The sequence below is a fragment of the Pseudomonas sp. BF-RE-21 genome (assembly GCF_019947305.1).
GTDB classification, from domain to species: domain Bacteria; phylum Pseudomonadota; class Gammaproteobacteria; order Pseudomonadales; family Pseudomonadaceae; genus Aquipseudomonas; species Aquipseudomonas migulae.
In genome coordinates, this window is record NZ_JAGYGF010000049.1 from 1 (window position 1) to 48,314 (window position 48,314).

The window sequence follows — 48,314 nt, forward strand, 5'->3', positions numbered from 1 at the left end:
AGAGGCCGAGTGGAGGTTCTGCGTAGTGGGCAACCCGGCATGGATGCCGGGTTAGCCGCCCCCGGCCATGGATGGCCGATGGCGGCGGGCCCACGGAGCAGGACCGGAGCGAGGGCATGCCGAGCCTTAGCGAGGCACCGAACGAAAGGGGCAAGAGCCCTTGGTTACTTGGGGCTTTTCCAAGTGACTCGCCGTAAGGGCGAAACCCATATCAGCCATCACCAAAACAATGGATATGCACACAAAAGCCTTCAGCTAATCAGCGGACTTTGAACCGCCCCATAATCGCACTCACGCGGCTATTGGCTTCCAGCAACTGCCGGGTATTGAGCTCACTGGCCTGACCGCTTTTCACCAGTTCATCCACCATGTGGCGGATCTGCACCATGCTGCGGTTGATCTCCTCCGTCACCGCACTTTGCTGTTCGGCGGCCGTGGCGATCTGAGTGCTGAGGCTGTTGATATGGCTGACGGAACCGGCCATTTCGTCCAGCCCGGTGTTGACCCGCGCCGTGGCATCGGCCGCTGACTGGCAGCTGGCCTGGGTGTTTTCCATGGCGCTGACCGACGAACTGACGCCTTGGGTCAGGCGGGTGAGCATTTCGTTGATTTCCGAGGTGCTGGCCTGGGTGCGGGCGGCGAGGGCGCGGACTTCGTCGGCCACCACCGCAAAACCGCGACCTTGCTCACCGGCACGTGCCGCTTCAATGGCCGCGTTAAGGGCCAGCAGGTTGGTCTGGCCGGCGATGGCGCCGATTACCCCGAGGATTTCGGTGATGCGCTGGGCGTCTTGCTGCATGCTTTCGACTTTATGGGTGGCGCTGGCCACTTCGTCGATCAACGCAATCACACTGCTGGACGCTTCACCCACCACGACCCGCGAACGGTCGGCGTTTTCGTTGGCGCGTTGAGTGAAAGCGGCGGTTTCAGCCGCGTTCTGCGCCACGCTTTCGGCGGTCGAGCTCATTTCGGTTATGGCGGTGACGGTCTGATCGGTTTCCGAAGCGTGGCGCACCAGAATCTGGCTGGTATGCGCAGAGGTGCGTTGCAGGTTGTCGAGGCTGGACGCCATGGCGCCCGTGGCCTGGGTGACTTCGCCGATCATGTTTTGCAGGTAAGCGATGAACGCGTTGACCGAGTGGCCAATGGCGCCCAGCTCGTCTTCGGCACGAATGGTGATGCGTTTGGTCAGGTCGGCGTCACCGGCGGACAGCGCGTCGATATTCGCCTTCAAGGCTTTCATGCGCTGGATCAGTTGGCGGATCGCATAGATTTGCAGCAGCACCAGCAGGATCACCATCGGGATTTGCAGCAGGCTCAGTGTGCTGAGCACATCGTCGCGCTGCGCGGTGATCAGCTTGGTCGGCAGGGCGGTGGCGAGGAACCACGGCGTGCCTTCGATAGGGCGCATGAAGAAGGTGCTGGCTTCGCCTTTGTTGTCGAACTCGACGCGCTGCGCCTGATCACGGTTTTGCAGGCCGGCCTTCACCTGGCTGGCGAAAGGTGAGTTGCCGGCCAGTTCGCTGATGTTCTTCAGTACGATCGGTCCGCTGATGCGCGAGCTGTTGCTGATGATCTTGCCGTCGGCCTCGACGATGAGCATTTCGGCACCGAGGTCTTTTTCCTTGCGCGCCACCAGGTCGTTGAAGAAACCCAGGGTCACGTCGATGGTCGAGACGCCGTAGGCGGCGCCGTTTTTCTGGATCGCCATGGCGCAGTTGGTGCGCGGCTCGGCGCTGGCGTCATCTTTATAGGCCGCTGCCCAGGCGCATTGCCCGCGTGGGGTTTGCATGCCGCCCTTGTACCAGCTCTGGTCGTAATAGTTAGGCGCGGCGTCGCTGTTCCAGAAGGTATTGACCGCCAGTTTGCCCGAGGCATCGCGATGCCAGAACGTGCTGAACTTGTTGCGTCCCGCTTCACGCTGGCCGGGCAGGGGCCAGATGCCGCCACCGAAGACTTTCAGCTCGCCGTACTGATCGACCAGGCCCGGCAGGACCGTGTCGATGGCGGCGCTGTCGAGCAGGGGGATGGTCTGGGTGATGCTGCGCTGTTGCGCCTGAACCTTGTTCAGTTCGCCCTGGATTTGTTCGGCGACTTCGGCGATGCGATTGAGCGCGACTTGTTCTTCGGTGTGGCGCAGCTTTGGCGCGACCAGTTGGCTGATGCCAACCACGGTGAGAATGGACAGCAGCAGAATGAACAGGACCAGAAACAGCGTGTAGCGAGCCTGAATAGTGCGGAATGCGGGCATGGGGCCGGGTCCTTTTGAGCAGCGATCTTATTGTGGGTATCGGTATGAAACTGGACGCTTCAAAGGGCTATCGGCTGGCTCAAGTTGAGCTTTAGGTACGATCGTACAAGAACGGAGGGAGGTGACGGACGGCGGGATTGCGCCGGCCCGTTCAGGCAATTGAACGGGCCGGACGCAGGTTAACGGTCGAGCAACTTCAGGATTTCTTCCGGGTAACGCAAGCCGGCGGTGGCATTCGCCGGGAAGATCGCTTCCAGCGCGTGCAACTCTTCGCGGCCAAGTTTGATTTCCAGCGCTGCCACGTTTTCTTCCAGGTATTTACGCTGTTTGGTCCCGGGGATCGGGATCACGTAATCACCTTGGGCCAGCACCCACGCCAATGCGAGTTGACCCGCCGTCACGCCTTTTTCCGCCGCCAGGTCCTGCACTTGCCGCACCAGCAGCAGGTTTTTCGCGAAGTTGTCACCCTGAAAACGCGGGCTGAACCGACGGTAGTCGTCCGCCGCAAAATCGTCCGGGCTTTTCAGTGCGCCCGTCAGAAAGCCCCGACCCAGCGGGCTGTAAGGGACAAAGGCAATGCCCAGTCGCTGGCACGCGGCCAGGCAGCCGTTGTCTTCCTGATCCCGGCTCCATAACGAATACTCGCTTTGCAGCGCGCTGATCGGATGAACCTGGTGCGCCCGCTCCAGCGTTGTGGCCGAGGCTTCGCTCAAGCCCAGGTAACGCACCTTGCCGGCCTTGACCAGTTCGGCCATGGCGCCGACGGTTTCCTCGATGGCCACTTGCGGGTCGATGCGGTGCTGGTAGTACAAGTCGAGGGTTTCGACGCCGAGCCGCTTGAGGGTGCCGTCGATAGAGGCGCGGATGTATTCCGGGCGTCCGTCGACCCCTCGGGCGGTCGGGTTCGCCGGATCGCGGACGATGCCGAACTTGCTCGCCAGGAACACTTGATCACGCTTGCCGGCGATGGCTTTGCCGATCAGTTCTTCGTTGGTGTGCGGGCCGTACATGTCGGCGGTGTCGAGCAGGTTGATGCCCAGCTCCAGCGCGCGATGCAGGGTGGCCGTGGCTTCCCGGGTGTCCGTGCCGGTGGTGTAGAAATCGGTCATGCCCATGCAGCCCAGACCGATCGCGCTGACCTGCGGACCGTTTTTACCCAATTGACGTGTTTGCATGAAATCAGCTCCCTGTGAATGTGAATCCCATTGTTAACCTCGACAGAATCCAGATAAACCAGCTAAAACTGCTATCACTATTAGTAATTTCTAAATAATCAGCCGGTACGACTGCACAATGGATCGATTCAACGCCATGCGCGTATTCACCCGGATCGTCGAGCTGGGAGGCTTTGCCAAAGCTGCAGACAGCCTGCAATTGCCCCGCGCCTCGGTGACCATTCTGATCAAACAGCTTGAGGCGCATCTGGGCGTGCAGTTGCTGCAACGCACCACGCGGCAGATCAGCCTGACGCTCGACGGGGCAGCGTATTACCCGCGTTGCGTGCGTTTGCTGGCGGATCTGGAGGAAACCGAAGCGGTGTTCTCCGCCGCGCGTCAAAACCCCAAAGGTTTGTTGCGCGTGGACATGCCCGCAGGGGTGGGGCGCCTGATCGTGATCCCGGCCTTGCCGCAGTTCACGGCCCGTTATCCCTTGATCGAGCTGGAAATCGGTTTGAATGACCGGCCCGTGGACCTGATTCGCGAGGGCGTCGATTGCGTGCTCCGGGGCGGTTCGTCACTGGACGACTCTCTGGTGGCGCGGCCGCTGGTCATGCTGGATCAGGTCACCTGCGCCAGCCCCGGTTATCTGCAACGCCACGGAACGCCGCAGTGCCTGGCCGATCTGGAGGGGCATGAAATGGTGGAGTACGTTTCCAGTCACAGCGGCAAACGTTTCGGACTGGAGTTTGTGGTCGATGGTCAGATACAACCGATCAATTTGTCCAAACATGTGGCGGTCAACAGTGCCGACGGTTATCTGGCGGCGTGTGAGGCGGGGTATGGATTGGTCCAGACCCCGTACTATCACGTAGCCAGGCAATTGAAGGAGGGCAATCTGGTCGAGGTGCTGAGGGAGGTGCCGCCACCGGGGATGCCGTTGGCGGCGCTCTATCCTCCTCACCGTCAGCTGTCGCGGCGGGTACGGGTGTTTGTCGACTGGATGGTTGAGCTTTGCGCGCAGCCGGGAAATGGCTTTGTCAAAGAACATTCAGGCCGCTGAAAAATCCTAACGGTGTTGGTAGTAACCCGGTCCGCCACGGCCGTCGTAATGGTGGCCGCCGTGCCATCCGCCGTGGGGGAAAATAATGCAGCCGCTCAGGGAAAGTATGGCCAGCAGGGGAATCAGCAGTGTGATTCGACGGAACATTTCAAAATCCTCATGGTTATCGCCGCTATGCAGCCAAAAGGCTTCATCGGCTGTAACATGAGACCCCGTTTGCAGCGCCCCATCCCCGGAAAACGGTAGTGGCTTGGCATGCATTCGGATACAAACCCGATACATTTTCAGGTTCGCCTTACGTTTTAGCTTTTTGTTTAAGGAAAAGGGCAATGACCCAGTCGCAACGTTTGAAATACTCGATTCTGATCTCCCTGGTGGTGCTGGGGATCATGTTTGGCCTTTCGTATTTGCAGAATGCCGGGGTCATCAGCGAAAAACTGTTCCAGTACATCGCTATTGGCGTGGCGGTGATCGTGGTGGTGATCAATGGCGTGATGCGTCGCAAGGTCAAGCCCTGAGCGACGCACCACGGGCAGGTTATTCGCCGTGCAATGCGGCGAACGCCTGCGGGTGCAAGCTGTAGCTTTTGTCCGGGTTCAGGGTGATCACGCCTTCGCTGCACAAGCGTTTCAATACTTCGCGCACACTGAGAAAGGACAGCGGAATATCCAGGTCCAGCAGGTGACTGTGGACGCCGCGCACACCCAGGCTGCGATCGCTTTCGGCGGCGGTCAGCAAGGCGTCGATGACTTTCAGGCGGATCAGGCTGGTGCGCAGGCCGAAGCTCTTGAGCAGTACCCGGATCCGTTCGTTGCTGTGTCGTTCAGTACGCGGATTGAACAGGCCCGAGCCCATGGAAGTGCCCATTGGCGCAGCGCTACCGTCCGTTGGCAGTTGCGAGTTGTACATGCAAAATCTCCTTTTCAGAGCCTGAACCGGAAAGATGTGTTGGGTGCTCTTACTCAATAAGACGTACGAGCCACCCAAATCATGAAGGATCAGATGTAGAAATTTTGTTGCCATCACGTCAGAAGCTTGTAAACCCCCGCAGAAACGCCCTCCAGCGGCCTAAATTTTTGTCATGAATTTCGTTCCTGTAGGAGCGAGTGTGATTATTACCAGGCAGTTAACCCGATTGAGCCTTGCCGCCGTGTTGGTGGGCTTGAGTCTTGCGGCACACGCGCGCAGCCAGCCGGATGCTTCGGCGACGGCCGATATCCGCCGGACCAGCTTCGGCGTGCCGCATATTCGTGCCGACAACGAACGTGGCCTCGGCTACGGCATCGGCTACGCGTACGCGCAGGACAATCTGTGCCTGCTGGCCAATGAGATCACCACGGTGAACGGCGAGCGTTCACGTTATTTCGGCCCGGAGCAGTTCACGGTCGAAGAGCGTGAAAACCAGGTCAGCGACGTATTTTTCAACTGGTTGAATACGCCGCAAGCCGTCGCTGCGTTCTGGCAGGCTCAAACGCCGGAAGTCCGCGACCTCATTGAAGGGTATGTGGCCGGTTACAACCGCTCGCTGGCGGAACGTCGCGCGCAAGGTTTGTTGCAGCAATGCCAGGGCGAATGGGTGCGGGACATCACCGCGCAGGACCTGGTCAAGTTGACCCGGCGGCTGTTGGTCGAAGGCGGCGTCGGGCAGTTTGCCGAAGCGCTGGCCGGTGCCACGCCGCCCAAAACGGTCGCGCAGAATACGCAGGCCTCGGCGCAGTTCCAGCTAGCCGCTGCGCGCATTCAACGCTTCGCGCTGGATCGCGGCAGCAACGCAGTCGCGGTGGGCAGTGAACGCTCCTTCAATGGCCGTGGCATGTTGTTGGCCAACCCGCATTTTCCGTGGGTCGGCGGGATGCGCTTCTATCAGATGCACCTGACCATCCCCGGTAAACTCGATGTGATGGGCGCCGCGCTGCCCGGTCTGCCGATGATCAACATCGGCTTCAATCAACACCTGGCCTGGACCCACACCGTGGACTCGTCCAAGCATTTCACCCTGTATCGCCTGCAACTCGATCCGAAGGACCCGACCAGCTATTTGCTCGACGGCAAGTCGCTGCCGATGAAGCAGCAGACTGTGACCGTGAAGGTGAAACAGCCTGACGGGCAGACCCGGTCGGTCTCTCGCGTGGTCTACAGCTCGCAATTCGGCCCGATCGTGCAATGGCCGGGAAAACTGGACTGGGATAACCAGTTCGCCTACAGCCTGCGCGATGCCAACCTCGATAACGACCGGGTGTTGCAGCAGTGGTACGCGATGAATCGTGCGGTCAGCCTCAAGGAATTGCAGGCATCGGTTCACAAGATCCAGGGCATCCCGTGGGTCAACACCCTGGCGGCGGACGATCAGGGGCAGACGCTGTACATGAACCTGTCGGTGGTACCGAACGTCAGTGTCGACAAACTGGCCGCGTGCAGCGATCCACGGGCCGGGTTGCAGATGATCGTGCTCGACGGTTCCAACAGCGCCTGTGCCTGGGACATCGACCCGGCGGCGGCGCAAAAAGGCATTTATGCCTCGGACACATTACCGCAGCTGTTGCGCAAGGACTTTGTGCAGCACTCCAACGATTCGGCGTGGATGGCCAACCCGGCACAACCGCTCACCGGTTTCTCGCCACTGATCAGCCAGGACAGCCAGCCGTTGGGCCTGCGCTCACGTTTTGCGCTGGATCGCCTGGGCACACTGAACAAGGCTGGCCCGATTGCCGCGACCGATCTGCAACAGATGGTGATGGACGATCAGGTGTACCAGGCGACTCAAGTGATGCCGGATTTGTTGAAATTCTGCGCTGAAGACCTGGGCGCCGATGCGCCGACGCTCACGCCGCTGTGTGCCAGTCTGAAAGCCTGGGACCGCAGCGCGAACCTGGACAGCGGCGTGGGATTCGTACATTTCCAGAATGTCATGGAAGCGCTACAGGAAGCGCCCGATGTCTGGCGTGTGGTGTTTGATCCGAAAGACCCGCAACACACGCCTCGCGGCCTGGCGGTCGAGCGGGTGGAAGTTGCCAAGGCTGTGCGCGAGGCGATGCTGGCGTCGGTGGAATCGGTCAACACATCGGGGCTCAAGACGGACAGCCGCTGGGGCGATATCCAGGTGGTCAGCAGCGGTGGCCAGCAGACGCCGATTCACGGCGGACCGGGCACCCTGGGCGTGTATAACGCGATTCAGAGCGTGCCGAGAACCGACGGCAAACGCGAAGTGGTCAGTGGCACCAGCTATTTGCAAGTGGTGACGTTCGACGACAAGGGGCCGCAGGCCAAAGGGCTGTTGGCGTTCTCGTTGTCCAGCGACCCGGCCTCAAAGCACGCCAATGACCAGACGTTGGCCTTCTCGAAGAAACAGTTGAGTGTGTTGCCGTTCACCGAACAGCAGATCACTTCGGACCCGCAATACCAGGCACAGACAATTCGCGAGCAGGATGAAAAAGCCGCGAAGGTGGCCAAACAGTAAATCGAACAGTGTTTGCGTTCAGAAAGAAGGCCGCACCCCGCAAGGGTTGCGGCCTTCAGCTTTTAGGCGGTTGCTGCGGCATGGAGTTGAGAACCGGATTGCCGTCCTTGTTGCGGGTCAGGTAGACCGGCAATACCTTGGGCAGCGTCGCCACAAGGCTGTTGAGTTCCTTGATGTTGTAGATGCCACCGAGGCGGATTGAGCCGGTGCTGCTGTCGGCGACCATCACCGGGGTGTTCAGGTAGCGATTGATCAATGGCAGGGCTTCGGACAACGCCAGGTTATCGAGCACCAGTTTGCCGTGACGCCAGGCCAGCGAGCTGTCGTTGGCGTAGGTCTGGCTGATTTGCGGCGTGAAGTCGCCGTGTTTGTAGCGCGCCTGCATCGATGGCTCAAGCCGCAGGCCATCACCTGGCAGGTCATTGTTGCTACTGACCAGAACCGAACCTTCGATCAGGTTGACGCGCACCTGATCCTCGTACATCCAGACATTGAACTGGGTGCCGGTGACCCGGATTCTGCCTTCCGCCGCCCGAACGATAAACGGGTGGTTTGCGTCGTGGCTGACTCTGAAGAAAGCTTCGCCTTTTTCCAGGCTGACGCGACGCTGATCCTTGTAATTGCTGTAAGTCAGCTCGGTGCCAAGGTTCAGTTCGACCTGGCTGCCATCGCTCAATGTGACCTGGCGGACCGTATTGCTGGCTTCGAAATGCTGGTACGAGTTGGGAATCCAGCCCAGGCTCCACCCGCTAAAAGCCGCCAGCGGCAACGCCAGGGCACACACGGCGGCAGCGATGCCGAACGTGCGCCAAGGCGTTGTGGGTTGGAGGCGAGCGACGGGCATGACGGCTTCGGGACGAGGCAAATCTCCCGCGACATCCCAAATCTCCAGCATGGCCTCGTACTCGAACGCATGCAGTGGATCAGCGTCAAGCCACTGTTCGAATGCTTGCCGTTCCTCAGCCGTGCAGTCGGTGGCGTGCAAACGCATGCACCAGTGCGCAGCGGCATCGGTGATGGCGTCATATTGGGCTTGCGAGAGAGGGGTGTCGGTCATTGACTCATCCTGATTTCCTGCATTCTAACCTTGAGGGCAGTCTGCGAGAACAGCCGTCATGGCATTTACCCATCAAACGGCTGTTTATTTTCTGGACTCAAGGTGTATTGACGTGTAACTCGCGGCCGAGATGACTGATTAACCAGGCCACGCTGTCGGCATTTCCAAGTTGTACCGCCAGCCGGGTCAGTGAGTTCCTTTTGAAGGTCTCGCGAGCACCGCTCAGGTTTTCTGCACCGGTCAACGTCAAAAGTTGGGCTTTTACCCGGTCAGTGTTTTCATAAGTCGTACTTCCCGGGTCTTCCCACACGCCGGTGTCGGCATCCTGGGTCATGAACAATTGTGTGTAAGGTGTCTTGATCGACAGTGCGGTGTCCTGAGCATCGGTCAATGCATTCTTGAGATCAGTGGCGGTCGCGCTGGCCGTGCCGATCAGGTCGGTGAAAGGTCTGCCAGGGTCAAGGTAGGAAATGTCCTCGGTATTACAAACAAGGTGTGAAAGCTCATGCAGGAGCGTTATCGCCCGGGCATGCGTGTGGATCGGGAAGGCCGTGTCGGTAAGATATTGGCGGTAATGCTCGAAACCGGGATCGAAGAATTTTTCTGCCAGATAGATTTTCTTCTCGGTGTCATTCGGGATGGTGAGGCCGAATGTACTGTCGGCGCCAGCGTTTACCCGGCCGACGACAAAACGGTCGGACCTGGCCTTTCTGAGCGTAGGGTCCAACAACGCGGTAAACATGTCGCCCACGACCTTTTCCAGTTTCTCGACATGCGCCGGCAACACCTCAGGCACTTCAATGAAACGCTTGATGAGTTGATGCACGGGGGTGTCCGTGTCGTTGGTGTTCTTCAGCAACTGCAGGTTTCGAAAGCTGTTCCAGGCATAGCTCGTTGCCTGGTCAAGCGCCTGGTCGATCTGCCGAGCCTTGTGCGGGTAAAAACGTCGTATCTGTCGCATTCCATGGGCGTCGATGTTCATGCCCTCCCAAGCCGCTGCCAGAGTATCCAGCCGACGGATAAGGCCGAATTGCGGCGTCGGTGTATCCCGGTCGAGCACCCATTGTTTCGATTCGTTTTGCCGTAGATAAGGGCCAAGCGTCTTTGTGTCGGCGATGCGCCAGTGGGTGCCGCGTTTGGTCACCGGAAACACTTTGCCTTCCACCGGCCCGTAAAGTTGCTTGGTCGTCGGATGTGCGTAGAGCCCGGGCGTTGAGTCGGGCTTCAGCGAACCCAGGTCGACGTGGAGGTTTTCATGACGCTTCAAGCCTGTGCGCTCGGGGGCGGTCACCTTGATGTCCTGCCATTTGCAGCGGGCATCGGTTTTTTCCGGTGGCGGTTCGGCTGGCGTGGAAGTCGGCGGTGCGTGAGTGTCCAGCGATTGGCGCAACGAAGCGAGTTGAGCAATGCCGCTGATGAATTCTCTGAGGGCCGCACCCCATTTGTGCGTTTGCAGGTCTTCGGCGGATTGTTTGATGTCAAGGTAGCTGTGGTACACCGTGACGGGGTAGGCGAGCTTGCCCATGAAAAATGAATACGCCTCGTGCAGGTCCTCGCCCAGAACGTGCTTGATGGTTGCCCATGCACTCTGCTTTTGGTTATCGGACTGACAACCGAGCAACCGACCCAACAACGCGGCATTGTCATGGAACAAGTGCCCGAACAGGTGCCCCTTGATCGGGTTGGACGCCAGCGTGACTTCGGTATCGGCATTGCCCGTGGCCACAGGTGCGGCTCTTGTAGCCCGGTTGCTGCGCGTTGCCATTCGGGTTTCGAGCAAGATCCGCTCGGGTTGCGGCAGGTTCATGAGCACCCAGTCGAGCAGTGCGCCGCGGGTCTTCAGTTCTGCCAGCAGCTGGGTTTCGCTTTGGTATTCCTTGATCCCGTGCCGTGGACTGTGAGGGGCGACAAGCACCTGCGGCGCCGTGCTGTCGGCCGATGAACAGATCAGATAGACGCCTGGCACTTTGACGGTTTGTCCGCTCCTGACACCGAGGAACTCCAGGGGCCGGATGATCGCGTGGGCGCCATCGACGGCTGCACGGGCGATGGCGTCTGGCATGTCCATGACCTGGCGGATCAGATCGAACCCGGTTTCGCTCAGGCGCTCCAGCAGTTTTTCAACGTGGGCGTGGTGCATCAGTTGCCAGGGCAGTTGCGTGTAAAAACGCTGTCTGCGAATCGCGTTTGCCTCGGTGTCTGCGAGGGCCGCGCTGAGTATTTTCTGCTGATGTTCACCCGGTTTCAGGTTGCGTATCAGGTCTTTGATGTAGCGTTCGTCCATGCCCTCCGGAATGACCGTGGTGTCCAGCGACGTCAGTTTGAGCGAGACAGTGTCCAGGTCCTTGAGGTGAGCCAGCGCAAAATCGGTCAGGGTCTGTTTGCTGGACGCGGACCAGGGGCTGGCGCTGATCTCGACCTGGACCTTGTCCGGATCAATGTTGAACGTGTCGGCCTTGAGTTGTTTTTCCAGTTCATGGTGGGCAGTGCGCTGCAATGAGCGGATGCCGGTTAGGTAGTCCTGATCGTCTTTGACGTTGTGCAGATATTGCTGAAGCAATTCGCCATGCAGGATCAAGTCTTTGATCGGCGCCTTGGCCAGCCAGGCCGGCAGTTTTTGCTGGGTGATCAGGGACTGGGCAATGCCGCTCGCGCGACTTAGCCCGGTCATCGGCTCACGCAGGGCCACCAGGTTCAGCAGACTGGCCAGCGGCGCGGGGGAGAGCGGGGTGGTCAGCGCGCGGGTGACGAAGGTCTGGTCCAGATCAACAAAGGGCCTTTGCACACTGTCGAGAAAATGCCCATGGACTTCTTGCAGCGGCGCCAGTGTGTAGGCCCTGTCTGGCACTCGCTCGCTACGGCCGAGGTTTTCCAGCAGCATGGAACGATGATTCTTGTCTTTAAGGCGTCGTTCGAGCTCTTCCTTTAGCGGCGTCAGTACCTTGAAGGCTTCAAATCCCAGTGCCGGCGTCCACAGAATGGCCTTGCCTGAGTGCAGCGGATCCAGGCCGCCGCGTTCAGTCAGGACAAAACAGCTGGCCAGTTTCAGTGGGGTTGCCGCGGTGCCGGCCTTCAAAGCCAGGGAAAAGACCTCCGGTAAAAAGCCGTTCAATGCCGCTCGGTCCGCGCTTGTAGGCGTATCGAGCACGGTTTTGATGATCGCCTGTTCCGCCGCACCCAGGGTGCGTGAGACGGCGCGAAGCTTCAATTCACTGCGCAGTGCCGTTGACAGTGTGTGGGTAAAACTCGATTTCAAACCTGCCAATGATGAACTGACGAGGCTTTGCGCCGCGGCGAACGTGCGGGTTGTTGTGGGAATGACCGGGTGTTTTTCAAGGACTTGATCAAGCGCCTGTTCGACCGAGCTCAGCAGCGACAGCTCCTGTTTGGCCGACTCGGCGCGCACGGTGGCCGGCCGCGCATTCACGCCATGGTCCGGTCGAGTGCTCCAGCGTCCCACGGCTTCAGGCAGCAGCAAGCGGGGATCGATCAATGCCCGGACGTCCAGGGCATTGTCGAGCAAGGCATGAGGGTCCAGCGTGCCTTCGCTTTCACGGTAACGGCTCAAGGCATGGCTGAGGTTTTGCCGTTGTTTATCAATGATGTCAGTCATCACGCCTGCAAACACCGGGCCGACGATGGGTTCACCGACGATCACCCGATCGTTCAGTACCAGTCCAAGAAACGTGCAGCGTTCGTTCAATGACATGAACTTGAGCAGCGTGTCTTCATGCTCTGCGCTGTTGAGCATTTGCAGGGCGATTTTTTTCACTGCTGGCAGGTTGCTTGTGGCCTCGATGCCGCGGGACGGGCTGTACAGGAAACCCAGCGTGTTCGCGCCGCCGATCATCAAGGTCGAGGCAAGCTCTGCGAATTGTTTGAAGGGGGCGGTGAACCGCACTTTTTCGATGCGAAGGGGATCGACCGTGGCCGGGGGGAGGCTGACATTCATCAGTCGCAGGTATTGCTCTGTCGTCAAAGTGCCCTGCTGGTGCTGGTTTAACAGCCTTGCGTGAAAAGTGTCTTGCAGGCCCTCGGTGAAAAAAGCCCGGCGCGACAAGCCATTGCTCATGAGCGAGTCCCAGAAGGTCTCGAGCAGGCTGTACAGGTGAGGCGTAAAACCTTGCGCGATTTTTTTTACCGCGCTTTCCCAGGTCTGGTTGTCGGCATTGCTGCCGGTGGCGTGCTCGGGATGGGTAAACACCCTGGAGGCCCCCGTCGGCCACTGATTCGTCAGGTAAAAATGCAGGAGGGCCTCGCTCAGTGACATCGTTGCAATCCCATGGGGCGTTCCACGTTGATCAAACGCAGAACCCGTACTGACAAAACTGTTCAGCCGCGTCAGACGCTGGTCCAGTTTGGGGAATGGCTTGGACAACGCGTGCTTGAGGACCTCGTCCAGCATTGATTGCAAGGTGGGCATCTTGACCAACTCGTCCGCCATCGCCTTGAGGTTTTGTTCCTGCTGTTGCTTGAGCGTGAGTTCCTGGTCTTCGAATACCGCGCCTTCGATTTCCTGAGTGGAAATATCGAGTGCAGCGGCGGCGGCCAAGGGCAGGCGTTGTTCGATGGAGTGGAAGCGCAACAGCTCACTTTTTTCAGTGGCCTGCGCCAACCATTCTTTGAGTTTGCTTTTGAGGTCGGCCATGCCCGCGAATTTGACCAGGCCTTTGCACGGTGTGAAGAGCGTGACCGCGCCATTATTGGGCCGGCTCATGGCAAAGGCACCGGCCAATGGAATGCCGGCCTTTGCGGGCAAAGACAGCAGCAGTTGGAAGGCCTGCATCGGTTTTTCATGGGCTTTGCGGGCTGCCTGGGTCGGCTTATAAACCGTGTTCAGCCAGTCCAGATCGTCCAGGGTAAAGCCTAGCTCGGTTTCCCGTTCGCCAAGTAGCGCGGCAGTGGATGCAGACAAGGCTTCGTCAAAAAAATACGGCAGTGCAGGTGTCGTCATGATATTTCCTCGATGGACTGCGGCGGTGTTCAGCGCAGATCGTTGGGTCGAGGGGCAACAATAGGGGGCGGGAAAAGGCGGGGTGCGGTACATATTGCTTGCGCGAGAGACTTGACAGGAAGCCGGTAAAAAAGCGCTTAATCGACCTGTCGCCCGCCTCTAAAAATAACACTGGAGCTTCAGATGACCGCTTCGCCTGAAATGGCAGTCAGTTCGGCCAACTCAACCCTGGATTTTGATTCTCTCGTCCTTTTGCTCGAACGCATTTTCGTTCGTCACGGCACCTCTGCCGAAGTCGCCAGGGCACTGGCCCTCAACTGCGCCGGTGCCGAACGCGATGGCGCCCACAGTCATGGCGTGTTCCGCATTCCCGGTTACGTGTCGACGCTGAAAAGCGGCTGGGTCAATGGCCAGGCCGTGCCGGTGGTTGAAGACGTGGCGTCGGGTTTTGTCCGGGTCGACGCCGGCAATGGCTTCGCCCAACCGGCGCTCGCCGCCGCACGCGCCTTGCTGGTAGAGAAGGCCCGCAGCGCCGGGATCGCGGTGTTGGCGATTCGCAATTCCCATCACTTCGCGGCGTTGTGGCCGGACGTCGAGCCGTTCGCCTATGAAGGGCTGGTGGCGTTGAGCGTGGTCAACAGCATGACTTGCGTGGTGCCGCACGGTGCCGATCGCCCGCTGTTCGGTACCAACCCGATTGCCTTCGCCGCTCCGCGCGCGGACGGTGATCCGATTGTCTTCGACCTGGCCACCAGCGCCATCGCCCATGGCGATGTGCAGATCGCCGCACGCAAGGGTGAGCGCTTGCCCGCGGGCATGGGCGTGGACGGCCTCGGTCAGCCGACCCAGGACCCGAAAGCGATTCTGGAGGGTGGGGCGTTGCTGCCGTTTGGCGGGCACAAAGGTTCGGCGTTGTCGATGATGGTGGAGCTGTTGGCGGCGGCGTTGACCGGCGGCAATTTCTCCTTCGAATTCGACTGGAAAAACCACCCTGGCGCCAAAACGCCATGGACCGGCCAACTGTTGATCGTGATCGATCCGAGCAAGGCCGCCGGGCAGAGTTTTGCCGAGCGCAGCCAGGAACTGGTGCGGCAGATGCACGGTGTGGGGCTCAAACGGTTGCCGGGTGATCGCCGCCATCATCAGCGCGCCAAGTCCAACGCTGATGGTATTCAGCTGGATGCGGATACGCTGGCGAATCTGCGCGAACTAGCCGGAATCTAGCGTCAAAACACGGACTTTGTAGGAGCCGGCTTGCCGGCGATGGCGGCGGATCAGCCGATGTAGATGTTGGCTGATCGACCGCTATCGCCGGCAAGCCGGCTCCTACAGTGACCGTATTTCAATACGTGTTATCGCGGGCTTAACGACGGCCCAGCAACAACCCGACAACCAAACCGAAACCAGCGGAAATCGCCACGGTTTGCCACGGATGACCACCGATATAGGTTTCTGTCGCTTCGACCGCAGGCAGGGTCCTGTCACGAACGCGGGTTACCGAGTCCCGCGCCTGCTGGAGTTTCTGGGCGATTTGCCCACGGAGCGTGTCCGCTTCCTCACCGACCAGCGAGGCACTGCTTTTCAGCAATTTTTCCGACTCTTCGATCAGCGCCTGAAGCTCGCTGAACGCTTGATCCTTGATTTGGTCTTCGGCGGCTTGTGCGGCGGTTTTCCGAGCCATTGGGATACTCCTTGCAGGTGAGTGGGCAGTGAACAATGGAGTCTGCGGCGATTGAAAAAGTTGCAGCGATTTTACCTGCGCAGGCCCTCCAGTAGAAAAATCCTGCGCAGGACATTTCTTCCTACAGTGTAAGATGTCGCCTATTTACGCAGCAGGTAACTCCCCATGAGCTTCAATCTGGCCGACAAACCCCTTGCCGAGCGCGCAGCGCTTGAAGACGAGAAATCCCGTCTGTTCGAACTCTGGCAGAACAACCTGGGCAAAGCCAAAGGCGAGGCCGCACGCTTGTTCGGCGAACGCGCCAAGCGCAAAGGCAAATGGGCCGAGTGGGTCCGTTCCGAACTCGACGGCATGTCGCCTCCGGAATTCGCCAACATGGTGCGCAGTGAAGTCAATCGGTTGATGGCGGCCAAATAAGGCCGGCCTCACGCAAAAATCGCGACAATCGCCTCACGCACTTTCAACACCACCGGATCGAGCTGCGTGCTGGTACGCCAGCCCAGCTCGATCGGGTAACGCGGCAATGCCAACGGGCAGGGCAGCAACGTCAACCCGCTGAGTGCGGCGATGCTGCGGGCGGCATGTGCCGGGATGGTCGCCACTGCCTGGCTGCCCTTGAGCAGATGCGGCAACGCCGCGAAATGCGTGGTCGAAGCGCATACCCGCCGGCTCAGGCCCAACGCGGCCAACCCTTCGTCGGTGATCCCGATAAAACCACCCGATGACACCAGAATATGTTCACGGGTGACGAACTCCTCAAGGTCGATGGTTTGTTGTCCCGCGGCCAGACTCGTCGGGTCAACCAGACACAGATAATCGCCTTCCCCCAATACCTGACGACTCAGCAACCGTTCGGCAAACCCGCCGGCCGTGATCGCCAGGTCGATGCTGCGCTCCATCAACGCGTGGGCGACGATCTGGCTGTGGGTCTGGCGGAAGATCAGCCGTAACTTCGGCGCGCAACGGTCGATCTCTTCGATCAAGCGGCGGCCGTAGGCAATTTCGAAATCATCCGACATGCCCACCGTGACCGAGCGGCCTTCGTAGTGATGGGCGGCTGGATCGACCATTGCCAGGCTTTGTCGGCATTTGTTCAGCGCGTCGCTGACCACCGGTTTCAACTGATTGGCCTTGAGCGTCGGCGCAAGACCTCGGCCGGTGCGCACAAACAACTGATCGCCATACACCTCGCGCAGTCGGCGCAACGCCGCGCTGACGGCCGACTGCGTGACGCCCAGACGCAACGCTGCACGGCTGGCGCTGGACTCCTCATGCAAGGCTTCGAAGACTTTGAGCAGGTTGAGATCGACGGTGGCGATATTCATTGTGTTCATATCATTCAGCAGCGAACGGGGCTTTATTCATGATCCGGTAGCGCCTGAGAATGAGCAACACCCGATTCGAATGGAGTTACTGCAATGCCCAAGTCAATCGTTGCTGCACTGCAAATCGGCGCACTGCCCGGCGGCAAGGCCGAGACCCTGGAGCAAATCCTCTCGTACGAAAACGCCATCCTTGAAGCCGGCGCGGCGCTGGTGGTCATGCCCGAAGCGTTGCTCGGTGGTTACCCGAAAGGCGAGGGGTTCGGCACGCAACTGGGTTATCGACTGCCGGAAGGTCGAGAAGCATTTGCCCGGTATTTCGCCAACGCCATCGACGTCCCGGGCGTAGAAACCGAAGCGCTGGCCGGGTTGTCGGCGCGCACCGGGGCCAATCTGGTGATTGGCGTCATTGAGCGCGCCGGCAGCACCTTGTATTGCACCGCGTTGTATTTCGATCCGCAGGCCGGACTGGTCGCCAAACACCGAAAACTGATGCCCACGGGCACCGAACGGCTGATCTGGGGCAAGGGCGATGGCTCGACGTTACCGGTGATCGACAGCCAGGTCGGGCGGATCGGCGCTGTAGTGTGCTGGGAAAACATGATGCCGCTGCTGCGCACCGCCATGTACGCCAAAGGTGTGGAGGTGTGGTGCGCACCCACGGTGGACGAGCGGGAGATGTGGCAGGTGAGCATGCGCCACATCGCCCACGAAGGGCGCTGCTTTGTGGTCAGTGCCTGTCAGGTTCAGGACTCGCCGCAAGCGCTGGGCGTAGAGATCGCCAACTGGCCGGCGGACCGACCGTTGATTGCCGGCGGCAGCGTAATCGTTGGCCCAATGGGCGACATTCTGGCCGGGCCGCTGCGCGGTGAGCGCGGCCTGCTCACCGCCGAAATCAACACCGACGACCTGATCCGCGCGCGTTACGACTACGACGTCGTCGGCCACTACGCGCGCCCGGATGTGTTTGAGTTGACCGTGGATGAGCGCGCCAAACCCGGTGTCCGCTTCCTCTGACACACCACCCCCTGTAGGAGCCAGCTTGCTGGCGATGGCGGCCGAATAATCAACGCAAGTCTCACGGCCGCCATCGCCGGCAAGCCGGCTCCTACAGAACGGCGGGCTAACCTTTGGCCGGGACATCCGGGTTTTCCATGACCTGGAGGATCGAGGCTTCCGGATCGAAATCGTCTTCTTCCAGCTCGATGAATTCCTCGGGCAGGAAGATGTTCAGCACGATAGCGCACAACGCGCCGACGGTAATCGGCGATTCAAAGATGTTATGCAGCGCCTTGGGCAGCTCGCGCAACACCTCCGGTACGGCTGCCACCCCCAGGCCCATGCCGAGGGAAATCGCCACGATCAGCATGTTGCGACGATGCAGGCCGGCTTCGGCGAGGATCTTGATCCCGGCCACTGCAACGGTGCCGAACATCACCAGTTCAGCGCCGCCGAGCACCGGTTTCGGCATCAGTTGCAGCACCGCGCCGATCATCGGGAACAGCCCCAGCACCACCAGCAGGCCGGCAATGAAAAACGCCACGTAGCGGCTGGCCACGCCGGTCAGTTGAATCACGCCGTTGTTCTGCGCGAAGGTCACCATCGGCATGCTGTTGAACACTGCCGCCATGGCCGAGTTGAGGCCGTCGGCGAGCAGGCCGGATTTGATGCGGCGAATGTAGATCGGGCCTTTGACCGGCTGCCGGGAAATCATCGAGTTGGCCGTCAGGTCACCGGCAGCCTCCAGCGGCGACACGAGGAAAATCACCGCCACCGGCACGAACGCCACCCAGTCGAAGTTGAAACCGTACTTGAACGGCACCGGCACGCTCATCAGCGGTACGTCGGGCATGCTGGCGAAATCCACGTGGCCCATGAGCCACGCCACGAGGTAACCGAGGGTCAGGCCGATCACGATGGCGCCCAGGCGCAGGAACGGCACATCAACACGGTTCAGCACCACGATGGTGCCCAGCACCAACGCCGCCAACGCGAGGTGACTGGCGGCGCCGAGATCCGTCGCGCCGAAGCCGCCGGCGATGTCGGTCATGGCGACTTTGATCAGCGACAGCCCCATCAACGTGATGATCGTCCCGGTTACCACAGGCGTGATCAGCATCCGCAATTTGCCGATGAACTGGCTCAACACCACTTCGATGAACGCGGCGAAAAAGCACACGCCAAAGATTGTCGAAAGGATCTCATCAGTGCCGCCGCCGCGGGCCTTGACCATGAAACCGGCGCTGAGGATCACACTGATGAACGAGAAACTGGTGCCTTGCAGACACAGCAAACCGGAACCGATCGGGCCGAACTTGCGCGCCTGGACGAAGGTGCCCAGCCCCGAGACAAACAGCGCCATGCTGATCAGATAGGGGATTTCGCTTTGCAGGCCGAGGGCGCTGCCCATGATCAGGGTCGGGGTGATGATGCCGACGAAGCTGGCGAGGACGTGTTGCAGGGCGGCGAAGACGGTGGCGGTCAAATGAGGGCGGTCGTCGAGGCCGTAGATCAGGTCGTTGTGGCGCGGGGCAGGGGCTTTTTCAGAGGCGGTCATGGTGGTTTGCGTGCCGAAAGGCGGGCCGGGTCAGAAAATGGAGGCGCAGGATGCCAGAAAATTCATCGACTTACACAAAACCCTTGTGGGAGCGAGCAAGCCCGCTCCCACAGGGGATTTTCGGTGTATTAGGTGAACGCTGCCAGCAAATCCTCTTCAAAGGCTTTCTGCGCATCCCCCGGCACCTGCGCACGGTGGCGGGCGAGGTGGAATGCCACGTCGAAACTCATGTCGCTGCGGCGCACAGCCCTGAGCAGTCCTTTGTCTTCCCAACTGCGGGCAAAGTGGCTGGGCAGGTAACCGACATGCTTGCCGGACAGAATGAAGGCGAGGGTGCCTTCGACCTGTTCCGAGCGCGCCGAGCACCGCTTGCCCTGAAAGGGCTCGTCGCTGCGCAGAAAGCGGTAAGGGTGATCCACCCGGTCGCACGCCTGCAACGCTTGATCGTCCGGCGCCTCGTCGGTGAACAGCGGATGGCCGGCGGCGCAATACAAGTGCTGGGTTTCGCTGAACAGTTCGCGGTAGTCAAACGCGCTCTGCACCTGTGAGAAATAGCCGATCGCCAGGTCCAGCCGTTGTTGCAGCAGCAAGCGCTCCATCTCGCCAGGCATGGCGCTGATCAATTCGATACGCACCGACTCATCGCGTTCGCGAAAGCGCCGGATCGCCTCGGCCACCCGTTGCAGCACGGATTGATCCACGGCTTCGGACAGCCCCAGGCGCACCTCGCCGATCAGCCGGCCGGCCACGCCATTGGATTGATGACGGAACGCTTCAATGGATTCGAACAGTCCGCGTGTCGCGGTCAACAGTTGTTCGCCTTTGGGGGTGATCCTGAATCCGCCCTTGCCGCGACTGCACAAGCGATAGCCGAGTCGGGTTTCAAGCCTGGCCATTTGCTGGCTGATGCTCGACTGGCTCAGGCCCAATTCACCCTGGGCTGCGCTGAAACCGCCGCATTCCACCACGCTGACGAACAGGCGCAGCAATTGCAGATCCACATCGTGAAGCTGGCCGAGCATCAAACATTACTCCGCAATAAAGTCAGGGTAACTGACTTGGTATTTTTCCAATGTATCCGACGACGCATGCTGGGGCCACTTCCTCTGGTCAGGTGTTCGTCATGGCTCCTCTATTCAAGCTGTGTTTACCCGCGCTGTTCCTTGCCGCCTCCGTGTCGGCCCATGCCGAGGAGAAGGTCGTCAATCTTTACAGTTGGGCCGATTACGTGGCCCCGGAAACCTTGCAGCGCTTCGAGCAGGAAACCGGCATTCACGTGCGCTACGACACGTTCGATTCCTCGGAAGTCCTGGAAACCAAGTTGCTCACCGGCGGCAGCGGCTATGACGTGGTGGTGCCGTCGTCCAGCGTGCTGGCGCGGGGGTTGGCAGCCGGTGCGTTGAAGGCTATTCCCCACGAAGGCCTCAAGGGCTACGCCAACCTCGATCCGGATTTGCTGGAAAAACTCGCCGCGGTCGATCCCGGCAACCGCTACGGCGTGCCGTACACCTGGGGCACGCTCGGACTCGGGATGAATGTGGAAGCGGTGAAAAAGCGCTTGCCGGATGTGCCGCTCAACAGCCTCGACTTGCTGTTCAAACCCGAATACGCCAGCAAGCTGAAAGATTGCGGCGTGGCGATCATCGATTCGCCGCAGGAAGTGATCGGCCTGGCGCTGCACTACCTCGGTAAAGATCCCTACAGCACCGACAAGTCTGATCTGTCAGCCGCCGAGGCGTTATTGCATCAGTTGCAGCCGAATGTGCTGTATGTCGCCAGTGGCCGGCAAATCAACGACCTGGCCAACGGCAGCGTCTGCCTGGCCTTGACCTACAACGGTGACGCGAGCATGGCCGCCGATCAGGCGCGCAAGGCCAACAAACCGTATGAAGTGGCGTACCGGATTCCCAAGGAAGGCACGCTGGTCTGGCAGGACAACCTGGCCATCCCCAAGGACGCGCCGCACCCCGAAGCCGCCCGCGCCTTTATCGAGTTCATGTTGCGTCCCGAATCCGTGGCGGCGCTGACCAACACGCTGTTCTTTGCCACGGCCAACCAGGCCGCCACACCGCTGGTGGATGAGGCAGTACGCAGCGATCCCGACATTTACCCCCTCGCCGATGTGCGCGAGCGGTTGTACGCCGACCGCAGCATGAGCCTCAAGGACATGCGTCAGCGCACCCGTTTGTGGACCACTTTCCGTAGCCGCCAGTAAATAAACAAGAAGGAGCACCTGATGGACGTCCCAGTGCAAAACGATCAGGCCATGACCCGCGACAGTCTCTACGGGACTGCCGCCGAAAGTACCTACGCCGGTATCACCAGTTTCATGCGTCGCCGGTACAGCCGCGACTTGCGCGGTGTCGATGTGGCCGTCAGTGGCGTGCCGTTCGATACCGCCACCAGCAACCGTCCCGGCGCGCGTTTCGGACCGCGCGGCATTCGTGCGGCGGCCACCGGGATCGCCTGGGAGCGGCATTGGCCTTGGACGTTCGACCCGTTCGATCATCTGGCGGTGATCGACTACGGTGATTGCGACTTCGATTACGGCTCGCCGCAGTCGGTGCCGGAAAGCATTGAAGCCCACGCCGAGCACATTCTGAATGCCGGTTGCGCCATGTTGACGTTCGGCGGCGATCACTTCATCAGTTATCCATTGCTCAAGGCACATGCCCGTAAACATGGGGCGCTGTCGTTGATTCACTTCGACGCGCACAGCGACACCTGGCCGGATGAAGAGGGCAAGCGCGTCGATCACGGCACGATGTTCTGGCACGCGGCCAAGGAAGGTCTGGTGGACCCGTCGCGCTCGGTGCAGATCGGTTTGCGCACCACCAATGACGATCCTCAGGGCTTTCAGGTGCTGGATGCGCGACAAGTGCATCGGCGTGGGGTGGACGCGATTGTCGAAGCGATTCGCGCACGGGTCGGCGACAACCCGGTGTACCTGACGTTCGACATCGATTGCCTCGACCCGGCGTTTGCACCCGGCACCGGCACACCGGTGTGTGGCGGTTTGAGCACTGTACAGGCGCTGGAAATCCTCGGCGGCTTGCGCGGGATCAATCTGGTGGGGATGGACGTGGTGGAAGTTGCGCCGGCCTACGACAGTGCGGACATTACCTCACTGGCGGCGGCGACGTTGGCGATGGAGATGCTGTGTTTGTATGCGGCGAAGCATAAGGTCGATCGGTAGTACGGATTTGCGGTGTTCGTGATGACGCTTTCGCGGGCGACCGGGATTATTGGCAGGTCCAGGGTTTCGCCCCCGCTGAAACGTGCAAAAGAACCGGCAATGGACTCATGCGGCACCCCCTTCGCCACTTCGCTGATGCCATCCAGCCGCGACAACTGATCGGCACTCAACTGCACATCCAACGCGCCCAACGTCGCATCCAGCTGCTCACGCGTACGCGAACCCAGAATCGGAATCAGCGCCGTGGTCGAGCGTTTGGCTTTTTCCCGCAGCCAGGCAATGGCCACGTGCGTCGGGCTGGCGTCCAGCTCTGCCGCGACCGCGAGCAAGGTGTCGAGCAGGGCGGTTTCGCGGGCACTTTTCTCGGCGTGTACCAGCATGCCCAGTTTGGCGGCACGGCTGTTCTCGTCGTTGGTGCGGTATTTGCCGGTCAGGAACCCGCCACCCAGCGGCGACCATAAGGTCGCGGCCAGCCCCAACGCTTCGGCCATCGGCAGTTGTTCACGTTCAGCTGTGCGCTCGGCGAGGCTGTACTCGACCTGAATGGCGGCAATCGGCGCAAAACCGCGAACTTCAGCCAGCAGATCAGCGCGGGCGATGCGCCAGGCCGGGAAGTTCGACAGCCCGGCATAATGAATCTTGCCGGCGCGCACCAGATCATCAAAACCACGGAGGATTTCTTCCATGGGCGTGACACCGTCGCTCATGTGCGCCCAGAACAGGTCGATGTGGTCGGTCTTGAGCCGTGTCAGGCTTTCTTCCACGGCGCGGACCATGTTCTTGCGGTTGTTGCCGGTGTAGGAAATGCCTGCGGCCGGCGTAGTCCCCAACGTGTATTTGGTGGCGATGACCAGGTGATCGCGCTCAGCGGCGATGAATTCACTGAGCATGGCTTCCGACTGACCACCCTGATAGCCATTGGCGGTGTCGATGAAATTACCGCCGGCCTCCAGGTAGCCACCAAAGATGCGCTTGGCTTCATCGCGCTCGGCGCCATGACCCCAACCGGTACCAAAGTTACCGGCACCCAGCGCCAGTTCCGCAACGCGCAAGCCGGTTTTTCGGCCGAACACTTTGTAATGCATGGGATGACTCCTGAAGGAAGACGCTGCGGATTAATATAAATGTCGTAAGACATGTATTTAAGATGATGCTAGTCATGTATTCAGTCAAGGTGCTTTTTCATGAGTGGCAAAACGGGCCCGTGGTTACTGCCACTTTCTGACAGGGGGCTCTGCTAATCTGCGACATCCTTTCCGAAAAGAGCCTGCCGATTGTGTCTCGCACCACGCGTTTACTGACTTTGTTGCAAGTGCTGCGCGGCAAAAGTCGTCCGGTCACGGCGGCGACACTCGCCAGCGAGCTTGAGATTTCCGAGCGTACGCTCTATCGCGACATCGCGGAACTCACCGCACTGGGCGCGCCGATCTACGGTGAGGCGGGGATCGGTTACGTGTTGCGCAGCGGTTTGTTCCTGCCGCCGTTGATGCTCAATGCCGATGAAACCGAAGCCATCGTGCTGGGGCTGCGTTACGTGGATCAGCGCGGCGATGAAGTGTTGAGCAAAGCGGCAGCCGATGCGTTGGCCAAGATTGCTGCGGTACTAGCCCCCGAAGCGCTGGACGCTCTGCGCAACCCTACGGTGATGCCGGGCCCGCCCGGTTATGGCTTCGCGCCAAATGCCGTGCCGCTGAATGCGTTTCGCCAGGCGATTCGCGATCAGGCCAAGCTGCACATCGACTATGCGGACGCACAGCAAGTGCCGAGTCAGCGGCTGATCTGGCCGCTGGCGCTGGGGTTTCTCAATGAAGTGCGGATCATCGTCGCCTGGTGTGAGTTGCGTAGTGCCTATCGGACTTTTCGTACCGACCGGATTTCGGCGGCGAGCGAGCAGGGCGAGCGTTATCCGGGGCGGCGCAGCGATCTGCTGCGCACCTGGCGCAAGCAGATGCAACTGGATGAAGCCGGGCGTTTCACTCCTGACAAGAACTGACACAGGCGTGTTCTAGCATGGCCTCAGAATCAACCAACAAGGAGCTGTCACCATGTCCCATCCTGCCTCTGCACTGGCGCCCGCCATCGCCGCTTACATTGCTGCCGCCAATGCCCGCGACACCTCGACGGTCGCCAGTTTTTTCGCTGAGGACGCCAATGTGTTCGATGAAGGTCAACACCGGATTGGCACCCAGGCTATCGCCCAATGGATGCAAGACACCGCCCGGCGTTACCAGCCAAAGGTCGAAGTGCTCGACGTACAACAGCGCACCGGCAAGGTGCTGGTGCACAACCTGATCTCCGGGACGTTTCCCGGCAGCCCGCTGGAATTGCGCTACATGTTTCGCCTGAACGAGCAGGGCAAGATCGCTCGGCTGGACATTTCACTGTAGACGTCGCGTCACGATGGCATACTGCCGCGCATGAATGCCGACTCCCCGTTAAGCGCCTGGCAACACGCCATCGAACAGAAGGGCTTCGTCCAGGACGAAGCCCAGGAACATGCCGTCTGGGCGCTGCAAAAATGCCATGAAGCGTTGCATGAAGGTCAGACGCCGGTCACGGGCGTGTACCTGTGGGGCCCGGTTGGGCGTGGCAAGACCTGGCTGATGGATCAGTTTTACCAAAGCCTGCAGGTCCCGGCCCGGCGCCAGCACTTTCACCATTTTATGGGGTGGGTGCATCAACGCTCGTTTCAGCTGACCGGCACCGCCGATCCACTCAAAGCCCTGGCCCGCGAGCTGAGCGAAGAAGTCCGCGTGTTGTGTTTCGATGAGCTGTTCGTCAACGACATTGGCGACGCAATCATTCTCGGGCGCTTGTTTCAGGTGATGTTCGAGGAGGGCGTGGTGGTGGTTTGCACGTCCAATCAGCCGCCGGACATGCTGTACGCCGATGGCTTCAACCGCGACCGCTTCGTGCCCGCGATCGAGGCGATCAAGCAGCACATGCAGGTGATCGCGGTGGATGGCGGCGAAGATCATCGCCTGCATCCCGGCGCTGGTTTGCAACGCTATTGGGTCGCCGCGCCCGGGCAACCCGGCGCGTTGGAGGATGTGTTCAAGGCGCTGACCGCCGGCCAGTCAGTCTCCAGTGAACCGATCAAGGTCGGTTACCGCTCGCTGAATGTGGTGCAGGCCAGTGAAACCGTGCTCTGGAGCCGTTACGCCGACCTTTGTGAGCAACCCTTTGCCGCCATGGATTTCATGGCCCTGTGCGACACCTTCAGGGCTATTCTGTTGAGTGACGTGCCCAACCTCAGCGAGCAAAAACGCGCCGGCCGCATTGCCCGTGGCACCGAAGACGGGGTCGAGCGGGTGGCGGCGGGTGATCGCGAGTTGCCGCAATTGTCGGTGCACGACGACGGTGTGCGGCGCTTCATCGCGTTGGTGGACGAATGCTATGACCGCAAAGTGCCGTTGTACCTCGAAGCCCAGGTGCCGATGGAATCGCTCTACACCGAAGGCTATCTGGAATTCCCGTTCCGCCGCACACTCAGTCGCCTACAGGAAATGCAGCTGCAACGTTTCGCCGACGCTTGAACCCAAGGAGCCGCGAACATGAATCAGCCCTTGTCCCACCATTTGCTGACCATGGCTTATCAGAACGCCTGGGCCAATCATCGACTGGCCAAGGCCTGGAGCCAGTTGAGCGCAGAGGAGCTGGCGGCGCCGCGCGTCAGTTTCTTCCCCAGCCTGCGTGCGACCCTCAACCACATCCTGACCTGCGACTGGTTTTACATGGATGCGCTGGAACGGGAGTTGCGTGGCGATGTTCCGCATCCTGAATGCACGGTGTTCTTCAACAAAGACGAGCCGTTCACCGCTGCCGCAGACCTGCAGCGCGAACAGGCCCAGGTTGACCGCCGCTTGATCGCCTACTGCGAGCAAATGCGCGACGCCGACCTGGGCAAAATCGTGACAATCGCCCGAGACACGCCGCAATACGACAGCCGTTTGCGCCTGCTGTCTCATCTGCTCGAGCATCAGATCCATCATCGCGGGCAGGTACACGCCATGCTCAGCGGCACGTCGGTTGCGCCACCACAACTGGACGAGTTTTTCTGCGCCGGGGAGTCGGGCCTGAGGGCGGCGGATTTCGCCGAACTGGGGTGGACCGAAGCATTGATCTGGGGCACCTCTGTTTAAAGATTGCGCGATGAACGGGACTCGCGATAGGGTCGCTGTGCCCTGCGGCGCGATCTGCGCGCCGGGGCAATTCATGTGTAATCGAGGTGGAAATGGAATCCGCAGAAATTCTAGTGCTTCAGGCCAGTTACACCAATCCGGTGCATGCCGAGGCGATAGGTCAGGTGTTGAATCATTACGCCGAGGACCCGATGGGTATCGGTCATTCTTTGCCGGCCGAGGTGCTGGAGCACCTTCCGAGGGAACTCGCCAAACGTCCCCATGCGTACAGCGTGCTGGCGTTCGTCGGGGGCGAGCCGGCAGGGCTGGTCAATTGCTTTGAAGGTTTTTCGACGTTTGCCTGTCGGCCATTGGTCAACGTGCATGACGTGGTGGTGGTGAAACAGTTTCGCGGATTGGGCCTGAGCCAGAAGATGCTGCAAAAGGTCGAGGAAATCGCCCGTCAGCGCGGCTGCTGCAAAATCACGCTGGAGGTGCTGGAAGGCAATGCCGTGGCGCAGTCGTCCTACGCTAAATTCGGCTTCAGCGCTGGCATGTTCGATCCGGAGCACGGCCGGATGCTGTTCTGGACCAAACCCCTTTAACCTACCGCGCACCGCGTTCTGTAGGAGCCAGCTTGCTGGCGATGGCAATTTTGAAGACGCCATCGCCAGCAAGCTGGCTCCTACAGGTCCGAGATTCCACGCCGGTTCAAGGCTTGTAGTGCTCGGTCACTTGCGCCGTTTGATCGTCCGGAACCCGGACCTCAGCGGTTTGCTGGCTTTGATTCTCCTGTTGGCTGAGCCGCAGGCTTTCGTAGTAATAGCGCATGCGTTCTGCGCCACCTTCGGCAAATGCGCTGACCGAAACGAACGTCATCAGGCCGGCAACGATCAAGGGTGTACATTTCATGGTTCGCCTCCCAAAACGGATATCGGGTGCTTTTCATCCATGAAGCAATGTCGCGAGAACATTATCTGCCGATTTCGTCGATTGGGAATTAACTGCGCCTAGAGTTTCCAGTCCAGGCTCAGTGTCACCGTACGCGGATCACCCCAATACACACCGTTATAGAAACCGACGTTGTCGTAATACTTCTTGTCGAACAGGTTCTCGACGTTGAGCGAGGCGGACAGGTGCGGGTCGAACTCGTAACGTGACATCAGGTTGACCACGGTGTAGGCGCCTTGCCGGATGTTTGTGCGTTCAGTTATCACATTGCCAGCGGCGTTGCGTCCGACCGGGCGATTGGCGGCGCGGTAAACGTCACTTTGCCAGTTCACTGCACCGCCCACGGTCAGGGCCTGCCAGTCGCCAGGCAAGCGATACGAAGTCGACACCCGAAGCAGGTTCAGCGGCTGACTGGTATTGGTGCGTTTTTCTTCGCCATTGACCGAGTGGGTGTAGGTGTAACCGGCGGTCATGTTCCAGTGCGGCATGACCTCGCCGGAGAGCTCGGCTTCGAACCCCTGTACCTTGTTGCCCTTACCGCTGGAGGTGTAGAACTCCTCGCCGGTAACCGGGTCCGGCGGCACCGAATCGTCGCGTTCGGCGACATTGTCCTGTTTGCTCCAGAACACGGCGGTGGCGAGGTTCAGTCGCTCTTCCAGCAGGCTGCCCTTGAGGCCAAGTTCATAGTTGCTGCCCACCACCGGTTCGAGGTACTTGCGGCTGCTGTCGCGGTTGGTTTGTGGCTTGAAGATATCGGTGTAGCTGATGTAAGCCGTGTATTCGGGCGTCAGGTCGTACAGCAGTCCGGCGTATGGCGTCCATAGGTCGTTGTGTTGCTGGCGGGTAACTTCGGACTCGCTCAACTGCAGATTGTCGGTGTAACTGTTAGCCGTTTTCGACGCTTTCCAGCTGCCATAGCGGCTGCCGAGGACGGCGTGCAGATCGTCGGTCAACGTCAGGCGAGTGGCCAGGTAACCGGCCTTTTGGCGGGTGTTGTCGCTGGAGCCACGCAGGCTGGTGACGGTGTCGGGGAATTTGGGGATGCCGCCCATGTACTTCCAGTCGGGTACGTTTTCGTAGTCCTTCGCGCGGGCGCCATCGACGGTGTGTGGGCTTTCGTCGCTGCGTTCGGCTTCGCCATACCCGAGCATCATTTCGTGCTCACGCCCGAACAATGAATAGGGTCCGGACACGTTGAAGTCATAAGCCTTCATTTTTTGCGTGCCGATCATGTGGCTGACGTTGGCGATCATGCCGCTGCGATCCGCCTCGGGGAAGCCGCCACCGCCGTAGTAAATCTTGCCGTCGGTGTCGCTTTCGCGATGGGTGTAAGCCGCCTTGAGGTGCCAGCCCATCCCCAGTTGCTGATCCAGCGTGGCGAACGCGGTCTTGTCTTTCAGCGGCCAGGAACTCCAGGGGGTGGCCATGTTGGTGGAGCGGCCGAGGTTGGCTTTGCTGCCGTCTGCGTTCCAGTAGGGCACGGTCCCCCAGGAGGTGCCCTGCACCTGTTTGTCCTGATAGTCATAACCCACGGCGAGCAGCGTATCGTCGGTCAGGTCGGCTTCGAGAATCCCGTAGCCGACTTCCCGTTGCAGCTGATACTTGTCGCGCACCGAATGACTGTCGCGATAGGCCAGCACGCTGCGCCCGCGCAAGCGTCCGTCGAACGCCAGCGGCCCGCCGACATCGACGTAACTGTAGTAATCGTCATAACTGCCACCGCTGACACCGGTTTTGGCTTCCCACTGCGCCGTCGGACGCTTGCGCACCATGTTGATGGTGGCCGAAGGGTCGCCTGCGCCCGTGGTCAGGCCGGTTGCACCGCGCACGACTTCGATGCGGTCATAGATGATGGTGTCGGAATCGGACTTCATGTAGTTGAAGGTGTTGAGCATCCCGTCGATCTGGAAATTGTTGATCGTGTAGCCGCGGGAGGAATAGACGACCCGGTCCGAGTCGTTGTGCTGAACCACCACGCCCGTGGTCTGGCGCATGGCGTCGGAGAGCGTGTCGAGTTTGAAGTCGTCCATTTGCTGGCGCGTGATCACGGACACCGATTGCGGCGTCTCCTTGATCGACAGGTTCAGGCGGGTGGCGGTGCTCATGGCGCCGGTGGTGTACGACCCGGTGTTTTCGGTGGTGCTGCCCAAGCCTTGGGCCGTGATGCTGGTGGCACCGAGTACCAGGGCGGAGGGTTGTTTGTCCGGGTCGGTTTCAGCCAGCAGGTCCGGGCTTAGTACGGCACTGCAAAACCCAAGGGTAAAGGTCATGGAACGGGTGATAGGCGCGAACATCGCGGCCGACTCCTTGTCGTCAATGAAAAATTTCCGTTTGTTCAAAGACGAAGGAGGGCGGGGGTATTTAGCAATAAACGAGAATTATTATCTTCCGAGTGAATTGTAGGAGCGAAGCTTGCTCGCGAAGACGTTGCCCCAGCCAGCATAGATGTTGAATCTGCCGACCTCTTCGCGAGCAAGCTTCGCTCCTACAGGTTTACTGCTGAGCGACTGCCGGGGTCGGCTTCACCTTGGGTTTGATCAGGCTGAAGTCGATCAGCGCTTTCTGCTCGCGTTCATAAGGATTGCCGATCAGCAGTGGGCGCGGCTTGAAACTGTCGCTGACCACGCTCTTGCTGCGATCCAGTTCATCGAAGCTCAAGCCCGCCAGATCGGCCCAGGTATGGATCAGGTGCGAGCTGCTGTACGGCCGCCCCAGATCACCGGCGAAGCTCCAGTCATGGCTTTCGCGCCATTTCGGCGAGGCCCAGGCCATGAATGGAATGGTGTACATCGGCGCCGTCGGCTTGGCCTCATTGCGACCCAGCGTATTGTGACCAGCAGAGTCGAAAACGTCTTCGCCGTGGTCGGAGAGGTACAGCAGGAAGCCGTTAGGATCGGTCTTGGCGTAATCCTTGATCAGGCTCGAAACCACAAAATCGTTGTACAGCACCGCGTTGTCATAGCTGTTGTAGGTCGGCAACTGATCGTCACGCACGCCAGCCGGAACGCCGTTGCGGTCCTTGAACTTGTCGAAGGTCGATGGGTAGCGGTACTGATAGCTCATGTGTGTGCCGAGCAAATGCACGACGATCAACTTGCGTGGCGCCGCGTCGGCCAGGGCCTTGTTGAACGGCTCGATCACGTCGCCGTCGTACTGGGCGGCGTTCTGGTTGCGGTTGTTGTTCAGGTACACCTGCTCGTCGGCCTGCTCGGAGAAGGTCGTGAGCATGGTGTTGCGCTTGGTCATGGTTTGCTGGTTGGTGATCCAGAAGGTCTTGTAGCCCGCCTGTTTCATCATGCTGACCAGCGACGGCGTCGACAGGAACAGGTCCGGGTTTTCTTCGTCGGCGAACGTCAGGACCTGCTGCAATGCCTCGATGGTGTAAGGGCGTGGGGTGATGACGTTGTTGAAGACCGCCAGTTGGTCCTTGAGCTTGTCCAGTTCCGGCGTGGTTTCACGCGGGTAGCCGTAGAGACTCATGCGCTGACGGTTGGTGGATTCGCCGATCACCAACACCAGGGTGGCGGGCTGATTGGCCATCGAATCCTTGAAATTGTGCAGCGGTGGAATCTTGCTCGCGCTGTCGAGCATGCCCTGCATGTCGGCCAGGGTGTCGAGGTAGCGGTGATAGGCCACGGCCATCTGCCACGGCACTGCCGGTTCGATACGGGTTTCGAACTTCTCGAAACCACTGGCGAAACTGCCGGTGTGAACGGTCTGCTTGGCCAGCGGATAACCCACCACGGCCACCAGAATGGCGGTCGCGGCGACCAATGCGCGACCACGGGGCATGTACACCGGGCGCAAGCGGGTCCACAGGAAATAGGCGAACAGCGTGTGGGCGACAAATGCCGCCACCATCCACCAGGCAAAATACTGGGTCATGTACTCGCCGGCTTCAGAGATGTTCGACTCGAACATGATGAAGATGACGCTCTGGGAAAATTCCTGCTGATAGATGAAGAAGTAACCGAGACTGGCCATGGAACAGGCCCACAGCACCACGCCGATCAGCGCCGCCAATACACGCGTCTTGCGGGGAAACAGCAGCATCGGCGCCAGCCAGATGGCGCTCATGGTGAAGGCCTGGCGGAAACCGCTGAACCCGGAGGTGCCCGTCAATTGGATCAGCAGTTGGGTAATGCCGGAGAAATACCAGAAGAACAGAAACAGCCAGAGAAACCCTGCCCAATCAAACTTGTCCGCAGTCGAATTGCTGCGTTCATACAAAGCCATTGCGTGCTCCAGCCAGAAATCACTTCCACCGCCGGGACGGGAAGGTCGCCGACGAACAGGCGCCGCGCAGATACCGGGCGGCCATAAAGGACCGGAGTATCAACAAGGGCGTGTGAAAGTTTTGTGAGCTGCTGGGCGCGGGTAAATCGTGATGGCGTATCGGAAACAGCGATTGGCTGCTTCCGATTCAGGCGAGGGGATCAGGCGTGGGGAGCGCGCAAAGTGACAGGCATCGGCTGAGCCTGGATACCTTGCGTCAGCAGGCGCAATTGCTCGACTTCCTGTTTGAGCTGGTCGCGTTCGTCTTTCAACTGGCGCAATTCATCACGACGGATCGTGACGTAAAGGGTTTGTGCTGGCCGTGCTGCTTGTACTGTGCCCATTGCTCACCTCGCAAATGGCTTGCCTCAACTGTAAATCCGCCCCGACATCGGTGCTGATTTACTATCGGCGCTGATTTTGATTTCTTTTGTCCCGGAAGGGAACTTTTTTATTTTTCGTGGTCGTTGTGTCTTCGGCACGATTCCCGACGTTATCAATCAGGATCGGGCACAATGCCCGGAAACTTCATGCCAACGCTCTGGACTAACCCTCATTAGTCGCGTTGGGCTATAACCTTTGACACACATTTATTTGTAGTAGGGAGCATCAGCACATGCAACTCGGGATTATTGGACTGGGCCGCATGGGCGGCAATATTGCGCGGCGCCTGATGCTCAACGGGCACACCACCGTTGTTTACGACCGCAATACCGCCTTCGTCGACACCCTGGCCGCCGAAGGCGCCAAGGGCGTCACCGACCTGCCGGCCCTGGTCGCCGGCCTGGCCAAACCACGAGCGGTCTGGATCATGCTGCCGGCAGGCGCACCGACCGAAGACACCATCGACACCCTGAGCACCTTGCTTGAAGCCGGCGACACCATCATCGACGGCGGCAACACCTTCTATAAGGACGACATTCGCCGGGCAAAAAACCTCTCGGAAAAAGGCCTGCACTACATCGACGTCGGCACCTCCGGCGGCGTCTGGGGCCTGGAGCGCGGTTACTGCATGATGATCGGTGGCGAAGCCGAAGTGGTTAAACGCCTCGATCCACTGTTCGACAGCCTGGCGCCTGGCATGGGTGACATCCCGCGCACCAAGGACCGCAAGTCGGACGACGATCGCGCCGAACGCGGTTACATCCACGCCGGCCCCGCAGGTTCCGGCCATTTCGTGAAGATGATCCACAACGGCATCGAATACGGAATGATGCAGGCCTTCGCCGAAGGCTTCGACATCCTCAAGACCAAGGCCAGCACCAACCTGCCGGAAGACCAGCGCTTCAACCTGAACGTCGGCGATATCGCCGAAGTCTGGCGTCGTGGCAGCGTGGTCTCGTCGTGGCTGCTCGACCTGACCGCCGATGCCCTGGCTGCCGATCCGCAGCTCGATAATTTCTCCGGTTCCGTAGCGGACAGCGGGGAAGGTCAATGGACCATTGAAGCGGCCATGGAACAAGCGGTACCGGTGCCGGTGCTGTCGAACTCGCTGTTCGCCCGCTATCGCTCGCGCGGCCAAGGCACCTTTGGCGACAAGATTCTCTCGGCCCAGCGCTTCGGCTTCGGCGGCCACGTGGAGACTGCGAAAAAATGACCCGTTTGATCCGCAATAAATCCAAGGCAGAACCCGCACCACCGACCACGCTGTTCCTGTTCGGTGCCCACGGTGACCTGGTCAAGCGCTTGCTGATGCCGGCGCTGTACAACCTGAGTCGCGACGGTCTGCTTGGCGATGGATTGCGGATCATCGGCGTCGACCACAACGCCATCACCGACGAGGCGTTTGCCCAGAAGCTCGAAGACTTCATTCGGGCCGAAGTGGCAAGCAAGGTCGGCAAGGGCGATCAAGCCCTTGACCCGGCGTTGTGGGCCAAACTGGCCAAAGGCATCAGCTACGTCCAGGGCGACTTCCTGGACGACAGCACGTATCAGGCGCTGGCGGCGAAAATCGCCGCCAGCGGCACAGGCAACGCGGTGTTCTACCTGGCCACCGCGCCTCGTTTCTTCAGCGAAGTGGTGCGTCGTCTCGGCGCTGCCGGACTGCTGCAAGAGACGCCGGAAGCGTTTAGAAGGGTAGTCATCGAAAAGCCGTTCGGCTCTGACCTGCACACCGCCGAAGCCTTGAACGCGTGCTTGCTCAAGGTCATGACGGAAAACCAGATCTACCGGATCGATCACTACCTGGGCAAGGAAACCGTGCAGAACATTCTGATCAGCCGGTTCTCCAACAGCCTGTTCGAAGCGTTCTGGAACAACCATTACATCGACCACGTACAGATCACCGCCGCGGAAACCGTCGGCGTGGAAACCCGTGGCAGTTTTTATGAACACACCGGCGCCCTGCGGGACATGGTGCCCAATCACCTGTTCCAGCTATTGGCGATGGTGGCGATGGAACCGCCGGCTGCCTTTGGCGCCGATGCGGTTCGCGGCGAGAAGGCCAAAGTGGTGGGAGCGATTCGTCCCTGGTCCACCGAAGAGGCACGGGCCAATTCGGTGCGCGGCCAATACGCCGCCGGCGAAATCGACGGCAAGCCGTTGGCGGGTTATCGCCAGGAAAACAACGTAGCGCCCGACAGCACGACCGAAACCTATGTCGCGCTCAAAGTCATGATCGACAACTGGCGTTGGGTCGGCGTGCCGTTCTACCTGCGCACTGGCAAGCGCATGAGCGTGCGCGACACCGAGATTGTCATCTGCTTCAAACCGGCGCCTTACGCGCAGTTCCGCGATACCGAGGTCGATGAGCTGCAACCGACCTATCTGCGGATTCAGATTCAACCCAACGAAGGCATGTGGTTCGACCTGTTGGCCAAACGCCCCGGTCCGGCGTTGAAAATGGCCAATATCGAACTGGGTTTTGCCTACAAGGATTTCTTCGAAATGCAGCCGTCCACCGGCTACGAAACCCTGATCTACGATTGCCTGACCGGCGATCAGACGCTGTTCCAGCGCGCCGACAACATCGAGAACGGCTGGCGTGCCGTGCAACCGTTCCTCGATGCCTGGCAGCAGGATGCGAGCGTGCAGACTTACGCGGCGGGCGAAGACGGGCCGGCGGCGGCAGAAGACCTGCTGACTCGCGATGGTCGCGTCTGGCATAGCCTCGGATGAGTGACGAAACGCAACAACCCATCCGCTTTTTGCTCAGTGACATGGACGGCACATTGTTACTGCCCGATCACAGCCTCAGTCAGCGCACCATCGACGCGGTCCGTTCGTTGCGTAAGTCGGGCGTGCTGTTCAGCCTGGCCACCGGCCGGCCGCCGAAAGCCATGCTGCAACAGATCGAAGCCTTGGGCGTCGATCTGCCGACGGCGGCGTTCAATGGCGGCACCATCGTAAACCCCGACGGCAGTTTGCTGGTCGCGCATTACTTGCCGGCAACGGCCGCGCTGACCACGTTGACGCAGTTTGCCGATCTGCCGGACATCGAGGTGTGGGTGTTCAGCGGCGGCGACTGGCTGGTGAAAGACTCGAATGGCCCCATGGTGCCACGGGAACAGCACGGCCTGGGGTATCCGCCCGTGGTGGTGGAGAGTTTCGAGCCCTATCTGGAATACATCGACAAGATCGTCGCGGCGAGCAACAACACGCAGTTGTTGATTGAGCTTGAGGCGCAGTTGCTGCCCAGGGTCGAGGGCCAGGCGCAGGTGTCACGCTCGCAGCCGGTGTACCTCGACGTGACCGCGATGCAGGCAAACAAGGGGGACGCGCTGGCGACACTGGCGGAGTTCCTCGGTGTACCGCTCGGGCAGACCGCCGCCATGGGCGATGGCGGCAATGACCCGGCGATGTTTCATCGCGCCGGATTGTCGATTGCCATGGGGCAGGCGGAGGAAGCGGTGAAGCGTCAGGCCGACGTAGTGACCGGGGCCAATACCGAAGACGGCGCGGCGCAGGCGATCGAGCGGTACATCCTCAACGCAGGTTAACCGCGTTATCGTTCTTCGCGGGCAAGCCTCGCTCCTACAAGTTAGCGGTGAATCTGTAGGAGCGAGGCTTGCCCGCGAAGGCGTCAAACCTGCCGACTCAAAGCCAGAAACTCACCGCATACCACCCCAGCACACCCATCACCACCGTATACGGCAACGCCATCCAAACCATCCGCCCATACGACAGGCGAATCAGCGGGGCAATCGCCGACGTCAGCAGAAACAGAAACGCTGCCTGGCCATTCGGCGTCGCCACGCTCGGCAGGTTGGTGCCGGTGTTGATCGCAATCGCCAGTGTCTCGAAATGCTCACGGCTCATGTGGCCGGAGATGAACGCCTGTTTCACTTCGGTGATGTAAATGGTCGCGACGAACACGTTGTCGCTGATCGCCGAGAGCAAACCGTTGGCAATAAACAACATGCCCGGTTGCTGATTCGCCGGCAGCGCCAGCACCCACTGGATCAGCGGCGTGAACAGCTGCTGGTCGTGAATCACCGCCACTACCGCGAAAAACACCACCAGCAGCGCCGTGAACGGCATGGCGTCCTTGAAGGCGTTGCCGATGCGGTGCTCGTCAGTGATGCCCGTGAATGCGGTAATCAGCACGATCACCATCAAGCCGATCAAACCGACTTCGGCAATATGGAACGCCAGGGCGGCAATCAGTATCAGCGCCGCCAGCCCCTGAACGATCAGCGCAGCGCGTTGGTGTGAGGTGCGTTGGGCGTTGTCTTCGGCGGCGTAATTGGCCAGCACCGCGCGCACGTTGTCTGGCAGGAGCGTGCCGTAACCGAACCAGCGCAGTTTCTCCAGCAGCACGCAGGTCACCAGACCCGCCACCAACACCGGCATGGAAACCGGGGCGACTTTCAGGAAGAACTCAGAGAAGTGCCAACCCATTTCGTGGCCGATCAGCAGGTTCTGCGGCTCGCCGACCAGCGTGCAAACGCCACCCAGTGCAGTGCCCACGGCGCCGTGCATCAGCAAGCTGCGCAGGAAGGCGCGGAACTGTTCGAGGTCCCCGTGATGCAGCGTTGGCAGATGCTGGTCATCGTTGAATTCGCTGTCCTGGCGCGGATCGTTACCCGAAGCGACACGGTGATACACCGAGTAAAACCCCACGGCGGCACTGATGATCACAGCGGTCACGGTCAAGGCATCGAGAAAAGCCGAGAGGAACGCCGAAAGAAAGCAGAACATCAACGCCAGCATGGCTTTGGAGCGAACGCCGAGCAGCAGGCGCGAAAACAGGAACAGCAGCAGGTCTTTCATGAAGTAGATGCCGGCCACCATGAACATCAGCAGCAGAATCACCGGGAAGTTGTGCAGCAGTTCGTCATACAGCGCCTGAGGCGTGGTCATCTTCAGCAACAGCGCTTCGACCAGCAGCAAGCCGCCCGGCATCAGCGGATAGCACTTGAGTGCCATGGCCAGGGTGAAGATGAATTCCAGCACCAGCAGCCAACCGGCCGCTACCGGACCCACGGTCCATAGCACCAGGGCATTGAGAATCAGGAAACCAACAATACTGGCCTTGTACCAGCGAGGTGAGTGCCCGAGAAAATTATGCGCGAACGCCTGGGCCATTGAGCCGGACATCGGCTGCTCCTTGTATTAAGAAGCGCGCAACTTGCCGCAAGCGGTACGGAAGATCAAGCGCAGGAAAGCTCGGCAGGCCTATCCCAGATAGCGAGCGACGATTGCCCGGTAGTTGCCATCCAGCGAATAGCCGCCTACGACAATGTTGCCATCGTCCTGCACGGCCAGCGACGTTGCGGTATCCAGGCTGCGACCCAGGCGGGTGCGGACCCAGCCGATGCCTTTGCCGAACAGCTCGTCGAGTTGTCCGTCAGGTCGATGTCGGGCCAGGATGAAGTCGGCTTCGACACCACCGATGGTCGCGCCAACGGTCAGCACACGCCCGTCTGCAAGGGCGTGGGCGGCGGTCCACTGGCAGCCACTGTGGCCGATCCCCAGCAAATGCGGCTGGCCACCGTTGCAATGGATGTCCGGGCGACCGTTGCTGTGTACTTTCAAGGCCATGCAATGCATCGGGTCGCGGCTGCTGCCAAAACAGTGCAGGTCGCCGTTGGCCTGCTGGACGACCTGGCTGACCTGAGCGTGACGCCCTTGTGCCAGGAAACTCATGAAGCCATCCACGGCGAAACGGTCGTCCAGGCTGCCGTCGCTTAGATAACGCGCAAGCAGGCCTTCTTCAGGGAAGTTGATCGAGCCGCCCACCAGAATCCGGCCGTCGCGTTGCACCAGCAGGCTGCTGAGCCAGGTGTTCATCAGCAAGTGCCTGACCAGGACGAAGCCGCGACCGTTGAAGGTGTCGTCCAGCGAGCCGTTGGGGTTGAGTCGCACCAGCAGGCCGACGTGATCGGCCAGTTCGAAATGATGATTGGCCAGCAGGACCATCCGGCCGTCCTCCTGCACGCACACATCACAGGCTTCGGCGCCCGGTACGCCGGGGGGAAGCCAGGCATCCCGCACGCCCCGTGAAAGATTGCCCGGCAGGCGCACGACAAGGCGTCCGTTGTCGCCAAAGTCGGGGACCGGTTTGCCTTGCTGATCGAACAAGGCGAGGGCAGGCAGTGTCTGGTGCTCATTTTCATAGTGCAGGCCGGCCAACAGAATGCACCCGTCGGGCCGGATCAGCACTTTGCCACCCATGGACTCGAAGCCGGGTTCGAACTGGCTGATGACACTGCCTTGTTTGCCGAACGCCAGATCTGCCGAGCCATCCGCAAGCAGGCGGGCCAGACCGAAGCGGCTGCCGCTCGGGGTTCCGACCTTGGCCGCGACGAGCAGCCGGCCTTGTGAATCAATCGCGACGCCGGTGGCCATGCTCGACGTGCTGCCGGCGAAATACACCTGGGTTTTGCCGGCGCTGGCAAAGGTTTTGTCGAGCTCCCCGGCGGCGCTCAGCGTCGCAGGCAGGACCACAGCGGTCTGGGTTGACATGCACGCATCTCCTTGCGAGTCGTCTTGATCCAGGAGTTGGGGGGGGCGACTTATAGTAGAAACATTCAATCCCTGAATGATTGGTTGCACAACTGTAATAACTAACAGACGGAGGGTCGTTTTGTGCCAGAACAGTGTCTTTTCGACCCACTGACAAGCCTGCCAAGTATTTGGCCGCGTTCAGGTACAAATAAATGTTGCGCGTATTGTCTGCTGGCAAGGCCGGCAAACTAACGATCATGGGGAAGGGTGCGGATTACCGATAAGTAATCCGCAAAAAGATTAGTGCGGCATCGACCACGATTGCAGCGTGTAACCTTCCTGGCTCAGCTCTTTACGGGCTTCTTCCAGAACATGTTCCAGTTGTGCCGGGTCGGTATAGGCACTGCTTGGGATCTGCTTGCGAATGCAGGTGTTGGTACGGTCGATGACGGTCAGGCTGAGTTCGCCGTTGCCGTCTTGTGGGGCCCAGGCCACGCATTGAAATGGCTTGAACGCGCGGTCGGCAATCAAAAGAGCTTCGTTGATACGGAGCGGGGCGGTCATGGGGTCTTCTCTCTGTATGCCCAATCAAGTGATGTGCCGTCGGTTGGGCTTACCGTTCGGCTGGTTACTTGTACTGATGCCCGCAACCGGTGGGTGGGTCACATACAATTAAAAGAATTTTCAACTTTCTTTCATCGGTTCGAGGTTTCGACGGCTTTTGAAAGCTGGGTGAAAGGTTCGAGTCGTTAGGTAACTAATAAAGTTGCTTCTTATAACTGCTTGCGCGCACTTCCTATAGTCAATCGATACAAGACAGTGTCAAATTCTTGCTAGTGTTACAGCCAGATCCGCCAAATGATTGTTTTTAATAAAATTTCATAAAATTTGGCGTCAAGGAACAGTCATGATCGAAGCGCCTGCGTTACGACGTCTGTTAGTAGTGGACCCTTGCGACGACTGTCATCGCCTGCTGCCAGGTCTGCGTTCTGTAGGTTGGGACGTTGATAGCTGTACGCTGGAAAATGCCGCTGACCGAACCTGCGACGTCGGCCTGTTGCGGCTCCAGCCTTTTCATCTGGAGCACCCCGATGCGGTCAAGGAACTGATCAGCCGCAGCGGCACCGAATGGATCGCTGTGCTCAACCAGGAAGTCCTGCGGCTGCAAAACGTCGGGGACTTCGTCTGCGAATGGTTTTTCGATTTCCACACCTTGCCGTTCGATGTCTCCCGGGTTCAGGTGACGCTGGGTCGGGCGTTCGGTATGGCGCGCTTGCGCGGTCAAGGCACGGTTCACATCGATCAGCCGGAACACGAGCTGCTCGGTGACAGCAAACCGATTCGCGAACTGCGCAAACTGCTGAGCAAACTGGCGCCAACCGAATCTCCGGTGTTGATTCGCGGCGAAAGCGGGACCGGTAAAGAACTGGTCGCCCGCACCCTCCATCGGCAATCCCAGCGTCACAGCAAACCCTTTGTCGCGATCAATTGCGGCGCAATTCCCGAACACCTGATCCAGTCCGAATTGTTCGGCCACGAGAAAGGCGCCTTTACCGGCGCCCATCAGCGTAAGGTCGGGCGGATCGAAGCGGCCAATGGCGGCACTCTGTTTCTCGATGAGATCGGTGACCTGCCGCTGGAGCTACAAGCCAACCTGCTGCGTTTTCTCCAGGAAAAACACATCGAACGCGTGGGCGGCAGCCAGCCGATTCCGGTCGATGTGCGGGTGTTGGCGGCGACCCACGTCGACCTTGAAGCGGCCATCGAGAAGAAACGCTTCCGCGAGGATTTGTATTACCGCCTCAACGTGCTGCAAGTGGTCACCGCACCGCTGCGTGAGCGGCATGGCGACCTGTCGATGCTGGCCAACCATTTCTCCCATTTCTACAGCCATGAAACCGGCCGGCGTCCGCGCAGTTTCAGCGAGGACGCACTGATCGCCATGGGCAAGCACGACTGGCCGGGCAACGTGCGGGAGCTGGCCAACCGTGTACGTCGCGGGCTGGTTCTGGCGGAAGGGCGGCAGATCGAGGCGCGTGACCTCGGGCTGATCAGTCAACACACAATCGCCGCGCCGATGGGCACCCTCGAAGACTACAAGACCCGCGCCGAACGGCAGGCGTTGTGCGATGTATTGAACCGCCACAGCGACAACCTGAGTGTCGCCGCCCGAGTGCTGGGCGTGTCGCGGCCAACCTTCTACCGACTGCTGCACAAGCACCAGATCCGTTAGGGCGGGGCGAAACGAAAAGGCCCGCTGCGATGAACCTCGCAGCGGGCCTTTTTCATTCAGGTGTAGCGGTTAGAAGTAGTACGGGAATTTCAGGCTGAAGGAAAAGTCTGGCGCGTCGTCGGTCAGGCCGATGGCCAGGTTGGGGACGATCGTCAGGTTGTCGGTGGCTGCCATGGTCATGCCAATGTTGAAGTTGGCCGCGTTGTAATCGCTGTTGGAAATTGATTGCCAATCGCCGCCGTCGGGCTTGATTTTGCTCTTGCGGGCGAACTGGTCGGTGAACGAGAACGACATACTCATCTTCTCGTTCAAGGCGAATGCAATGCCGGCGCCGACTTGCCAGGAATCGCCCAGTTTCACGTCCCCTTTCACCTTGGAGCCGACCTGAGGGCTGATGTCGCTGAAAGAGTCCTCCATGTTGTAGGTGTAGGCCAGGGTGCCGAACAGCACGGCCGGGTCGAAGGTCTTGACCAGCGAGATACCCGGGGTGATCGACCAGACACCATTGCCGGTAGGCAAGTCCTCGGGGACCGCGAGGTTGTCGTTGTTCGGGTCTTCGACCAGTTTGATGCCGTAAGGGTCCTTGCCGGTCGGTGCCTTGACGCGCAGTGTAAAGACCGCGTCTGGCAGACTGACTGACTCATCCAGAAACTTGTAAGCAACGCCAACGTTCACATCGCCGATGGTCGGGTCGCGGGTGACGGTTGCGTCCGACGTCACGGGGCCAGCGCCACCGGCGCCACCGGAGGAATACGTCGACTCGCGATACACCACGGGGACGTTAATGTCGAACTGCCAGCGTTGCGCCACGTTGTAGCGGGCGGTCAGGTCCAGTGTCCAGTTGTCGGCCTTGATGCGGTCGAGGTTGATGTTGCCGAGGAAAATCGAGTCCAGTGCCAGAAAACCATTGAGCGTCAGCGCGCGTGTATCGAAGTGCGTGTAGGTGAGGCCGGTTTCGACACTGAACTTGCCGCCGCCGAAGAACCCGCTGGCTTCGTCATACAGGTTGGACACGCTTTGCGCAGGCTCGGCATCTTCTTTGAGCGATTGGCCGTATGAACTGCCCGTGGTGCCCGGCGCACCGGCGGCCACCGTCTGGCCACCCCTGGTCGGCTCGGCAGGGGATTTGGTCAGGCGTTTGGGGGCCGGTGTCGCAGGTGCTTCTTCTACTTGGCGAACGCGCTGTTCAAGTACCATCAGCGCGTTCTGTTGTGCTTCGTAACGCTGTTTCAACTCCATGAGTTCTTGTTTTAATGCTTCGACCTGGGGGTCCGGTGCTGCGTACAGCAATGTGGCCGGGGCCAGGCTACTCAAACAAACGATAGCTCTGAGCGTTATAGATCGGTGCATGGGTTAGCCGTCCCTTCTGACTGCATCTAATGAGACTGAGCGTAGATCAGAATCCTAGAGTGCGAACTCCTTTGAGTTGGTCCAGATTGCCGTTCATTGAACCGGTTGATGGCAGGTTGTCGCGCAGCACAACGTTGATCGACATCATGTTTCTGACCTGGTTACCACCGCCAAGCAGGGTCGCGTTTTGCATCAGCCCGCCTTGGGCAAGGCGCTGCACGGTGTTGCCCTGGTTGTTGTTGGCGATGATGTTGAGCTGCACGCCCGTGCCGGTGGCGGAAATACTCATCGCGCCGGCACCGTTGGTGTGGTTCAGGGTTGAGCCCGAGGCCAACGCTTGCCCCTGGTTGTCCATCTGTGGTGCCTGGCTACCTCTGCTGACGTTGAGATCAACGTTGTTGTAAGCGCTGTTGTTGTCGCCGGCAGCGCGCACAACCTGAGTGACGCCCTGGGTAGTGCTCAAACCGTTACCGCCGCTGACGGTCCCGGTGCCCTGAGAAACCGCCGAGCCATCGCCATTCCGATCGATCATCGACACATAGAACTGTGGCTTGATGGTCGTTTGTTGAATTTGCATCGAGGAGGTTGCCCCGATCACCTGACCGTTGGCATTTTGCCAGGTGCTGGTCATGACAATCCCGAAACTGATGACGCGCCCCGGCATGACATAGCGGCCTCGCAGGTTCGCCAGTTCCTGATCGCTCAGTTCAATAGGTTTGAACGTCTGTGCCTGGGTTGGCAGGCTGGCGGCCAGGCAAGCCACGGCCAGCCAGATTGGAGTCTTCATTAGATGCTCCCGGAGCGTCATGCTCCCTTGTTATTAGAAGAAGTCGCTTCGGATAAATCCGAAGTCCAACAACTCTGCGTCTTGCACCGGGCTGAAGGTGTCGAGGCGGTTCTTGGCGGTCAGTGGCACGGGAGGGTCGAGCAGCGCGTTGGTTTTGTCGTAGCCCTGGCCAATGACAGCAAAGATGATGCCGTTCCAGCCTTTGACAAAGTCGTCGACTTGGTAGCGTTTATGACCGAGTACCGGATCTCCGATGTATACCCAGCCCTTGTGGACTTTTTGCAGGACCACAAAATGTTTGTAGCCACGGATATCCATGAGGACCACGACCGGAATTCTGATGTCGTTCAGCGTTTCCGGCGCCACCCGGTAGCCACGGGCACGCATGCCGATACTTTCCACGTAACGCTTCATGTCGAGCATGGAGAAGCCCTGAACGCGGACAAGGTCTTGATCGGCGTATGCCAGCATGCCTTCGATGATCTGTTCTTCGTTCACGTCCAGCCAATAGGCCTGGCGCAATATGGTCGCCAGCGCAGCTGCGCCGCAACTGAAGTCGGTTTTCTGTTGCACCAGGTCGGCAAATTTACGCTCGCGTATGCTCTGGATCGGCTTGTACACCACCGCGCCGCCCGGCAGGACGGAAAGCGGCATTTGTGCAGCCTCGATCACACTGGACACACAAAGCAAAAGTACCAAGGCGATAATGCGCATGGTGGGACGCCCTCTGGTTGTGTTGAAAAAGGCCCCCGTGAGGGGGCCTCCAGAGACAGCCATCAGAACGATTGGTTGGAAATGGCCAACGAGTTGCTTTGTTGGTTACCCACACCGGCAGCCACGTTGACGCCGAGGTTGCCACTGCCGCCATTCACCGAACCGCTAAGGGTTGCAGTGTTGGTGACAGGGTTAGCCCAGCCATTTGGGGTCAGGATTTGATAGGAAACAGTGTTGCTCAATTCCCATGCATTGCTTTCGCTGTAGCCCTTCTCTTCGTGTTTGGTAGAAGCGGACGATTTCTCGCCTGATTTCTCGAACGAAGAGTCAAACGATTTTGAGAACGAAGAATCGAACTTCTTCTCGAACGAAGAGTCGGTCGATTTTGAGTGCTCTGTATCGATAGATGCTTTAAGCGATGCGTCAACCGATAGGTCGACAGACTTGCTGCGAGTGCGATCGCCATAGCCGTTATTATGAGTAACGGTTTTGGTAACATTCGCATCTGCGGTCAACATAGCTTCCACAGCAGCATGGCTGGTGGAGCTCTTGTCGGTGCTTTTTGATCCGATTGCTTCAAAGTGCTTGGTGCCACTGACGTCAAAACTGCTAGCACCTTTCTTGGTCCAGTTGCTGGACGCGCTCTTATCAATGTTCAACTCGGAGTTATGACTGAAAGAGGAATTACCGCTTTTGGTTGTGGTTAGCGTCACCGTCGTCAGGGCGAAGTTCCGATCGGCGTTGTTATTCACTACCAGACCAGGACCATTCTGATCGGCGGAGGCGGTGGCTGTTGCGTTACCCAGCGGCGAATTGGAGTTGGCAATCGCCATGGTGTTTTTCTGTTGGTTCAGGTCGCCACCGGCAATGTTGATCCCCATATTGCCGTTGCCACCATTGCCCGATCCGCTCATCACGGCAGAGGCTGTGGTGTTGTAGTTGTCGACCTTGTTGTGGTTGCTGTACTGCTTGACGCTGGCAGTGGCAGTGGCAACCCCGAACACGAAGGAGTTATCCAGAGCGGAAGTGGCGCCAGCGTTCGCGATGGCGGCAGCGTTGTCTTGTTGGTTGCCGTCGCCTGCCGCCACGTTGATACCGACGTTGCCGTCGGCGCCTGTGGCAGAGTCGGTCATCTCTGCCTTGTTAATAGTCCCTTCGTTACGGATGCGATTGTTGGTGCTGCTTTGTTTGTCGTAGGCATTGGCAGTCGCGTAAACAGGGATCTTCATTGGAGGAGGATTGTGGTGACCGTTGTTATGATGGCCATTGTGGTGGTCATCGTGACGCCGATCGTTTTGCCCAGCTTGTACAGCAACAGCCATGACCGCAGCAATTGCGAAAACCAGAGGCTTGAGTGCCGTCGAAGGTTTCATGGTGATTCTCCGTACTTATTTTAGGTTAAGTGTTGTTCCTAACTGTTTGGGTCAATCCGCGACCCGTACGTTCAGGGTGTTGGCCATTCGGTTTCCCACCCCGGCGCTCTGATTCAACTGAATCACCCCGCGGCTACCGGTGAATGCCTGGTCACTGGTAGAGACCTGGCGATAGCCTGGTGCAGAGTCAGTCGGATCGGAGTTTTTGATCAGCGCCACGTTCTGTTGCATGAGGACGCTGTCGTCGATACTTTGCGGTTGATTGCTGATGCTTATCCGCAGGGCATTGGCTTGCTGAGTGCTGGCACCGGCGCTCTGGTTGACACCCAGTACGCCGTAGCCGCGGCTGAAGGAGTCGCCCTGAATGCTGGCTCGAGCATCCATCCTGGGGTCGACTTCGGTATGCAATCGTTGGCGAATCTGTGTGGTCGCGCTGGCGCCATGGCCCATGGCGATGGCCCGGGCATTAGCCTGTTGCTGCTGATCGCCGGCAGCCTGGTTGACCGCGAAGTTACCTTGGTACTGCGCGCCCGAATTACTGATGTCGGCATTATTGATAACGGGGGGTTGAGCAAAGCTCGATGCGCTGCAAAACATGCTGATAATCAGCAGCTTACGATTCATCTCAACGGCCTCCCGTAATGACGTTCAGACCGCTCAGGCCTCGCTGGACGCTTGAATTGACCAGGTTGGAAATACCGTTGCCCGAACCTCCCGAGCGTCCGGCGGGAAGGTTGGAAAGCTGATTCTGGGTGGTGATGTTGCCGCCCAGGTTTGTGTTGCCTAACGTGACGAGGCGGGAGATCCCGGCACCACTGGCGACGTTGGCAAAGTCGCCGTCGTTCAACTCGTTCGTTTGCCTGAGGATTTGTTGGCTCGGGTTGGCATTGGCGGTCGTGGGGTTAGGATCGGGAGCCACCAGCGCTTGCACGGCGTTTCGTGTCTGGACATCACGCTTGATAATGATGATGCCGTCGTCAGCCTGGACACTTGAGCCCAATGCGCATCCGATCAGGAGGAGGCAGGTAAAGCCTTTATTGAAAGTATTGAAAGTCCCCACAGTGGCAATTCCTTCTTTTTGTGGGCTGGCCCTAGTCAGCGATGTGAAGGAGAGAGCGAATGCTGTGCCGTTTTTTGAATTTTGTTTTAATTCAACGGGTTAAAAATTTTGTCCGGGAGGCCGATGTCGGTGCTGTTTCACGTCTGAGACGGGCGCGGGCGCTTTTGTCCAACAAAAGCGGTTGCAGTGCTCTAGATCAATGCTTTGCGCCGAGGTGTATTGGGGGCTTAACAGCTGACGGGCGAAGAGGGTGCAGACCGCTGAAACGGCCTGTTTGGGGTGGGGTGGGTGTAACAGGTATGGACACTTTTGCCCCCAAAACAGGGGAATTACTGGGTGAAAACCCCTAAAAACGGGTCAGGGGTTCAGCAGCAGGGTGACGGCTTGCAGTGCCTGAAATCGCCGTTCCGCCCAGTTTCCCTGCAGAATTTGAAAAGGCTGTTGATGGGTTTCAAGCCATGTCAGGGTTGCGTCGAAAAATGCCCGGCGCTCGCTCAAATCGGGTTGGCAGCGTTGGCCATCATCCTTCCAGTCGACCTGTTCGGGAGACAGCAACAGATGCAAGTCGTACTGGCGAGCCAGCAGCGCCTGCTCGATCCACGCGGGGCAATCGCCAAACAGGGTCTGGCTCCAGAGGATGTTACTCAGCAGGTGGGTGTCGAGAATCAGCAACGATGGCTGCCGGGCGCGGGCCTCGTCTTCCCATTGCAATTGCCCGCGGGCGATCTCCGGAATGTCGGCCAGGCAGGTATCACGCGGGTTTTGTTCGATGAACCAGCGGACATATTCGTCGACCAGCATCCCGCCGAAATGCGCTTGCAACTCGGCCGCGAGCCAGCTCTTGCCGCTGGATTCAGGGCCGGTGAGTACCAGGACTTTCATGTGCGCAATGCCGGGTCAGTGCGCCATTCCCGCCAGCCTTGAACCGCGATCACGGCAAACAACGCATAGAGCCCGGCGGTCAAGTACATGCCCTTGTAGACGAAGAGCCCGACGAAAATCACATCCAGGGTGATCCACAGAGGCCAGCATTGAACGCGCTTTTGCGCCATCCAGACCTGCGCCACCAGGCTGAACCCCGTCAGTGCCGCATCGAGCCAGGGCTGCGCGGCATCGGTCCAGTGCGCCATGGCCGCGCCGAGCAACAGACTGCCGAGGGCACCGATGGCCAGACCTGTCGCGATCGATTTGCCCTTGAGTTGGCTAACCTGCCGCCCTTGCCGCGCAACCCCCGCGCGGGTCCACTGCCACCAGCCATAGAGTTGCAACGCGGCGTAGATCACCTGCAACAGCATGTCCGAATACAGCTTCACTTCAAAAAAGACCCAACTGTACAGCGACACCATGACCAGACCGATCGGCCAGCACCAGGGGTTCTGTTTGACCGTCAACCAGACGGCAATGACACCGAGGGCGGCGGCAAACAGTTCAAGCCCGGACATGGAGGTTCCTTGGAGCAGACGAAGAGGGGAGCGAATTGTACCCGGATTGCAGCGGATGAGGCTGTGCTGGCGAGGGAGAAAGCACCCGCTGACCTGTAGGAGTCCGGCTTGCCGGCGATGGCGATTTCACTGGCGCTATCGCCAGCAAGCCGGCTCCTACGGATCGCGAGGGTGTTGGGGATTGTGGATTCACGCAAAACCTGTAGGAGCCCGGCTTGCTGGCGATGGCGATTTCACGGGCGCTATCGCCAGCAAGCTGGCTCCTACGGGGCGCGGGGGTGTTGGGGATTGTGGGTTCACCCAAAACCTGTAGGAGCCCGGCTTGCCGGCGATGGCGATTTCACGGGCGCTATCGCCAGCAAGCTGGCTCCTACGGGGCGCGGGGGTGTTGGGGATTGTGGGTTCACCCCAAACCTGTAGGAGTC

General features: G+C 59.5%; 42 protein-coding genes and 1 pseudogene. 17 read left to right on the plus strand and 26 right to left on the minus strand.

Translation table 11 applies throughout. From position 1 onward, the window contains the following. Positions 1–259 precede the first annotated feature (259 nt). Both KGB25_RS23940 and KGB25_RS23945 read right to left on the minus strand, forming a co-directional pair. Entirely contained in the window at positions 260–2,251 is a 1,992-nt protein-coding gene (locus KGB25_RS23940) for a methyl-accepting chemotaxis protein (RefSeq protein ID WP_192416251.1), read from the minus strand. Positions 2,252–2,430: 179 nt separating this feature from the next. Then, entirely contained in the window at positions 2,431–3,426 is a 996-nt protein-coding gene (locus tag KGB25_RS23945) for an aldo/keto reductase (RefSeq protein WP_008043688.1), read from the minus strand. A 118-nt stretch (positions 3,427–3,544) separates the two neighbouring features. Between KGB25_RS23945 and KGB25_RS23950 the strand changes: the two genes are divergently transcribed. Continuing rightward, positions 3,545–4,471 (plus strand): LysR family transcriptional regulator, encoded by a 927-nt coding sequence (locus KGB25_RS23950; RefSeq protein WP_207284394.1) that lies wholly within the window; start codon positions 3,545–3,547, stop codon positions 4,469–4,471. A gap of 6 nt (positions 4,472–4,477) precedes the next feature. Here the strand turns inward: KGB25_RS23950 and KGB25_RS23955 are convergent, their stop codons facing one another. Continuing rightward, the gene (locus KGB25_RS23955; RefSeq protein WP_008024803.1) at positions 4,478–4,618 is read right to left on the minus strand and encodes a hypothetical protein; all 141 of its coding nucleotides are present in this window, start codon (positions 4,616–4,618) and stop codon (positions 4,478–4,480) included. A gap of 182 nt (positions 4,619–4,800) precedes the next feature. Here KGB25_RS23955 and KGB25_RS23960 point away from each other — a divergent pair, with 182 nt between their 5' ends. Continuing rightward, positions 4,801–4,989 carry a hypothetical protein gene (locus KGB25_RS23960; protein ID WP_008024801.1) on the plus strand — a complete coding sequence of 63 codons (189 nt, stop codon included), beginning with the start codon at positions 4,801–4,803 and terminating at the stop codon, positions 4,987–4,989. Positions 4,990–5,008: 19 nt separating this feature from the next. Here KGB25_RS23960 and KGB25_RS23965 read toward each other — a convergent pair whose 3' ends face one another. Continuing rightward, complete coding sequence (locus KGB25_RS23965) at positions 5,009–5,380, minus strand: hypothetical protein (protein ID WP_008043684.1); 372 nt, start codon at positions 5,378–5,380, stop codon at positions 5,009–5,011. Between the two features lie 199 nt (positions 5,381–5,579). Between KGB25_RS23965 and KGB25_RS23970 the strand changes: the two genes are divergently transcribed. After that, a complete protein-coding gene (locus KGB25_RS23970; protein ID WP_223436997.1) occupies positions 5,580–7,928 on the plus strand; it encodes an acylase in 2,349 nt (782 codons plus the stop codon). Positions 7,929–7,983: 55 nt separating this feature from the next. Here KGB25_RS23970 and KGB25_RS23975 read toward each other — a convergent pair whose 3' ends face one another. After that, positions 7,984–8,985: a FecR family protein gene (locus KGB25_RS23975; protein ID WP_008036649.1), complete on the minus strand. Its 1,002-nt coding sequence runs from the start codon at positions 8,983–8,985 to the stop codon at positions 7,984–7,986. Positions 8,986–9,082: 97 nt separating this feature from the next. Beyond that, entirely contained in the window at positions 9,083–13,939 is a 4,857-nt protein-coding gene (locus KGB25_RS23980) for a dermonecrotic toxin domain-containing protein (RefSeq protein WP_223436999.1), read from the minus strand. A 183-nt stretch (positions 13,940–14,122) separates the two neighbouring features. On the opposite strand from KGB25_RS23980, the gene KGB25_RS23985 reads away from it, so the two are divergent. Further along, on the plus strand, positions 14,123–15,163 hold the full coding sequence (locus KGB25_RS23985) for an Ldh family oxidoreductase (protein WP_192416258.1): 1,041 nt from the start codon (positions 14,123–14,125) through the stop codon (positions 15,161–15,163). 139 nt (positions 15,164–15,302) lie between these two features. Here KGB25_RS23985 and KGB25_RS23990 read toward each other — a convergent pair whose 3' ends face one another. Then, entirely contained in the window at positions 15,303–15,620 is a 318-nt protein-coding gene (locus KGB25_RS23990; protein ID WP_008029950.1) for a YqjD family protein, read from the minus strand. A gap of 165 nt (positions 15,621–15,785) precedes the next feature. On the opposite strand from KGB25_RS23990, the gene KGB25_RS23995 reads away from it, so the two are divergent. Beyond that, positions 15,786–16,037, plus strand: coding sequence for a hypothetical protein (locus tag KGB25_RS23995; RefSeq protein WP_007937833.1), 252 nt, complete (start codon positions 15,786–15,788; stop codon positions 16,035–16,037). Between the two features lie 8 nt (positions 16,038–16,045). Here the strand turns inward: KGB25_RS23995 and KGB25_RS24000 are convergent, their stop codons facing one another. Next, positions 16,046–16,954, minus strand: coding sequence for a LysR family transcriptional regulator (locus tag KGB25_RS24000; RefSeq protein ID WP_207284389.1), 909 nt, complete (start codon positions 16,952–16,954; stop codon positions 16,046–16,048). A gap of 84 nt (positions 16,955–17,038) precedes the next feature. Between KGB25_RS24000 and KGB25_RS24005 the strand changes: the two genes are divergently transcribed. Further along, positions 17,039–17,959 (plus strand): carbon-nitrogen hydrolase family protein, encoded by a 921-nt coding sequence (locus KGB25_RS24005; RefSeq protein ID WP_223437001.1) that lies wholly within the window; start codon positions 17,039–17,041, stop codon positions 17,957–17,959. A gap of 106 nt (positions 17,960–18,065) precedes the next feature. On the opposite strand, the gene KGB25_RS24010 is transcribed toward KGB25_RS24005, so the two are convergent. Together KGB25_RS24010 and KGB25_RS24015 are read right to left on the minus strand one after the other, a co-directional pair. Next, entirely contained in the window at positions 18,066–19,499 is a 1,434-nt protein-coding gene (locus KGB25_RS24010; protein ID WP_223437003.1) for a nucleobase:cation symporter-2 family protein, read from the minus strand. Positions 19,500–19,627: 128 nt separating this feature from the next. Further along, the gene (locus KGB25_RS24015) at positions 19,628–20,521 is read right to left on the minus strand and encodes a LysR family transcriptional regulator (RefSeq protein ID WP_008029943.1); all 894 of its coding nucleotides are present in this window, start codon (positions 20,519–20,521) and stop codon (positions 19,628–19,630) included. Positions 20,522–20,622: 101 nt separating this feature from the next. Here KGB25_RS24015 and KGB25_RS24020 point away from each other — a divergent pair, with 101 nt between their 5' ends. Continuing rightward, the gene (locus KGB25_RS24020; protein ID WP_008036664.1) at positions 20,623–21,714 is read left to right on the plus strand and encodes a polyamine ABC transporter substrate-binding protein; all 1,092 of its coding nucleotides are present in this window, start codon (positions 20,623–20,625) and stop codon (positions 21,712–21,714) included. Positions 21,715–21,735: 21 nt separating this feature from the next. Continuing rightward, entirely contained in the window at positions 21,736–22,695 is a 960-nt protein-coding gene (gene speB, locus KGB25_RS24025; RefSeq protein WP_223437004.1) for an agmatinase, read from the plus strand. A 35-nt stretch (positions 22,696–22,730) separates the two neighbouring features. Here the strand turns inward: speB and KGB25_RS24030 are convergent. Then, positions 22,731–23,780 (minus strand): annotated as a pseudogene (locus tag KGB25_RS24030) (aldo/keto reductase); the annotation flags it as partial. Between the two features lie 191 nt (positions 23,781–23,971). Here KGB25_RS24030 and KGB25_RS24035 point away from each other — a divergent pair. The 5 genes from KGB25_RS24035 (at position 23,972) to KGB25_RS24055 (ending at position 27,421) form a co-directional block, all read left to right on the plus strand. Continuing rightward, positions 23,972–24,688, plus strand: coding sequence for a helix-turn-helix transcriptional regulator (locus KGB25_RS24035; protein WP_008040237.1), 717 nt, complete (start codon positions 23,972–23,974; stop codon positions 24,686–24,688). A gap of 52 nt (positions 24,689–24,740) precedes the next feature. Next, complete coding sequence (locus KGB25_RS24040; RefSeq protein ID WP_008040238.1) at positions 24,741–25,082, plus strand: nuclear transport factor 2 family protein; 342 nt, start codon at positions 24,741–24,743, stop codon at positions 25,080–25,082. Positions 25,083–25,112: 30 nt separating this feature from the next. Then, on the plus strand, positions 25,113–26,231 hold the full coding sequence (gene zapE, locus KGB25_RS24045; protein WP_223437006.1) for a cell division protein ZapE: 1,119 nt from the start codon (positions 25,113–25,115) through the stop codon (positions 26,229–26,231). Between the two features lie 18 nt (positions 26,232–26,249). Next, positions 26,250–26,837 (plus strand): DinB family protein, encoded by a 588-nt coding sequence (locus KGB25_RS24050; protein WP_192227096.1) that lies wholly within the window; start codon positions 26,250–26,252, stop codon positions 26,835–26,837. 92 nt (positions 26,838–26,929) lie between these two features. Continuing rightward, positions 26,930–27,421, plus strand: a complete 492-nt coding sequence (locus KGB25_RS24055; protein WP_008040243.1) for a GNAT family N-acetyltransferase — start codon at positions 26,930–26,932, stop codon at positions 27,419–27,421. Between the two features lie 106 nt (positions 27,422–27,527). Here the strand turns inward: KGB25_RS24055 and KGB25_RS24060 are convergent, their stop codons facing one another. From KGB25_RS24060 to KGB25_RS24075, 4 genes are all read right to left on the minus strand, one after another. After that, positions 27,528–27,728 carry a hypothetical protein gene (locus tag KGB25_RS24060; protein WP_008040245.1) on the minus strand — a complete coding sequence of 67 codons (201 nt, stop codon included), beginning with the start codon at positions 27,726–27,728 and terminating at the stop codon, positions 27,528–27,530. Between the two features lie 98 nt (positions 27,729–27,826). Then, entirely contained in the window at positions 27,827–30,061 is a 2,235-nt protein-coding gene (locus tag KGB25_RS24065; protein ID WP_207284384.1) for a TonB-dependent siderophore receptor, read from the minus strand. A gap of 199 nt (positions 30,062–30,260) precedes the next feature. After that, positions 30,261–32,003, minus strand: coding sequence for a phosphoethanolamine transferase CptA (locus KGB25_RS24070; protein WP_223437008.1), 1,743 nt, complete (start codon positions 32,001–32,003; stop codon positions 30,261–30,263). Between the two features lie 200 nt (positions 32,004–32,203). Further along, on the minus strand, positions 32,204–32,386 hold the full coding sequence (locus KGB25_RS24075; protein ID WP_008029917.1) for a DUF6026 family protein: 183 nt from the start codon (positions 32,384–32,386) through the stop codon (positions 32,204–32,206). A 272-nt stretch (positions 32,387–32,658) separates the two neighbouring features. Between KGB25_RS24075 and gnd the strand changes: the two genes are divergently transcribed. Genes gnd through KGB25_RS24090 form a run of 3 tightly spaced genes read left to right on the plus strand, consistent with a single transcriptional unit; the run spans position 32,659 to position 35,980 of the window. After that, positions 32,659–33,639 carry a phosphogluconate dehydrogenase (NAD(+)-dependent, decarboxylating) gene (gene gnd, locus KGB25_RS24080; RefSeq protein ID WP_192227101.1) on the plus strand — a complete coding sequence of 327 codons (981 nt, stop codon included), beginning with the start codon at positions 32,659–32,661 and terminating at the stop codon, positions 33,637–33,639. After that, complete coding sequence (zwf, locus tag KGB25_RS24085; RefSeq protein WP_008029913.1) at positions 33,636–35,159, plus strand: glucose-6-phosphate dehydrogenase; 1,524 nt, start codon at positions 33,636–33,638, stop codon at positions 35,157–35,159. The genes gnd and zwf overlap by 4 nt, the downstream gene beginning before the upstream one ends. Next, a complete protein-coding gene (locus KGB25_RS24090; protein ID WP_223437010.1) occupies positions 35,156–35,980 on the plus strand; it encodes an HAD family hydrolase in 825 nt (274 codons plus the stop codon). The genes zwf and KGB25_RS24090 overlap by 4 nt, the downstream gene beginning before the upstream one ends. A 97-nt stretch (positions 35,981–36,077) precedes the next feature. Here KGB25_RS24090 and nhaB read toward each other — a convergent pair whose 3' ends face one another. The 3 genes from nhaB to KGB25_RS24105 form a co-directional block, all read right to left on the minus strand. Then, positions 36,078–37,580, minus strand: a complete 1,503-nt coding sequence (gene nhaB, locus KGB25_RS24095) for a sodium/proton antiporter NhaB (RefSeq protein WP_008029909.1) — start codon at positions 37,578–37,580, stop codon at positions 36,078–36,080. 78 nt (positions 37,581–37,658) lie between these two features. Beyond that, positions 37,659–38,948 carry a hypothetical protein gene (locus tag KGB25_RS24100; protein ID WP_223437013.1) on the minus strand — a complete coding sequence of 430 codons (1,290 nt, stop codon included), beginning with the start codon at positions 38,946–38,948 and terminating at the stop codon, positions 37,659–37,661. A gap of 282 nt (positions 38,949–39,230) precedes the next feature. Beyond that, a complete protein-coding gene (locus KGB25_RS24105; RefSeq protein WP_008040259.1) occupies positions 39,231–39,494 on the minus strand; it encodes a hypothetical protein in 264 nt (87 codons plus the stop codon). A gap of 343 nt (positions 39,495–39,837) precedes the next feature. On the opposite strand from KGB25_RS24105, the gene KGB25_RS24110 reads away from it, so the two are divergent. Then, complete coding sequence (locus KGB25_RS24110) at positions 39,838–41,163, plus strand: sigma-54 dependent transcriptional regulator (RefSeq protein ID WP_008040261.1); 1,326 nt, start codon at positions 39,838–39,840, stop codon at positions 41,161–41,163. Positions 41,164–41,232: 69 nt separating this feature from the next. Here the strand turns inward: KGB25_RS24110 and KGB25_RS24115 are convergent, their stop codons facing one another. The 8 genes from KGB25_RS24115 to pnuC form a co-directional block, all read right to left on the minus strand. Beyond that, positions 41,233–42,513, minus strand: a complete 1,281-nt coding sequence (locus KGB25_RS24115) for a transporter (RefSeq protein ID WP_008040263.1) — start codon at positions 42,511–42,513, stop codon at positions 41,233–41,235. A gap of 46 nt (positions 42,514–42,559) precedes the next feature. Beyond that, positions 42,560–43,300 carry a hypothetical protein gene (locus tag KGB25_RS24120; RefSeq protein ID WP_008040265.1) on the minus strand — a complete coding sequence of 247 codons (741 nt, stop codon included), beginning with the start codon at positions 43,298–43,300 and terminating at the stop codon, positions 42,560–42,562. Between the two features lie 33 nt (positions 43,301–43,333). Further along, positions 43,334–44,014 (minus strand): C39 family peptidase, encoded by a 681-nt coding sequence (locus KGB25_RS24125; RefSeq protein WP_008040267.1) that lies wholly within the window; start codon positions 44,012–44,014, stop codon positions 43,334–43,336. A 62-nt stretch (positions 44,015–44,076) separates the two neighbouring features. Next, positions 44,077–45,387 (minus strand): hypothetical protein, encoded by a 1,311-nt coding sequence (locus KGB25_RS24130; protein WP_008040269.1) that lies wholly within the window; start codon positions 45,385–45,387, stop codon positions 44,077–44,079. A 51-nt stretch (positions 45,388–45,438) separates the two neighbouring features. Then, the gene (locus KGB25_RS24135; RefSeq protein WP_008040271.1) at positions 45,439–46,011 is read right to left on the minus strand and encodes a hypothetical protein; all 573 of its coding nucleotides are present in this window, start codon (positions 46,009–46,011) and stop codon (positions 45,439–45,441) included. Position 46,012: 1 nt separating this feature from the next. Further along, entirely contained in the window at positions 46,013–46,447 is a 435-nt protein-coding gene (locus KGB25_RS24140) for a hypothetical protein (protein WP_223437015.1), read from the minus strand. A gap of 357 nt (positions 46,448–46,804) precedes the next feature. Continuing rightward, complete coding sequence (locus tag KGB25_RS24145) at positions 46,805–47,329, minus strand: AAA family ATPase (protein WP_008040281.1); 525 nt, start codon at positions 47,327–47,329, stop codon at positions 46,805–46,807. Next, positions 47,326–47,889 carry a nicotinamide riboside transporter PnuC gene (pnuC, locus tag KGB25_RS24150; RefSeq protein WP_192416287.1) on the minus strand — a complete coding sequence of 188 codons (564 nt, stop codon included), beginning with the start codon at positions 47,887–47,889 and terminating at the stop codon, positions 47,326–47,328. The genes KGB25_RS24145 and pnuC overlap by 4 nt, the downstream gene beginning before the upstream one ends. Positions 47,890–48,314 lie beyond the last annotated feature (425 nt).

Excerpts from the sequence above, each read along its gene's own strand:
- KGB25_RS23940 (WP_192416251.1), bottom strand. The coding sequence starts at position 2,251 with ATGCCCGCATTCCGCACTATTCAGGCTCGCTACACGCTGTTTCTGGTC.
- KGB25_RS23945 (WP_008043688.1), bottom strand. The coding sequence starts at position 3,426 with ATGCAAACACGTCAATTGGGTAAAAACGGTCCGCAGGTCAGCGCGATC.
- KGB25_RS23950 (WP_207284394.1), top strand. The coding sequence starts at position 3,545 with ATGGATCGATTCAACGCCATGCGCGTATTCACCCGGATCGTCGAGCTG.
- KGB25_RS23955 (WP_008024803.1), bottom strand. The coding sequence starts at position 4,618 with ATGTTCCGTCGAATCACACTGCTGATTCCCCTGCTGGCCATACTTTCC.
- KGB25_RS23960 (WP_008024801.1), top strand. The coding sequence starts at position 4,801 with ATGACCCAGTCGCAACGTTTGAAATACTCGATTCTGATCTCCCTGGTG.
- KGB25_RS23965 (WP_008043684.1), bottom strand. The coding sequence starts at position 5,380 with ATGTACAACTCGCAACTGCCAACGGACGGTAGCGCTGCGCCAATGGGC.
- KGB25_RS23975 (WP_008036649.1), bottom strand. The coding sequence starts at position 8,985 with ATGACCGACACCCCTCTCTCGCAAGCCCAATATGACGCCATCACCGAT.
- KGB25_RS23980 (WP_223436999.1), bottom strand. The coding sequence starts at position 13,939 with ATGACGACACCTGCACTGCCGTATTTTTTTGACGAAGCCTTGTCTGCA.
- KGB25_RS23985 (WP_192416258.1), top strand. The coding sequence starts at position 14,123 with ATGACCGCTTCGCCTGAAATGGCAGTCAGTTCGGCCAACTCAACCCTG.
- KGB25_RS23990 (WP_008029950.1), bottom strand. The coding sequence starts at position 15,620 with ATGGCTCGGAAAACCGCCGCACAAGCCGCCGAAGACCAAATCAAGGAT.
- KGB25_RS23995 (WP_007937833.1), top strand. The coding sequence starts at position 15,786 with ATGAGCTTCAATCTGGCCGACAAACCCCTTGCCGAGCGCGCAGCGCTT.
- KGB25_RS24000 (WP_207284389.1), bottom strand. The coding sequence starts at position 16,954 with ATGAACACAATGAATATCGCCACCGTCGATCTCAACCTGCTCAAAGTC.
- KGB25_RS24005 (WP_223437001.1), top strand. The coding sequence starts at position 17,039 with ATGCCCAAGTCAATCGTTGCTGCACTGCAAATCGGCGCACTGCCCGGC.
- KGB25_RS24010 (WP_223437003.1), bottom strand. The coding sequence starts at position 19,499 with ATGACCGCCTCTGAAAAAGCCCCTGCCCCGCGCCACAACGACCTGATC.
- KGB25_RS24015 (WP_008029943.1), bottom strand. The coding sequence starts at position 20,521 with ATGCTCGGCCAGCTTCACGATGTGGATCTGCAATTGCTGCGCCTGTTC.
- KGB25_RS24020 (WP_008036664.1), top strand. The coding sequence starts at position 20,623 with ATGGCTCCTCTATTCAAGCTGTGTTTACCCGCGCTGTTCCTTGCCGCC.
- speB (WP_223437004.1), top strand. The coding sequence starts at position 21,736 with ATGGACGTCCCAGTGCAAAACGATCAGGCCATGACCCGCGACAGTCTC.
- KGB25_RS24040 (WP_008040238.1), top strand. The coding sequence starts at position 24,741 with ATGTCCCATCCTGCCTCTGCACTGGCGCCCGCCATCGCCGCTTACATT.
- zapE (WP_223437006.1), top strand. The coding sequence starts at position 25,113 with ATGAATGCCGACTCCCCGTTAAGCGCCTGGCAACACGCCATCGAACAG.
- KGB25_RS24050 (WP_192227096.1), top strand. The coding sequence starts at position 26,250 with ATGAATCAGCCCTTGTCCCACCATTTGCTGACCATGGCTTATCAGAAC.
- KGB25_RS24055 (WP_008040243.1), top strand. The coding sequence starts at position 26,930 with ATGGAATCCGCAGAAATTCTAGTGCTTCAGGCCAGTTACACCAATCCG.
- KGB25_RS24060 (WP_008040245.1), bottom strand. The coding sequence starts at position 27,728 with ATGAAATGTACACCCTTGATCGTTGCCGGCCTGATGACGTTCGTTTCG.
- KGB25_RS24065 (WP_207284384.1), bottom strand. The coding sequence starts at position 30,061 with ATGTTCGCGCCTATCACCCGTTCCATGACCTTTACCCTTGGGTTTTGC.
- KGB25_RS24070 (WP_223437008.1), bottom strand. The coding sequence starts at position 32,003 with ATGGCTTTGTATGAACGCAGCAATTCGACTGCGGACAAGTTTGATTGG.
- KGB25_RS24075 (WP_008029917.1), bottom strand. The coding sequence starts at position 32,386 with ATGGGCACAGTACAAGCAGCACGGCCAGCACAAACCCTTTACGTCACG.
- gnd (WP_192227101.1), top strand. The coding sequence starts at position 32,659 with ATGCAACTCGGGATTATTGGACTGGGCCGCATGGGCGGCAATATTGCG.
- zwf (WP_008029913.1), top strand. The coding sequence starts at position 33,636 with ATGACCCGTTTGATCCGCAATAAATCCAAGGCAGAACCCGCACCACCG.
- KGB25_RS24090 (WP_223437010.1), top strand. The coding sequence starts at position 35,156 with ATGAGTGACGAAACGCAACAACCCATCCGCTTTTTGCTCAGTGACATG.
- nhaB (WP_008029909.1), bottom strand. The coding sequence starts at position 37,580 with ATGTCCGGCTCAATGGCCCAGGCGTTCGCGCATAATTTTCTCGGGCAC.
- KGB25_RS24100 (WP_223437013.1), bottom strand. The coding sequence starts at position 38,948 with ATGTCAACCCAGACCGCTGTGGTCCTGCCTGCGACGCTGAGCGCCGCC.
- KGB25_RS24105 (WP_008040259.1), bottom strand. The coding sequence starts at position 39,494 with ATGACCGCCCCGCTCCGTATCAACGAAGCTCTTTTGATTGCCGACCGC.
- KGB25_RS24110 (WP_008040261.1), top strand. The coding sequence starts at position 39,838 with ATGATCGAAGCGCCTGCGTTACGACGTCTGTTAGTAGTGGACCCTTGC.
- KGB25_RS24115 (WP_008040263.1), bottom strand. The coding sequence starts at position 42,513 with ATGCACCGATCTATAACGCTCAGAGCTATCGTTTGTTTGAGTAGCCTG.
- KGB25_RS24120 (WP_008040265.1), bottom strand. The coding sequence starts at position 43,300 with ATGAAGACTCCAATCTGGCTGGCCGTGGCTTGCCTGGCCGCCAGCCTG.
- KGB25_RS24125 (WP_008040267.1), bottom strand. The coding sequence starts at position 44,014 with ATGCGCATTATCGCCTTGGTACTTTTGCTTTGTGTGTCCAGTGTGATC.
- KGB25_RS24130 (WP_008040269.1), bottom strand. The coding sequence starts at position 45,387 with ATGAAACCTTCGACGGCACTCAAGCCTCTGGTTTTCGCAATTGCTGCG.
- KGB25_RS24135 (WP_008040271.1), bottom strand. The coding sequence starts at position 46,011 with ATGAATCGTAAGCTGCTGATTATCAGCATGTTTTGCAGCGCATCGAGC.
- KGB25_RS24145 (WP_008040281.1), bottom strand. The coding sequence starts at position 47,329 with ATGAAAGTCCTGGTACTCACCGGCCCTGAATCCAGCGGCAAGAGCTGG.
- pnuC (WP_192416287.1), bottom strand. The coding sequence starts at position 47,889 with ATGTCCGGGCTTGAACTGTTTGCCGCCGCCCTCGGTGTCATTGCCGTC.